The 57,671-nt window shown below is 43.2% G+C and carries 59 protein-coding genes, 3 pseudogenes and 2 riboswitches (1 of these 64 cut by a window edge); of the genes and pseudogenes, 5 read left to right on the top strand and 57 right to left on the bottom strand.

Annotation, left to right across the window (positions count from 1 at the left end):
• The 3 genes in view from BN1067_RS12995 to BN1067_RS12985 are tightly spaced (at most 12 nt apart) and all read right to left on the bottom strand, a layout consistent with a single transcriptional unit that may run on beyond the window.
• Positions 1-603, bottom strand: the 5' end (the start) of a protein-coding gene (locus tag BN1067_RS12995; RefSeq protein ID WP_053219286.1) for an acyl-CoA carboxylase subunit beta. 945 nt of this gene lie to the left of the window's left edge; only the first 603 of its 1,548 coding nucleotides appear in the window; it begins with the start codon at positions 601-603; its stop codon lies beyond the left edge, outside the window.
• Positions 604-1,419: a methylmalonyl-CoA epimerase gene (gene mce / locus BN1067_RS12990; protein ID WP_053219285.1), complete on the bottom strand. Its 816-nt coding sequence runs from the start codon at positions 1,417-1,419 to the stop codon at positions 604-606.
• A gap of 12 nt (positions 1,420-1,431) precedes the next feature.
• Positions 1,432-3,090 carry an acyl-CoA mutase large subunit family protein gene (locus BN1067_RS12985; protein ID WP_053219284.1) on the bottom strand — a complete coding sequence of 553 codons (1,659 nt, stop codon included), beginning with the start codon at positions 3,088-3,090 and terminating at the stop codon, positions 1,432-1,434.
• 171 nt (positions 3,091-3,261) lie between these two features.
• Between BN1067_RS12985 and prli42 the strand changes: the two genes are divergently transcribed.
• Positions 3,262-3,399, top strand: coding sequence for a stressosome-associated protein Prli42 (prli42, locus tag BN1067_RS19895; protein ID WP_199868526.1), 138 nt, complete (start codon positions 3,262-3,264; stop codon positions 3,397-3,399).
• 138 nt (positions 3,400-3,537) lie between these two features.
• Here prli42 and BN1067_RS12980 read toward each other — a convergent pair whose 3' ends face one another.
• The 12 genes from BN1067_RS12980 to BN1067_RS12925 form a co-directional block, all read right to left on the bottom strand.
• Positions 3,538-4,488 carry an aromatic acid exporter family protein gene (locus BN1067_RS12980; protein WP_053219283.1) on the bottom strand — a complete coding sequence of 317 codons (951 nt, stop codon included), beginning with the start codon at positions 4,486-4,488 and terminating at the stop codon, positions 3,538-3,540.
• A gap of 93 nt (positions 4,489-4,581) precedes the next feature.
• Positions 4,582-5,013, bottom strand: coding sequence for a BrxA/BrxB family bacilliredoxin (locus tag BN1067_RS12975; protein WP_053219282.1), 432 nt, complete (start codon positions 5,011-5,013; stop codon positions 4,582-4,584).
• Positions 5,014-5,343: 330 nt separating this feature from the next.
• Positions 5,344-5,586: a hypothetical protein gene (locus tag BN1067_RS12970; protein WP_053219281.1), complete on the bottom strand. Its 243-nt coding sequence runs from the start codon at positions 5,584-5,586 to the stop codon at positions 5,344-5,346.
• 28 nt (positions 5,587-5,614) lie between these two features.
• Positions 5,615-6,046, bottom strand: coding sequence for a hypothetical protein (locus BN1067_RS12965; protein WP_053219280.1), 432 nt, complete (start codon positions 6,044-6,046; stop codon positions 5,615-5,617).
• A 177-nt stretch (positions 6,047-6,223) separates the two neighbouring features.
• A complete protein-coding gene (locus BN1067_RS12960; RefSeq protein ID WP_407701381.1) occupies positions 6,224-7,477 on the bottom strand; it encodes a dihydrolipoamide acetyltransferase family protein in 1,254 nt (417 codons plus the stop codon).
• Positions 7,478-7,515: 38 nt separating this feature from the next.
• Positions 7,516-8,499 (bottom strand): alpha-ketoacid dehydrogenase subunit beta, encoded by a 984-nt coding sequence (locus BN1067_RS12955; protein WP_053219278.1) that lies wholly within the window; start codon positions 8,497-8,499, stop codon positions 7,516-7,518.
• 11 nt (positions 8,500-8,510) lie between these two features.
• A complete protein-coding gene (locus tag BN1067_RS12950) occupies positions 8,511-9,503 on the bottom strand; it encodes a thiamine pyrophosphate-dependent dehydrogenase E1 component subunit alpha (RefSeq protein ID WP_053219277.1) in 993 nt (330 codons plus the stop codon).
• Positions 9,504-9,521: 18 nt separating this feature from the next.
• Complete coding sequence (lpdA, locus tag BN1067_RS12945; protein WP_053219276.1) at positions 9,522-10,946, bottom strand: dihydrolipoyl dehydrogenase; 1,425 nt, start codon at positions 10,944-10,946, stop codon at positions 9,522-9,524.
• Positions 10,947-10,950: 4 nt separating this feature from the next.
• Positions 10,951-12,048 (bottom strand): butyrate kinase, encoded by a 1,098-nt coding sequence (gene buk, locus BN1067_RS12940; RefSeq protein ID WP_110943603.1) that lies wholly within the window; start codon positions 12,046-12,048, stop codon positions 10,951-10,953.
• A 36-nt stretch (positions 12,049-12,084) separates the two neighbouring features.
• Positions 12,085-13,179: a branched-chain amino acid dehydrogenase gene (gene bcd / locus BN1067_RS12935; protein ID WP_053219274.1), complete on the bottom strand. Its 1,095-nt coding sequence runs from the start codon at positions 13,177-13,179 to the stop codon at positions 12,085-12,087.
• 12 nt (positions 13,180-13,191) lie between these two features.
• The gene (yqiS, locus tag BN1067_RS12930; RefSeq protein ID WP_053219273.1) at positions 13,192-14,094 is read right to left on the bottom strand and encodes a phosphate butyryltransferase; all 903 of its coding nucleotides are present in this window, start codon (positions 14,092-14,094) and stop codon (positions 13,192-13,194) included.
• 26 nt (positions 14,095-14,120) lie between these two features.
• Positions 14,121-16,196 carry a sigma-54 interaction domain-containing protein gene (locus BN1067_RS12925; RefSeq protein WP_053219272.1) on the bottom strand — a complete coding sequence of 692 codons (2,076 nt, stop codon included), beginning with the start codon at positions 16,194-16,196 and terminating at the stop codon, positions 14,121-14,123.
• A gap of 155 nt (positions 16,197-16,351) precedes the next feature.
• On the opposite strand from BN1067_RS12925, the gene BN1067_RS12920 reads away from it, so the two are divergent.
• Genes BN1067_RS12920 through BN1067_RS12910 form a run of 3 tightly spaced genes read left to right on the top strand, consistent with a single transcriptional unit; the run spans position 16,352 to position 19,274 of the window.
• Positions 16,352-16,588 (top strand): DUF2627 domain-containing protein, encoded by a 237-nt coding sequence (locus BN1067_RS12920; protein ID WP_053219271.1) that lies wholly within the window; start codon positions 16,352-16,354, stop codon positions 16,586-16,588.
• Between the two features lie 30 nt (positions 16,589-16,618).
• The gene (locus BN1067_RS12915) at positions 16,619-18,529 is read left to right on the top strand and encodes a DUF294 nucleotidyltransferase-like domain-containing protein (protein ID WP_053219270.1); all 1,911 of its coding nucleotides are present in this window, start codon (positions 16,619-16,621) and stop codon (positions 18,527-18,529) included.
• Position 18,530: 1 nt separating this feature from the next.
• The gene (locus BN1067_RS12910; RefSeq protein WP_053219269.1) at positions 18,531-19,274 is read left to right on the top strand and encodes a 3'-5' exonuclease; all 744 of its coding nucleotides are present in this window, start codon (positions 18,531-18,533) and stop codon (positions 19,272-19,274) included.
• Between the two features lie 41 nt (positions 19,275-19,315).
• On the opposite strand, the gene BN1067_RS12905 is transcribed toward BN1067_RS12910, so the two are convergent.
• The 33 genes and pseudogenes from BN1067_RS12905 to BN1067_RS12745 form a co-directional block, all read right to left on the bottom strand.
• Positions 19,316-20,671, bottom strand: coding sequence for an aspartate kinase (locus BN1067_RS12905; RefSeq protein WP_053219268.1), 1,356 nt, complete (start codon positions 20,669-20,671; stop codon positions 19,316-19,318).
• Positions 20,672-20,874: 203 nt separating this feature from the next.
• Positions 20,875-22,092, bottom strand: a complete 1,218-nt coding sequence (locus BN1067_RS12900) for a M20 family metallopeptidase (RefSeq protein ID WP_053219267.1) — start codon at positions 22,090-22,092, stop codon at positions 20,875-20,877.
• An 85-nt stretch (positions 22,093-22,177) separates the two neighbouring features.
• The gene (locus tag BN1067_RS12895; protein ID WP_053219266.1) at positions 22,178-23,005 is read right to left on the bottom strand and encodes a MetQ/NlpA family ABC transporter substrate-binding protein; all 828 of its coding nucleotides are present in this window, start codon (positions 23,003-23,005) and stop codon (positions 22,178-22,180) included.
• Positions 23,006-23,020: 15 nt separating this feature from the next.
• Entirely contained in the window at positions 23,021-23,671 is a 651-nt protein-coding gene (locus BN1067_RS12890) for a methionine ABC transporter permease (protein ID WP_053219265.1), read from the bottom strand.
• Complete coding sequence (locus BN1067_RS12885; RefSeq protein ID WP_053219428.1) at positions 23,661-24,692, bottom strand: methionine ABC transporter ATP-binding protein; 1,032 nt, start codon at positions 24,690-24,692, stop codon at positions 23,661-23,663. The genes BN1067_RS12890 and BN1067_RS12885 overlap by 11 nt, the downstream gene beginning before the upstream one ends.
• A gap of 89 nt (positions 24,693-24,781) precedes the next feature.
• Positions 24,782-24,885, bottom strand: a riboswitch (SAM riboswitch).
• 126 nt (positions 24,886-25,011) lie between these two features.
• Positions 25,012-25,114: riboswitch (SAM riboswitch) on the bottom strand.
• Between the two features lie 283 nt (positions 25,115-25,397).
• Positions 25,398-26,186, bottom strand: coding sequence for a sporulation transcription factor Spo0A (gene spo0A, locus BN1067_RS12880; protein ID WP_053219264.1), 789 nt, complete (start codon positions 26,184-26,186; stop codon positions 25,398-25,400).
• Positions 26,187-26,531: 345 nt separating this feature from the next.
• Entirely contained in the window at positions 26,532-27,809 is a 1,278-nt protein-coding gene (gene spoIVB / locus BN1067_RS12875) for a SpoIVB peptidase (RefSeq protein ID WP_053219263.1), read from the bottom strand.
• Positions 27,810-28,156: 347 nt separating this feature from the next.
• Positions 28,157-29,890 (bottom strand): DNA repair protein RecN, encoded by a 1,734-nt coding sequence (gene recN, locus BN1067_RS12870; protein WP_053219262.1) that lies wholly within the window; start codon positions 29,888-29,890, stop codon positions 28,157-28,159.
• A gap of 35 nt (positions 29,891-29,925) precedes the next feature.
• Positions 29,926-30,375: a transcriptional regulator AhrC/ArgR gene (gene ahrC / locus BN1067_RS12865; protein ID WP_053219261.1), complete on the bottom strand. Its 450-nt coding sequence runs from the start codon at positions 30,373-30,375 to the stop codon at positions 29,926-29,928.
• A gap of 83 nt (positions 30,376-30,458) precedes the next feature.
• On the bottom strand, positions 30,459-31,283 hold the full coding sequence (locus BN1067_RS12860) for a TlyA family RNA methyltransferase (protein ID WP_053219260.1): 825 nt from the start codon (positions 31,281-31,283) through the stop codon (positions 30,459-30,461).
• Between the two features lie 6 nt (positions 31,284-31,289).
• Positions 31,290-33,140: a 1-deoxy-D-xylulose-5-phosphate synthase gene (dxs, locus tag BN1067_RS12855; protein ID WP_053219259.1), complete on the bottom strand. Its 1,851-nt coding sequence runs from the start codon at positions 33,138-33,140 to the stop codon at positions 31,290-31,292.
• A 19-nt stretch (positions 33,141-33,159) separates the two neighbouring features.
• Positions 33,160-34,494, bottom strand: a pseudogene (gene dxs / locus BN1067_RS12850) (1-deoxy-D-xylulose-5-phosphate synthase); the annotation flags it as partial.
• Positions 34,495-34,666: 172 nt separating this feature from the next.
• Positions 34,667-35,242 (bottom strand): hypothetical protein, encoded by a 576-nt coding sequence (locus BN1067_RS12845; RefSeq protein ID WP_053219258.1) that lies wholly within the window; start codon positions 35,240-35,242, stop codon positions 34,667-34,669.
• Positions 35,243-35,937: 695 nt separating this feature from the next.
• The gene (locus tag BN1067_RS12840; protein WP_110943485.1) at positions 35,938-36,822 is read right to left on the bottom strand and encodes a polyprenyl synthetase family protein; all 885 of its coding nucleotides are present in this window, start codon (positions 36,820-36,822) and stop codon (positions 35,938-35,940) included.
• 1 nt (position 36,823) lies between these two features.
• Positions 36,824-37,054 (bottom strand): exodeoxyribonuclease VII small subunit, encoded by a 231-nt coding sequence (locus tag BN1067_RS12835; RefSeq protein ID WP_053219257.1) that lies wholly within the window; start codon positions 37,052-37,054, stop codon positions 36,824-36,826.
• Complete coding sequence (gene xseA / locus BN1067_RS12830; protein ID WP_053219256.1) at positions 37,051-38,397, bottom strand: exodeoxyribonuclease VII large subunit; 1,347 nt, start codon at positions 38,395-38,397, stop codon at positions 37,051-37,053. Before xseA ends, BN1067_RS12835 begins: the two co-directional genes overlap by 4 nt.
• A 42-nt stretch (positions 38,398-38,439) precedes the next feature.
• A complete protein-coding gene (folD, locus tag BN1067_RS12825; protein WP_053219255.1) occupies positions 38,440-39,291 on the bottom strand; it encodes a bifunctional methylenetetrahydrofolate dehydrogenase/methenyltetrahydrofolate cyclohydrolase FolD in 852 nt (283 codons plus the stop codon).
• A gap of 12 nt (positions 39,292-39,303) precedes the next feature.
• Positions 39,304-39,684, bottom strand: a complete 381-nt coding sequence (gene nusB / locus BN1067_RS12820; protein ID WP_053219254.1) for a transcription antitermination factor NusB — start codon at positions 39,682-39,684, stop codon at positions 39,304-39,306.
• Positions 39,685-39,922: 238 nt separating this feature from the next.
• On the bottom strand, positions 39,923-40,318 hold the full coding sequence (locus tag BN1067_RS12815; protein ID WP_053219253.1) for an Asp23/Gls24 family envelope stress response protein: 396 nt from the start codon (positions 40,316-40,318) through the stop codon (positions 39,923-39,925).
• A gap of 20 nt (positions 40,319-40,338) precedes the next feature.
• The gene (accC, locus tag BN1067_RS12810; RefSeq protein WP_053219252.1) at positions 40,339-41,694 is read right to left on the bottom strand and encodes an acetyl-CoA carboxylase biotin carboxylase subunit; all 1,356 of its coding nucleotides are present in this window, start codon (positions 41,692-41,694) and stop codon (positions 40,339-40,341) included.
• 15 nt (positions 41,695-41,709) lie between these two features.
• On the bottom strand, positions 41,710-42,204 hold the full coding sequence (accB, locus tag BN1067_RS12805; RefSeq protein ID WP_053219251.1) for an acetyl-CoA carboxylase biotin carboxyl carrier protein: 495 nt from the start codon (positions 42,202-42,204) through the stop codon (positions 41,710-41,712).
• 331 nt (positions 42,205-42,535) lie between these two features.
• Positions 42,536-43,105: a SpoIIIAH-like family protein gene (locus tag BN1067_RS12800; protein WP_053219250.1), complete on the bottom strand. Its 570-nt coding sequence runs from the start codon at positions 43,103-43,105 to the stop codon at positions 42,536-42,538.
• Positions 43,106-43,120: 15 nt separating this feature from the next.
• On the bottom strand, positions 43,121-43,774 hold the full coding sequence (spoIIIAG, locus tag BN1067_RS12795) for a stage III sporulation protein AG (protein ID WP_053219249.1): 654 nt from the start codon (positions 43,772-43,774) through the stop codon (positions 43,121-43,123).
• A gap of 1 nt (position 43,775) precedes the next feature.
• Complete coding sequence (gene spoIIIAF, locus BN1067_RS12790; protein ID WP_053219248.1) at positions 43,776-44,387, bottom strand: stage III sporulation protein AF; 612 nt, start codon at positions 44,385-44,387, stop codon at positions 43,776-43,778.
• Positions 44,388-44,403: 16 nt separating this feature from the next.
• Positions 44,404-45,603 carry a stage III sporulation protein AE gene (gene spoIIIAE, locus BN1067_RS12785; RefSeq protein ID WP_407701370.1) on the bottom strand — a complete coding sequence of 400 codons (1,200 nt, stop codon included), beginning with the start codon at positions 45,601-45,603 and terminating at the stop codon, positions 44,404-44,406.
• 15 nt (positions 45,604-45,618) lie between these two features.
• Entirely contained in the window at positions 45,619-46,008 is a 390-nt protein-coding gene (gene spoIIIAD / locus BN1067_RS12780) for a stage III sporulation protein AD (protein ID WP_053219246.1), read from the bottom strand.
• A 2-nt stretch (positions 46,009-46,010) separates the two neighbouring features.
• Positions 46,011-46,217, bottom strand: coding sequence for a stage III sporulation protein AC (gene spoIIIAC / locus BN1067_RS12775; RefSeq protein ID WP_026569980.1), 207 nt, complete (start codon positions 46,215-46,217; stop codon positions 46,011-46,013).
• A 22-nt stretch (positions 46,218-46,239) separates the two neighbouring features.
• Entirely contained in the window at positions 46,240-46,752 is a 513-nt protein-coding gene (gene spoIIIAB, locus BN1067_RS12770) for a stage III sporulation protein SpoIIIAB (RefSeq protein ID WP_053219245.1), read from the bottom strand.
• A complete protein-coding gene (gene spoIIIAA, locus BN1067_RS12765) occupies positions 46,697-47,674 on the bottom strand; it encodes a stage III sporulation protein AA (RefSeq protein WP_053219244.1) in 978 nt (325 codons plus the stop codon). The genes spoIIIAB and spoIIIAA overlap by 56 nt, the downstream gene beginning before the upstream one ends.
• Before the next feature lie 551 nt (positions 47,675-48,225).
• Entirely contained in the window at positions 48,226-48,783 is a 558-nt protein-coding gene (gene efp / locus BN1067_RS12760; RefSeq protein ID WP_053219243.1) for an elongation factor P, read from the bottom strand.
• 25 nt (positions 48,784-48,808) lie between these two features.
• Positions 48,809-49,870 carry a M24 family metallopeptidase gene (locus BN1067_RS12755; RefSeq protein WP_053219242.1) on the bottom strand — a complete coding sequence of 354 codons (1,062 nt, stop codon included), beginning with the start codon at positions 49,868-49,870 and terminating at the stop codon, positions 48,809-48,811.
• A 5-nt stretch (positions 49,871-49,875) separates the two neighbouring features.
• Positions 49,876-50,316 (bottom strand): type II 3-dehydroquinate dehydratase, encoded by a 441-nt coding sequence (gene aroQ, locus BN1067_RS12750; RefSeq protein WP_053219241.1) that lies wholly within the window; start codon positions 50,314-50,316, stop codon positions 49,876-49,878.
• A gap of 59 nt (positions 50,317-50,375) precedes the next feature.
• Positions 50,376-50,894: a YqhR family membrane protein gene (locus BN1067_RS12745; protein WP_053219240.1), complete on the bottom strand. Its 519-nt coding sequence runs from the start codon at positions 50,892-50,894 to the stop codon at positions 50,376-50,378.
• 410 nt (positions 50,895-51,304) lie between these two features.
• Here BN1067_RS12745 and BN1067_RS12740 point away from each other — a divergent pair, with 410 nt between their 5' ends.
• A complete protein-coding gene (locus BN1067_RS12740; RefSeq protein WP_234400697.1) occupies positions 51,305-51,778 on the top strand; it encodes an SA1362 family protein in 474 nt (157 codons plus the stop codon).
• 110 nt (positions 51,779-51,888) lie between these two features.
• Here BN1067_RS12740 and fosB read toward each other — a convergent pair whose 3' ends face one another.
• The 9 genes and pseudogenes from fosB to BN1067_RS12690 all read right to left on the bottom strand — a co-directional run.
• A complete protein-coding gene (fosB, locus tag BN1067_RS12735; RefSeq protein ID WP_053219238.1) occupies positions 51,889-52,317 on the bottom strand; it encodes a metallothiol transferase FosB in 429 nt (142 codons plus the stop codon).
• 85 nt (positions 52,318-52,402) lie between these two features.
• The gene (gene mntR, locus BN1067_RS12730; protein WP_053219237.1) at positions 52,403-52,825 is read right to left on the bottom strand and encodes a transcriptional regulator MntR; all 423 of its coding nucleotides are present in this window, start codon (positions 52,823-52,825) and stop codon (positions 52,403-52,405) included.
• Between the two features lie 412 nt (positions 52,826-53,237).
• Positions 53,238-54,017 carry an ABC transporter permease gene (locus tag BN1067_RS12725; protein WP_053219236.1) on the bottom strand — a complete coding sequence of 260 codons (780 nt, stop codon included), beginning with the start codon at positions 54,015-54,017 and terminating at the stop codon, positions 53,238-53,240.
• A complete protein-coding gene (locus BN1067_RS12720; RefSeq protein ID WP_053219235.1) occupies positions 54,014-54,919 on the bottom strand; it encodes an ABC transporter ATP-binding protein in 906 nt (301 codons plus the stop codon). The genes BN1067_RS12725 and BN1067_RS12720 overlap by 4 nt, the downstream gene beginning before the upstream one ends.
• Entirely contained in the window at positions 54,919-55,122 is a 204-nt protein-coding gene (locus BN1067_RS12715; RefSeq protein ID WP_053219234.1) for a PLDc N-terminal domain-containing protein, read from the bottom strand. Before BN1067_RS12715 ends, BN1067_RS12720 begins: the two co-directional genes overlap by 1 nt.
• Before the next feature lie 307 nt (positions 55,123-55,429).
• Positions 55,430-55,774 carry a YxlC family protein gene (locus BN1067_RS12705; RefSeq protein WP_053219232.1) on the bottom strand — a complete coding sequence of 115 codons (345 nt, stop codon included), beginning with the start codon at positions 55,772-55,774 and terminating at the stop codon, positions 55,430-55,432.
• On the bottom strand, positions 55,761-56,291 hold the full coding sequence (gene sigY / locus BN1067_RS12700; protein WP_053219231.1) for an RNA polymerase sigma factor SigY: 531 nt from the start codon (positions 56,289-56,291) through the stop codon (positions 55,761-55,763). The genes BN1067_RS12705 and sigY overlap by 14 nt, the downstream gene beginning before the upstream one ends.
• A gap of 483 nt (positions 56,292-56,774) precedes the next feature.
• Positions 56,775-57,047 (bottom strand): annotated as a pseudogene (locus BN1067_RS20730) (transposase); the annotation flags it as partial.
• A 346-nt stretch (positions 57,048-57,393) separates the two neighbouring features.
• Positions 57,394-57,671: pseudogene (locus BN1067_RS12690) on the bottom strand (vitamin B12-dependent ribonucleotide reductase); the annotation flags it as partial.

The following is a 57,671-nucleotide window of genomic DNA, read 5'->3' as shown; positions in this document are numbered from 1 at the left end:
CTCGATTACTTTCGGCCCTGTGATAAACATTTGCGACGTATTCTCCACCATGATCACGAAATCGGTTATCGCTGGTGAATAAACAGCCCCGCCTGCACATGGACCCAAAATCACTGAAATTTGAGGAATAACCCCTGAATAGATTGCATTTCGGTAAAAGACCTGCCCATACCCATCCAATGAGGAAACGCCTTCTTGGATACGTGCGCCGCCGGAATCATTCAATCCAATAAAAGGGGTTCCGTTTTTCACAGCAAGGTCCATCACAGACGCAATTTTTTTGGCATGCATTTCGCCAAGCGCGCCGCCATACACCGTGAAATCCTGGGCGAACAAATATATTGCCCTGCCGTCGATTTCTCCATATCCGGTCACGACCCCTTCGCCCGGGGCATCCTTTTCCGCCATCCCAAAATCGTTTACCCGATGTTCGATAAATGGGTTTAATTCCACAAAAGAGCCTTCATCCAACAGATAAGCAATACGTTCACGTGCTGTCATTTTTCCTCTTTCATGCTGCTTATCGATCCGTTCATCCCCGCCGCCCATTTCTACTTTTCTTCTCTTATCGTACAATTCATTGATTCTATCAAAAATATCCATTCATTCTACCTCCGATTCCTGATGCTGACATAATTCAATCAACACACGACTTGCAGCCTTGGGATGAACAAAAGCAATTTGGCTGTTTTCTGCACCTGTGACAGGAGTTTCATTAAGCAACGGTACTCCTTTGCTTCGGTATTCGGACAAACGCTCCTCCAAATCATCTACTTCAAAGGCAAGGTGATGAACTCCTTCTCCTTTCTTTTCGATAAAACGGTGAATGGCTGATTGTTCATTCATTGGTTCCAGTAATTCAATCCTTGTTTCCCCTATTCTCAAAAAGGCGACTCTTACTTGTTCCGATTCTACTTCTTCTATTTTTTCAACATCCAGACCCAGGATATCCTGATAAAAAGGGAGCGATTCCTTTATTTGCCTGACAGCTATCCCGATGTGGGCTATTTTTTTAGGAGGAGCGGTACTCGCCCCGACTAGACGCTTGATGTAAGAAGCCAAATCATCGGTAGAGGCACCGCTAGTGAATATTTTTTTAATCCCTTTTTCTTCCAGGAAAGGGATATCTTCAGCGGGTATGACACCGCCGCCTATAACAGGGATATCTTTCGCATTACGCGCCTGCAACGCTTCAACCACCTTTGGAAAAAGCGATCGGTGCGCGCCGGATAAGGAAGAGAGACCGACTACATCGACATCTTCCTGAACAGCAGCCTGGGCAATTTGATCCGGGGATTGTCTCAATCCGGTATAAATGACTTCCATTCCGTGATCACGCAGTGCCTGGGCGATGACAAGCGCACCACGGTCATGGCCGTCCAATCCAGCTTTTCCTATTAATACACGAATTTGTTTCATCCTCTTTCCCTCCTATATGCCGTTGTACTCGCCGAACTCTTTTCTTAGTGTGTTGCAAATTTCTCCTACGGTGCAATAGGCTTTGACAGCTTGCAAAATATATGGCATTAAGTTGGTGGTTGTATCAGCTGCAGCTTTTGCAAGCTCATAGAGACAACGATCCGCCTCCTCTTGGTTGCGTCCCAACCGGACTTGCTGCACAGTGTGTTTTTGACCTGCTTCAAGCTCTTCATCAACTTTCATCAAATCAGGCTGTACATCTTCTTCTTCAATAAATTGGTTAAGACCGACCACGATTTCCTCGCCAGATTCAATTTTCTTTTGGGTTTCGTAAGCAGCTTGATGAATCTCTCGCTGCATATAACCTGCTTCGACTGCTTGAACAGCACCGCCTAACTTATCAATTTTCTCAATGTATTCCCATGCCCGTTTTTCGATTTCATCCGTCAAGCTTTCTACATAATAGGATCCCCCAAGAGGATCTACCGTATCGGCTGCACCGCTTTCATTGGCGATGATTTGCTGGGTCCTTAGCGCAATCCTGGCCGATTCCTCTGTCGGAAGTGAAAGGGCTTCGTCTCTTGAGTTCGTGTGCAGGCTTTGTGTCCCTCCTAACACGGCAGAAAGCGCTTGCAAAGCTACCCGAACAATATTGTTATCCGACTGCTGCGCAGTAAGAGTTGAACCACCCGTCTGGGTATGGAACCGCAGCTTCCAGCTTTTCGGCTCCTTGGCATCGTATCTTTCTTTCATGATTTTTGCCCAAATCCGTCGAGCCGCCCTGAATTTTGCCACCTCTTCAAAAAACTGATTATGGGCATTAAAGAAAAAGGCAAGGCGTGGGGCAAACTGGTCTATATCAAGCCCGGAAGCTAAGGCTGCATCTACATAGGCAACACCGTTAGCAAGGGTGAAAGCAACTTCTTGAACGGCAGTCGATCCAGCCTCTCTGATATGGTAACCCGATATGCTAATCGTGTTAAAGCGGGGCATCTCCCTTTGACAGTATTCGAAAATATCGGTAATTAGACGCATCGATGGCTTCGGCGGAAATATATAAGTTCCCCTGGCGATGTATTCTTTCAAAATGTCATTCTGAATGGTTCCGGTCAGTCGCTCCGGATCGACTCCCTGTTTTTCTCCAACTGCAATATACATACACAGTAGTACAGAAGCGGGTGCATTAATCGTCATGGAAGTACTTACTTGATCTAACGGTATTGAATCGAACAAAACTTCCATGTCTTTCAGGGAATCGATGGCAACACCTACTTTGCCAACTTCTCCTTCTGCCATGCTATCATCAGAGTCATAACCGATTTGGGTCGGAAGATCAAAAGCGACAGACAGGCCGGTTTGCCCTTGTTGCAGTAAATAGCGGAAACGCTGGTTCGTTTCCCGAGCTGAACCGAAACCTGCGTACTGCCGCATTGTCCAATACCTGCTCCGATACATAGTCGGCTGAATACCACGCGTGAATGGATATTGACCAGGAAACCCAAGTTTTGCCTGATAATCTTCCTGAGGCTGCTCAGGCGCATATAATCGATCAATTGGTATCCCGGAACTTGTTTCGAAACTTTCCTGTCTTTCCGGATACCGTTGAGTCGTTTTTTGGACTGTTCTTTCCCAAATCTTTTTTTGGTTGATAAAATCTGGTTCTTTCCCCATACGGTTCCTCCTTTATCTGTTTATACCTTTTCTAGAAAGCCATCCTAAAATCCTTTTTGCTTATTTTTATTATATATGAAATTGTTTGAATTTTTAATGGTAAGGGGGCTTGTTCAATCTTCTTAATCGCGGTAAAATACAAGTAGCTATCGGGGCGAAGGAGGTAAGGATATGGCAAAAAAACATACAGAACAGACTGTACAACGTAAACCATCCAAACGTGAGAGACGAATCAAGTTAGTTATTTATATCATGATTGTCGCTATGGTATTGTCTACCTTGACAATGGGATTATCTATGTTCATATAAAAACAGGCTGTCATTGCATTATCACTTCACGGATAAAACAATGACAGCCTTTTTGATAGGTTGGAAACCCGGCAAGATTAGCTATTTCTATATAAAACTCCGCTTTACCACTATATAATCCGCGAACTTCCAAGCATGTTATACATCACTCGGCTTATACGTTTTTTTCAACACTAGGTACTGCTCGATCTCATAAAGCAATCGAAACAAGTTCGCTCTTGTTTCAAATTCGACCCGGGTTTTTGGCAAGTCGTCCTTATCAAACGTTTTGCGCATTTCCCGTATCGTTTCCAAATGAAGTTTTGCTGTGTTTCCCGGATGTACTGCATCGGCCAATTCATCGAAGAAACCAGCCATCCGATAGTTTTGTTCATATAACCTGTCCATTTGACTAACTAGCGGAAGCATGCGACGAAGCATTTCAAATTGTTTTTTTCGCATAACAAAATAGTCAAAAAACGTATGTTTATCTCTTAGCACATGGTTTTCAATATCCCTTGCGACCAAACGTTCTGCCTCATTCAGTAATTCTTCTGTTTCCTTCAATTCTTTTCCCGTCCATGTTTCCCGGCCTTCCTTTAGATAGATAGCTATTTCCTTCAAGATGGTGCGAAAATTTTCCTCCACTTTTTCCTGTAAGTCTAAAAGGTTATTTTCCAGACTTGGCATGTACATATTTAAAAGCAATGCTGTACCAATCCCGATAATTATGAGGATAAATTCGTTGATCAATAACGAAACAGTTATCTGGCCGGAACTGTATAAATGAAGAATGATTACCGAGCTTGTCACTATTCCCGGTGTCAATTTCAGTAAAACAGTGGTTGGAATGAACAAAATCAGCAGGATGCCGATCGCAAACGGATGGAATCCAATCGTTTCAAAAACGGCAAAAGAAAACACCATGGCCAAAAGGCATGCGCCAAAACGATGCCATGAAGTAAGCATCGATCGTTTTCGCGTCGGCTGAATACATAGCAGAGCAATTATTCCTGCCGATACAAAATTTTGCAATTGCAGCAATTGAGCCAGCCAAATAGCTATCGGTGTCCCGATCGCTGTCTTTAAAGTTCGGTATCCTATTTTCACGCTTTGAACTCCTTACTTCCATATTCTTCACGGAATGATGAGAGAAAAAAACCTTGTCACAGTTTGTGGCAAGGTAAATCTTCTGTGGTATTTTTATATTTCTTCACAATGTTCGTCAAAAATATGCTGTAATTTTTCTACAACATCTACCGGTCCAAATCCTTCTATGTCGTGACGCTCTACCATTTTTACAATTTTCCCGTCCTTTAAAAAGGCGAAAGATGGGGAAGATGGCGGATATCCTTCAAAGTAGCTTCTTGCTTTTTCGGTTGCTTCCTTGTCCTGACCAGCAAAAACAGTTACTAAGTGGTCTGGCCGCTTATCATAATGAATGGCATTAGCAGCCGCCGGACGGGCAACTCCTCCCGCACATCCACAAGTAGAATTGACCATTACCAACGTTGTTCCTTTGCGGTTTAAAGCATGATCTACCTCTTCAGGTGTTTTTAATTCTTCATAGCCTGCTTCTGTTATATCTTTACGCGCCGAGTTGACGACATCTTCCATGAATAAATTGAAATCCACTTAAACCCTCTCCTTACAAGTTGATTTTGCTATTCTCATAGTACCAAGAATATCCTGCCGTTTCAATCAGACTGTTTAGCGATAAACCAATACGCTAGCCTGACTTAATTCACGTACTTTTCTGGAAACCTTGAAAGTCTTTCAACACTTAAATAATCTTGTAACTTTCCTATATAAAAATGCGACTGCTCTTCCGGTATGACAGCGTCTAGTGCAATTGCTCCAAGCAAATGGGCATTCGCTCCAGTGGAGGAAGCTTCATGAGAATTTTAGTCTGCAATAATAACATGCAGGATTCTTAAACCCCTAACCTTCCCATAACAAGTGATATCATCCTTCACTTATGTCATCTTCTTCCTTATCCTTGGTGTCGAGTTCTCCGCCAGCCACAGCCGATTTCCTTTTATACATGTCGATGACCAGATCGCCGACCCCCATGGCGATGAATCCATTCAGCATGCCGAATATCATCATGATATTTCCCCCACCTGTAAAAAATGACATGACCAATACTGCGGTACTATAAACCGCAAATACCAATCCTAAAATGTATAATATACGTCCTACAATCATTTTCTCTCTCCTTTGGTTCGCTTATTTTCTACCATGTTGCCAATTTTTTTAAATAGTCAGTATCTTGCTTTGTGATTTTTCGGAAATGCCAGGACGAGGATCTTTTATGACCAATGATCGCACTATTATCTGAAAACCAGAGACGTACGTCAAGTAGCCGAACAGATCTCGAATCATTATTCAACGACAGTACTATATCTGGACTTGATTGGTCTATATTTTCCGGGAAAGTAGGCTCGCTTTGCGAATAAATCATCAAAAAACGGTCGATTACCTCTGATGATTTTTTATCCGTATATCGAACGCTATATTCCACCTTCTCCGTGTTATTTTCCGGCTTACCGATTAGCAACGATCGACCATCGGAAGTTTCTTGTCCACCAGCATATCCAGACAGGTATCCGATTACAAAAACCAGCATCAGAACTACAACTGCAGCCAACCATCTGGTAATGGTCATCCCTCCTGAATCCATCATAAGTAATATACCAAGTTTACCATAGAAAGGAAGCTATTTCCTTTGTTGTGATACCGTCTCACACGCAGAGCAAATTTAAAGAAAAGAGCATGAAAAAACAGGGTGCAATCCGTTTTCATTACCCACCCTGTTTTTATTTCGTGACAATCTTCCTTAAAATCAGTATATTGGAGTGTTCTCACTGTTTGTATTCTCAAGGATTTCTTTTAAACGGGCAAGGAACTGACCGCAAATCAATCCATCCAGCACTCGGTGATCGAGTGACAGACAAAGATTCACCATATCTCTCGCAGCGAACATATCCTCAATGATAACAGGACGCTTGACAATCGATTCAACTTGCAGGATGGCAGCTTGAGGATAATTGATGACTCCCATCGACTGCACAGAACCGAATGAGCCCGTATTATTCACCGTGAAAGTACCACCTTCCATATCCTGAGCTGTGAGTTTTCCGTTTCTCGCTTTCGAAGCAAGTCCATGGATGTCCTTCGCAATTCCCTTAATGCTTTTTTCATCCGCTGCTTTTATAACAGGTACAAAAAGTTCTTGTTCCTTGGCAACGGCGATCGAGATATTGACATCTTTGTGCTGGATGATTTTATCTCCTGCCCACGAACTGTTCAATTGAGGGAACTCTTTCAACGCTTTAGCAACAGCTTTTACGAAAAAAGCAAAAAACGTCAGGCCGAACCCTTCCTCCTGTTTAAATTGTTTCTTAACCGAATTCCGGTATTTCACAAGATTGGTCACGTCTACTTCCACCATCATCCATGCATGGGGAATCTCTGTTTTAGCCTTTACCATATTATTAGCAATTGCTTTACGAACACCGGTTACCGGAATTTCTTTTGCTCCCCTACATGTTTGTACTTCTTGCCTGGTTTCTGTGCTAGGTTGCTGCGGTTTCGCTTTTTCTGTTCGGGATGGCTGTGGCATTGCTTGATCATCCCTTTGATCGGTAGTTCCGCCTGCAGCGATTACTTTTTCTATATCCTTCCGGGTGATTCTCCCACCCTTGCCGCTTCCTTCAACTTGGTCAAGCTGGATATCGTTTTCCTGTGCAAGCCTCATGACTGCTGGGGAGTATCTTTTTTTCATCGCCGTTTCTTCCGACTTGCCACCAGACGGAGCTTCCTGCCGGTCTACATCCTTCCCGGTTTCATCAGACGCAGGTGCAACGCTGTCGCCACCTGCTACTTCGATGTAACACATCAAATCCCCAACAGCTACAGTTTCTCCTTCTTCCGCAGCTATTTCTGTCAACGTACCCGTAAAGGATGATGGCACTTCTGCATTCACCTTATCCGTCATCACTTCTGCAATCGGATCGTATTTGTTGACATGGTCTCCAGGTTTTACTAGCCATTGGCTAATGGTACCTTCTGTCACACTTTCCCCAAGCTGGGGCATGTTGATTTTTTCTATGGACACAGCGTTCCCTCCACTTCTTAAAATTCTGCCAGTTCACGCATCGCTTTTTCAACTTTGTCTGGATTTACCATAAAATGCTTCTCCATTGTAGGTGCGTAAGGCATGGCTGGAACATCCGGCCCTGCCAGCCTCTGGATTGGTGCATCCAAGTCAAATAAGCATTCTTCTGCAATGATAGCAGCAACTTCACCGATAATACTTCCTTCTTTATTGTCTTCTGTGAGCAATAACACTTTGCCGGTTTTGGAGGCTGCTTCTACAATTGCTTCGCGATCTAGCGGATAAACTGTCCGGAGATCAAGAATATGAGCATCAATGCCTTCTTGCTCCAATTTTTCAGCGGCCTGCAAAGCAAAATGGACGCATAAACCATAAGTTATCACTGTAATGTCGGAACCTTCTCTTTTGACGTCGGCTTTTCCCAGCGGAAGCGTATAATCCTCTTCCGGCACCTCTCCTTTAATGAGACGGTAAGCTCGTTTGTGTTCAAAAAACAAGACAGGATCATCGTCACGGATTGCTGCTTTTAGTAGGCCTTTCACATCATACGGAGTGGAAGGCATGACAATTTTCAATCCGGGCTGATTGGCAAAAACCGCTTCAACGGATTGAGAATGATATAGCGCTCCGTGGACCCCGCCGCCATAAGGTGCCCGAATCGTAATCGGGCAGTTCCAATCGTTATTCGATCTGTACCTGATTTTAGCTGCCTCTGAAATAATCTGATTTACAGCTGGCATAATAAAATCGGCAAATTGCATTTCGGCTACCGGTCGCATGCCATACATTGCTGCACCGATTCCGACACCGGCGATGGCAGATTCTGCTAAAGGAGTATCAAGCACTCTGGCTTCCCCGTATTTCTCGTAGAGACCATCGGTAGCACGGAATACACCGCCTCTTTTACCGACATCCTCACCGAGAACAAAAACTTTCTCATCGTGTTCCATTTCCTCTGACAAGGCTTGTGTCACCGCTTGAATATAAGACTTTACTGGCATAAAAACCCTCCTCACTCTGCATAAACATGCTTGAAAATTGTATCCGGATCTGCGTAGGCAGCATTCTCCGCATAATCAGTCGCTTCATTGACAAGCTCCATGATTTCATCTTGCATTTCCTGCTCTTTTTGTTCCGTTAAAATCCCTAATTCACGAAGATAGGCCGAAAATGTGTGGATGGAATCTTCCTGCCGCGCGGCTTCTACTTCTTCCTTCAACCGATATGTACGGTCATCGTCATCGCTTGAATGAGCAGTCAGCCGGTATGATACTGCTTCGATCAGACTTGGTCCTTCTCCGCGCCTCCCTCTTTCGGCTGCCTGTTTGACAGCTGCATAAACCGCCAGCGGGTCATTGCCGTCTACTGTGAAGCCAGGCATGCCATAGCCTTGAGCACGGTCCGAAACATTTTCACAAGCAAGCTGCTTGCTTACTGGTACGGAAATCGCATATTTATTGTTTTCTACCATGAAGATAACCGGTAATTTGTGCACGCCGGCAAAGTTAGCCCCTTCATGAAAATCTCCCTGGTTGGAGGAACCTTCCCCGAAAGTGACAAAACTGACAAAGTCTTTTTTCTCCATTTTGCCAGCCAGGGCTATGCCTACTGCATGTGGCACTTGGGTAGTTACCGGGGATGAGCCTGTAACAATACGATTTTTCTTTTGTCCAAAGTGACCTGGCATTTGTCTCCCCCCGGAGTTCGGGTCTTCTGCCTTTGCAAAACCAGATAACATCAAATCTTTAGCAGTCATTCCAAAAGCAAGTACGACCCCCAAATCCCGGTAATAAGGAAGGACATAGTCTTTTTTACGATCAAGCGCGAAGGCCGCCCCAACCTGTGCTGCTTCCTGTCCCTGACAGGAGATGACAAACGGAATCTTTCCGGCACGGTTCAGTAACCACATTCGCTCGTCAATACGTCTTGCCAACAGCATCGTACGAAACATCTCCAGAACTTGTTCATCAGTCAATCCGAGTTTATCATGTCTATTTTCCGTCATTTTTTTCCCTCCTTGCTATTATCCATGTATTTGATTACCGTCCACGGCTAACGCAGCCTCACCAATTGCTTCTGATAAGGTCGGGTGTGGATGGATGGTCTCCCCGATTTCCCATGGTGTGGCATCCAGGACCTTCGCCAAACCTGCCTCTGAAATCATATCGGTGACATGTGGCCCGATCATATGGATTCCGAGAATATCATCGGTTGCTTGATCTGCAATCACTTTGACAAAACCAGCTGACTCACCGTGAACCAGTGCTTTTCCGATAGCGGTAAATGGAATCTTGCCGGTTTTAACTTGAAAACCTTTTTCCTTCGCCTCATCTTCTGTCCAGCCGACACTGGCAGCCTCCGGGTTGGAATAAATACAGGAAGGGACCTGCTCATACCGAATCGGATCAGGTGCATGATCTGCTATATGTTCGACAGCTTTGATCCCTTCATGGGAAGCGACATGGGCAAGCTGCATTCCCCCGATAACATCGCCAATGGCGTAAATATGGGATTCTTTTGTTTGATAAGCATCATTAACCTTGATTACTCCACGTTCATCCACGACTATATCCGTATTTTCAAGGCCAATGTTTGTTACATTTGCTTCCCTGCCAACTGAAACAAGCATTTTATCTGCCGAAAAAGTCTCCTGCTTTCCGTTTATTTCTGCTGAAATTTCGATACCTGACCCTTTCTGAAGGGAGTCCGGTAAAACTTTTGCACCGGTATGGATATTGATCTTTTTTTGTTTTAGCTGCCTAGCCATTTCTCTTGCCACATCTTTATCCTCTGTAGGTAAAATTCTGTCCAAGTACTCGATTACGTCTACCCTGACGCCAAAATCAGCCAGCATCGATGCCCACTCGATGCCAATCACTCCCCCGCCGACAATGACAATCGATTCTGGTAATTCTTCCATTTGCAAGGCGTGGTCAGAAGACATCACCAGTTCTCCGTCCAATGCCAATCCCGGTAATGACTTTGGTTTGGAACCAGTTGCAATGATGACATTTTTCGGCACCAACATTTCGTTTTCTCCGCCATCCTCCAGTTCAACCGATATTGTTCCAGCTGTTGGAGAAAAAATGGACGGTCCAAGAATTCTCCCAGTTCCGTGATAGACATCTATTTTTCCTTTTTTCATCAGTCCCTGTACACCTTTATGTAACGTATCAATGATGTTTCGTTTTCGTTCCTGTACTTTTAAAAAATCAATTGCTGGTTCCGATACGCTAATGCCATACTTTTCCGCTTCTCTTGTCTGACGGAAAACTTCAGCACTTCGAAGCAAAGCTTTGGAAGGGATACAACCTTGGTGAAGACATGTTCCTCCCAGTTTCCCTTTCTCTATAACTGCTGTTTTCAAACCGAGCTGCGAAGCCCGGATTGCAGCCACGTATCCGCCTGTTCCACCACCTACAATCACTAAATCATAATCTTTTGCCATCGACTCACTCCTTCACTGATTCTGCAGGGTTAGGGTATTCCTTCGGTTCCTCTTCACCGGAAAGCACACGGATTGTCCCTTCCGCAAGTGCCTGCAATTCATTTTCGCCCGGGTAAACCAGTACATCAGCGATCCAGTTGACCCGTTCTGCAATCAATTCAACAAACGCCGCACCATATGCTAGTCCTCCGGTAAGAACGATGCCATCAACTTTTCCGTTTAACACGGCAGCCATTGATCCGATTTCTTTTGCCACCTGGTAAGCCATTGCTTGATAAACGATCTTTGCCTGCTCATCGCCAGCTTCCATTCTTCTTTCTACTTCCTGAGCATCATTGGTTTGTAAATAACCCACCAATCCACCTTTTCCTACTATTTTTCCCATCATTTCGTCACGAAAATACTGACCGGAAAAACACATGGATATCAAATCGCCGGCAGGTACTGTACCAGCTCTCTCTGGCGAAAACGGTCCATCTCCGTGCAAGCCATTATTGACATCTACTACCCGACCCTGATCATGGGCCCCGACAGTAATGCCTCCGCCCATGTGGGCTACAATCAATCGCAAATGCTGATACGGCTTTTCTAATTCAACTGCTGCACGCCTAGCCACAGCCTTTTGGTTTAAGGCATGGAATATACTTTTTCTTGGAATGTCCGGAACTCCTGAGTATCTGGCGATTTCGGCCAATTCGTCAACCACAACAGGGTCGACAATAAACGCAGGGATGTTTAACCCCGAAGCTATTTCATATGCCAAAATTCCACCAAGATTGGAAGCGTGCTCCCCATTATATCCCATGCGTAAGTCCTGCAACATCATCTCATTGACCAGATAAGTTCCGCCTTCTATGGGGCGGAGCAGTCCACCCCGACCGCAAACGGCGTCAAGCTTGGAAATATTGATCCCTTGTTGATGAAGCTGCTCCAGAATCACCGACTTACGGAAAGCATATTGATCGATTACCCGGTGATACTGGTTAAGTTCTTCAGCGGAATGCCTGATCGTTTTTTCAAACACGTATTGGTCATTATCGAAAATACCGATTTTTGTTGAAGTCGAACCTGGATTGATTACTAATACTCTATGAACTTGCAACACCGTTACGTACCCCCGTCATTCATCTTATGCCGATTATCTTCTGCTTAAAATATGGTGCCCATTAGCCAAAAACTGGCTTCTGGATTGTTTAAGTGACTCGATTCTTTCTTCTGCCATACGGTCAGCTGCAACGTAGGTAGGAATGCCGTCGCGTCTTGAAATTTCAAATACGCGGTCCAGGTTACCATAAATGGTTTCCACACGCTTCATGGCTCTTTCTTTGTTATAGCCAATCAATTCATCCGCAACGTTGATTACTCCACCTGCATTAATCACATAATCCGGTGCATAAACGATCCCTCTCTCATGAAGAATATCGCCGTGTTTTGTATCCTTCAACTGATTATTGGCTGCTCCGGCTACAACTTTTGCTTTTAGCTGTGGAATGGTATCATCATTTATGGTAGCACCTAATGCACATGGTGCATAAATGTCACAATCCACCTGATAAATATCTTCGGGATCGACCGCTTTTGCCCCAAATGCTTCCACTGCCCGGTTCACTGATTCTTTGTTAATGTCCGTTACAATTAATTGAGCCCCTTCTTCGTGTAAATGGCCGCACAGATTGAAGGCAACGTTTCCGACTCCTTGAACCGCAATCGTTTTTCCTTCAAGGGAATCAGAACCGAACGCTTGCTTGGCAGCTGCCTTTATCCCTTTATATACACCATAAGCCGTAACCGGAGACGGATTGCCGGAGGAACCGAATTCAGGAGAAATACCGGTTACAAAATCCGTTTCTTCATGAATCAAGTCCATATCTGTTACGGTTGTGCCTACATCCTCAGCTGTGATATACCTGCCGTTCAACCCTTGAATGAAACGCCCAAAGGCACGGAACATCGCTTCGTTTTTATCCTTTTTTGGATCACCGATAATGACCGTTTTTCCACCGCCCAGGTTTAATCCAGCTGCAGCATTTTTGTAAGTCATCCCTTTCGCTAATCGCAATGCATCCGTGATGGCCGCTTCCTCCGAATCATACGTCCACATCCGGGTTCCGCCTAGTGCAGGTCCCAAGGTCGTATCATGGATGGCAACAATAGCTTTTAACCCCGATTGTTCATCCTGACAAAATAATAATTGCTCGTAATCGTAACTTTCCATGTACTTGAATATTTCCATTGTTCTTCCTCCTTATAATAACGTCCGTAAAGCCAATGCCAATGAATACAATTTATTTTCAGCCGTATCGGAACGCGACGTCAGTACTATCGGCGCTCTTGCTCCAGCAATGACTGAAGCCACCTTGGCCCCGGCAAAATAAACAAACGATTTATATAAAGCGTTACCAGTTTCGATGTTGGGTACTAGCAAAACATCTGCATTTCCCGCAGTTTCTGTTTTGATGTTTTTTTGGGCTGCAGCTTCAGGCGAAACAGCCACATCGAAAGCCAGCGGTCCGTCCACTATACAGTCTGTGATTTTTCCTTGCTTCTGCATGTCGGAAAGTCTTGCTGCATCGATGGTTGCCTGCATGGCGGGATTCACCTTTTCTACTGCTGCCAAAGCAGCCACCTTTGGAACAAGGATGCCGATGCTTTTAGCAACTTGAACGGCATTATGCACGATACTGGCCTTGGTTTCCAAATCCGGGGCAATGTTCATCGCAGCATCGGTCAGGATGATTGTTTTATCTCTCCCAGGAACCTCGAACAAAGCCACATGAGATAAAACGTTCTCTGTCCGGAGCCCTTCCTGTTTTTCGAGCACAGCTTTTAACAGTGTGCTGGTTGCAATGTTGCCTTTCATCACAACATCTGCATTACCGCTGCTAACGTCCCTTACCGCAAGCTTTGCTGCTGATGCAGGTGTTTCTGCATCAATAATTACCAAACCCTCTTGTTCGAAGTTTTCTCCAGCCTCTTCCAAATACTTACGGATCAATCCGCTGTTACCATACAGAATAAATTGGCCAAGCTGTCGTTCCTTCGCTTCGATTACTGCTGTGAGTACCTCTTTGTCAGCCGCCTGTACGACAGCGATTTTTTTCTTATTGTGTTGATGGTTAACTTGTAAGAGTTCGTTTAATTGATTCATCCCGCATCCTCCAACTTAGCACCGTCCTATGAAAAATCTTGCATGCTATCTTTTTCAATGTTGTATTTCTCCATCTTGTAATACAAATTTCGGACAGAAATACCTAATGCTTCCGCTGTCTTCGTTTTATTGAACCGCTGCTCTTTAAACGCAGCAGCGATAACTTGCTTCTCAAACGTTTCTACCGCTTCCTGGAGCGACTGCCCTTGATAATTCATCAAGTCGGTGTCCGCTTTATCACCTGCTTGTTCCGGTGGAAGCTGAGGCAAATGATCCAGTGTGATGATTTCTTCCCCTATATGCATTTTGATCATCGCCCGACCAAGTACATTTTCTAATTCACGAATGTTTCCAGGCCAGTTATACCTTTTCAAATACGTTACAGCTTCCTTGCTGATTCCCTTTACATTCCTGCCATAATCCTGGTTGATTTTTTGGATCAGATGGCTGCTGAGTTCATCGATATCCTGGATTCGTTCACGAAGAGCCGGAATAAATATCGGAAGTCTGTTCAATCGATAGTACAAGTCTTCCCGAAAATCACCACTCATGATTGCCTTCTCTAAATTGACATTGGTTGCCGTAATGATGCGTACATCCACACGGACAGGTTTACTTCCTCCTACACGAAAAATCTCCTGTTCCTGCAGGACGCGGAGTAGTTTCGCCTGGAGATGAAGGCTCAGTTCTCCAATTTCATCCAAAAAGATACTACCATTATTCGCTTCTTCAAAATAACCTTTTTTTGCCCCTTGTTTTGATTGAGGCGAAGCGCTTTCTTCGTAACCGAACAGCTCGCCCTCCAAGGTTTTTTCCTCCATTGCCGCGCAGTTTACCCTGATAAATTTATTATTTCTTCGATCGCTTTCATTGTGGATAGCATGCGCAAACAACTCTTTGCCTGTTCCTGACTCGCCTCGAAGCAATACGGTTGCAGGTGTTTTGGCGCCTACACGCGCCTGTTCGAGTGAAAGTTTCATCTCATTGGAAGAGCCGATAATATCGTCAAATGAATATTTCGCTTCCAAATTCCTGATGATCTGTCTCGCTCTGCGAAGTTCACTAGATAATGACGTGATTTCCGAGACATCATGCAGAACCCCGACACTACCCTTCAGCTTGCCATCGACAATGATCGGAGCGACATTGACCAATACTTCCTTTTTAGCCGGGCCAACCTTCATCCTTACCCCTCTTACCGGCCTCCTTGTCTGGAGAACCTTCATATGCATGCTTTCTCCCTCGGTAATATCTGTCGAAGCGGGTTTTCCGATAATATCCTTTTCTTCAAGTCCGGTTATCCTTGTGTAGGCCGGATTTACCATGATGCCTAATCCATCCTCGTCGACGACACTGATTGCCTCATCAGAAGAATGAAAAATCGCTTCAAGCATTTTTTTGACTTCTTTTAAACCGGTCACCTGTTCAGCGAGCTCCACCACTTCCGTGATATCCCGAAAAACCGCAAAAGCCCCTTTTAATCGATCCTGCGAATCGATAATCGGGATTCTGGTGGTGATCACTTTTTTTCCGTTTTCAAGCGACAGTTTTTTGTTCACTTCTTTTTTTCTCGAGCGCAGTACTTGTGGAAGCCTTGTCTGGTCGATCACTTGACGGATTGGTTTCCGGAGAAAATCTTTCCGGGGAACACCAACGATTTGCTCTGCCCGTTTATTCACAAATGTTACAGATCCTGAATCGTCGATGACGATCATGCCCTCATGGATATTGTTCATGATCAATTCCTGGGTATGAGCTTCGCTCTTCAGTCTGGACAGTAATGTTTCTTTCTCTTCCAACAATTCGGCTGTTATGTATGCTACGGAACCGGGAATAACGACCGTGTTACCGGAACGCGCTTTGATTACCTCTCCCAGCACTTCTTCCGATCCAGTGGCTTCTATGACAATGTCAATATCATCACCCATCCAATCCTGCCAGTGGCTACCCGTCGCTATTCGATTGCTTTCGGCAGCCTTGAGGCCTGGGGCGTTTGGATCAATATCCACCACTGCAACAATCTTCATACTATCGGTTGCCAGCAGCAACTTGAGCAAAGCTGTCCCGCCTTTTCCTCCACCAATGATTAGTACTCGCTTCATCCAGACACCACACCTTGCATTTATTTGCACACTTCCATCATAATAAATCCTGCATAATTTAGCAAGAAAGACATTATTTATAATGTCTGCTATACTACATGTGTGTAAGCATCAGCAAGTGGTGCGATAGTTTTAGGGAGTAAAGGAGTAAACAAATGAGGCTAATTGCGTTAATTATATTAGTTATTCCCGGGATAGCGGCCACACTCGGAATCAAATGGATGCGAGATGCTTTTTTCGGTGAATATCACCCATGGTTCTTTCATGTCGTCATTCAATTTGCAGCGGGACTGATCTTCTTTTTGGCGGGTATTGCATTTATTGGAGGCTTTATCTTATTTCGGGACAGGAAGCGCAACTTGACAAAAGGAAAATTTAAAAACACGAAATAAAAATGAAGCGATACATAGGGAGGTTCTGCAATGGAAGCGTATCTGGATATGTTTCAATCCCAATACCCGTTCAGTCTGTTATCGGAACAAGAATTCGATTCTTTGACGGAACATGCGACAATAAAGAATTTTAAAGCGAACCAATTTATTATTCACGAAGATCAACAAGAAAACGATATTGATATCCACTTCATGATATCCGGACTGGCAAACAGCATCATGCACCGATCTAACGGGAAACAGTTATCCATCCGCTATTACTACCCTGGAGACCTTGTCGGCATGATGGTGGTCATGTCCAGCGGGGAAATGCGTTTTTCCGTACAGGCCTTGGAAGCAACTCAAACGCTTTGCTTTTCCAAGTCAGCATTTATGGCGCTCATGTCATCCAACCGACAATTTTCCAATGTAGTGTTGGAAGGTATCAGCAATACAATGAAAAGCTTATACCAGGAAGTTAAATACAAAACCTCTGATACGGATGAGGATTCAGATACCGAATTGTACACAAAAAGAGTGGATGGATACATGGAGACGCCTGTCTTTATCGATGCTTCAGCAACGATAGCAGAAGCGGCAAAAGTACTGCAGGAAAAGGAATTGGAAGGTGTCATCGTCAGCGATGACCAGAAGCACATGCTTGGCATGATCGGCTATTCAGAAATTTTGACAGCATTTTTTCAAAACGACCAGGACAGTCAGGTCACTAAATATATGAAGGAAGATGTTTACGCAGTCATGTCTAAAAACTTCATTTATGAAGCGTTGTCTTATTTAAAACATCATCCGACATCAATCATTCCGGTATTCTATAAAGAAAAAGTTATAGGCTTCCTCCGACAGTCTTCCTTTTTCAATATTCAGGATTCGATTTATTTTGATTTGACTTACCGTATTTCCAACGCCGAGAACGTGGAACAGTTGCGGAAACTGTCCCCTTTTTATAATGAACATTTTCAAACCTTCATCCGCCAGTTAATCGCCCATGGGACGATGGGATATGAAATCTGCGAGCTCATTTCGAGCATCAATGACCGTATCCACAAACAGGTGATTCACCTGACTGAGGAAGAAATGATAAAGGAAGGATATGGAACTCCCGATATCAACTACTGTTTCATTGTGATGGGGTCTGAAGGAAGAAAGGAACAAGGCTTTAGCACGGACCAGGACAACGGATTGATTCTTGCTGATTATCAGGACATGGATAATCCTCAGGAGATCGAGCAGTATTTTCAACTATTCAGTCAGAAAATCAATTTCAAATTGGAACAATGCGGTTTTCCTCTATGTACTGGAGGCATTATGGCGAAAGAGACAAAGTGGAGACGTACAATCGGTGAATGGACAAGCGAACTGGAGGAATGGATCAAGAGAATGGACGCTCAGGAAATCCGTGACTTTACCATTTTCATGGACTTCCGTCCCATATTCGGAGACTATTCCCTGGCCTATCGACTCCGTGAACAAGTTACGGAGAAAGTACAAAAGAAACTTCATGTGCATCAATTGTTAACGAAAGATACGCTAAGGTTCCGCGTCCCGTTTCAGCCCTTTGGCAGAATTATCGGATCAGGCAGGCAGCGTCTTTTGGATTTAAAAAAGTCTGCGATCATGCAAATCGTCAATGCAGTCAGAATATATTCCATTCGGTACGGCATCGACAGTATTGGAACCATCGACCGGTTGAACAAGCTGACAGAAGCAGAACGTTTCCATCCCCGGGATGCGGAAAATGCAAAAATGGCTCTCCATCGTTTACTTACATTCCGGCTTGAGCAAAACCTGAGCCAGCTGGCCGAAAACAAACAGCTGACAAACGAAATCAGCCTGTACCAGCTTGGCAAAGAAGATAAACGGAAGCTGCGTGAAGCTTTAGCAATCGCAAAGAGACTGCAGCAAGTATTGGAATTAAGCTACAATCGGAATCGGGTGGTTTAACATGTTACCCATTGATTTACAAATTTTAAAATATTATCTATTTGAAAAACCGATGTTTCAATCCAAAATAAAGCCTTACTTTCAGTGGCATTCCTACCAAAGCTTATCGGAAAACTTGCAGCAAACAGAGCGAGATACAAGCCTCGAAACCACCAATTTATCGGAAGCCACCTTTACCGTATTTGATCTCGAAACCACGGGCTTAATTCCGGAAATAGGCCATGAAGTCATCTCCATCGGCGCGATTCAAATCACCGGAAATAAATATTGCCGCAGGGAAAAATTCCATCAAATCATCAAACCAATTAGGCCGGTTTCGAAAAGAATCAAGAAACTGACTGGAATAGACAAGCATGATTTGGTCAATGCCAGTCCGTTCATCGATGGCTTCAGCAACTTCTTGAATTACTGCAGTGGTACCATACTTGTTGCACACCCAGCCAAATTTGATATCCGTTTTTTGCAGACGATGATCAAGAGGTGGAAACTTCCTGAATACAGACCGTATGTCATTGATTCACAGCTAATGGCCAAATGGCTGCTTCCAAAGGTAAATCCCCAGCTCGATCCCCTAATCCGCTACCTTGGAATAGAAAAGTTGGAGAGACACCATGCACTTAACGATGCCATCATGACAGCGGAATTATTTGAATTTCTGTTAGATGAAGCACAAAAGAAAGGCGTCACAACTTGGCAAGAGCTTGACCATCTATTAGCTTCTATGGAAAATAAAAAAAGAGAGTGAATCTGGTTTCAAAATCAGATTCCCTCTCTTTTTTATGTAAATTATTGCAAATCCTCAAAAAAAGCTTTATAAAGGGCACGAACGGATGCTTCCAATCCATCTTCTTTAATTCCAAACATCATTGCAACCTCAGAAGAGCCCTGGTTGATCATTTCCAAGTTCACATTCGCTTCTGCAAATGCTTCCGTGGCTTTTCGGGCAAGACCGATCGTGCTGTTCATTCCTTCCCCTACAATCATCACCAATGCCAGACCGCGGTCGATCGAAACCATATCTGCATCCAGTTCCTCTTTGATCCGGCGGAGAACCCGCTCTTCCTTTTCCTTAGGGAATTGGGACTCCCTTATGATGACAGACATATCATCAATACCTGAAGGAGTATGTTCAAATGATATGTGTTCATCTTCTAATATATTTAACAGCCTGCGACCAAAACCTAGTTCTCTGTTCATTAAGTACTTACTGACATAAAGACTGAGAAAACCTCTGTCGCTGGCAATGCCAACAACCGGATTGGGGGTCATATGTTTTTCTGACACAATCATTGTTCCCAGACCATTCGGGTTATTTGTATTTTTTATACAGACCGGTATGCTTGCTTTGAAAGCCGGAATCAACGCTTCGTCGTGAAAAACGGAAAAGCCTGCATAGGAAAGTTCCCGCATTTCTTTATAGGTCAACGAAGTAATTTCCCGAGGGTTATCTACAATGGTAGGGTTAACGCAATATACCGAGTCGACATCCGTAAAGTTCTCATACAAATCTGCTTTGACTCCCGCAGCGACAATCGAGCCTGTGATGTCAGAACCGCCTCTGGAAAAAGTGATTAGCTTGCCTTCCTTGGTATATCCAAAAAATCCTGGAATGACCACAATATCCTTCCGGTCGTGAAGCTTGTATAAGTGGTCGAAGCTTTCATCCAAAATTTGGGCACTGCCCGGTTCATCACTGACAATGATGCCGGCTTCTTTAGGATTTAAATAGGATGCATCCATTCCAAGCGACTTCAAATAAACACTTAACAATTTTGCCAGGGAATCTTCCCCTATCGCTTTAAAAGCATCTGCTTTCAGTTCATTTTCATAATCCGAGTGGATAACATCTTGGATATCCTGACGAATTTCCTGTAAAATATCTTCGGAAAGGTTCAGTTCCTCTGTTATATCTTTAAACCTTTCGATTACAAGATCGATTTCTCTTTCATAACTGTCCCCATTCAAATATGCCTGGCACAAATCAATCAACAAATCCGTAACTTTTGTATCGTCACTATACCGTTTTCCAGGTGCTGAAACGACGATTACCCGCCGCTCAGGATCCTCCTGGATTATTCCGGCTACCTTTTTAAGCATTTGTGCGCTCGCAACAGAGCTTCCGCCAAACTTCGCTACTTTCATGTCAATTACTCTCTCCATTTTTTAAATTTTGTCTCTAGTATAAAATATTAACACACTTCCGACGAAAATTACTACTTGTAAACGGAAAGGACGTCGATTGCGAGTATGAGAAAGCAATCCCACTCCATTTCCGTTTAACAGTTCTCGTGCTTTTCATAAGAAAAAAGACAGAACCACAAAAGGATTCTGCCTTACGTAGTCTTCTATTTACCTTCCTGCTCCCGCTTTCTCTCCTCAAACTCTTCTTTAATGGAGGACAAAAGCCGATGGTCTGTCAACAATTCAAGGCCAGTAAGTGCAAGTGCTTTGGCACCTTTCAATAAGGCTTCATCTCCTTGAGAGGATGCTGCAGCTTCCCTGAACGGGACCGTGTGAGCAACCAGATTATCCGGTCCGATTTTGATGTATGGATGGATGGTCGGCACCACTTGACTGATATTGCCTGCGTCTGTTGAGCCAAGTCCATCCCTGTCGTTTAAGTCGACAGTCTCGCCGAATTGTTCAACGGCTACTTTAAAGACACGATCGAAGGTTTTATTTAACAGTAGATTATCGACTTGGTTTTGAAAAGCAATGACGTTCAATTCAGTTCCTGTTGCTAAAGCAGCACCTTCAGCCACCGCTTTCACCTTCTTCGTAACCTCATTAAGATGGGCTCTGGTATCTGCCCTGATAAAAAATCGGGCTTTTGCATACTCAGGGATGATGTTCGGAGCTTCTCCTCCATGTGTAATGATTCCATGGATTTTTACATCTTCTTTCAACTGCTGTCTCAAAGCATTGATTCCGTTAAACAGCTGGATGACAGCATCCAAAGCATTAACCCCTTCGTGTGGAGAAGCAGCTGCGTGTGCAGGAACACCGCGATATTCAAAATCAAGTGGATCAACGGCAAGGGAAGTGGAGGTCACTCTGGTTGCATTAGCCGGATGGACCATCATAGCAGCGTCGATTCCCTGAAGTAAATCGTGCTTGACGAAGCTTCCTTTTGCACTGCCGTTAGGGCCGCCTTCTTCTGCCGGTGTCCCGAGCACAACAACTTCTCCACCAGTAGAATCCAGAACTTTGCTTAAAGCAATCGCAGCTCCAACACTGGTCGTACCGATAATATTATGGCCGCAGGCATGGCCGATCCCTGGAAGGGCATCATACTCTGCGAGAAATGCAATGACAGGACCCGGTATATCTGATTTCTTTCTTGCAAGGAAAGATGTTTCATGACCAGCAACGGCCCTCTCTACATCAAAGCCTTGTTCCTCTAATATGTTGGATAGCAGCTTAGAAGCAAAATACTCTTCGTTTCCTACCTCCGGTTTTTGATGGATGCTGTGACTTGTTGCAATATATTTTTCACGTTGGCTTTCAATGTTCTCGGTAATAACCGTTTTTAATGGAGCATTGGTTTCTACTACAGATGTCATCATAATTCCTCCCGTTTTCTATAAGTTTGCAAAGTCAGTGCTATACCACGATCCTCTTTTTTTCATGAGAGATGGAAAAGTTAGATTACTCTCCTATTTCACTTAATGGTACGAAAGTAGGAATCTGGCTCCCTTTATATTCTTTTTCGATGAATTCTTTTACGTCGTCCTCTTGGTAAAGATCAGCTAACTTCTGCAATGTTTCGTCATCCTTGTCTTCGGTACGGGCAGCGATAATATTGATGTAAGGCGTAGCTGTTTCACTTTCATGCAAGATGGAGTCCTCTGTTGGATTGAAACCAGCATCGACGGCAATTCCGTTGTTGATAATCGATGCAGCTACATCAGGCAATGCTCTCGGAGTTTGCCCCGCTACCACTGGAACGATTTCCAGATTTTTTGGATTATCAACGATTTTATCAACTGCGCCGTTTCCGTCAAAATCTTCCGGAAGCGTAATCAACCCAGCTTCCTGAAGCAGGAGCAAGGCCCTTCCCATGTTTGTAGCTTCGTTAGGTACTGCAATCTTACCACCTTCAGGAACCTCCTCAACACTTTCATACTTATCGGAATAGATTCCCATTGGAGCAATAAGTGTTGTCGCAATTGGCGCTAAATCCAGATCATGTTCTTTCTTAAAGGCATTGAAATAGGAGATAGTCTGGAATGCGTTGGCATCAAGCTCGCCTTCTGCAAGCGCGATATTCGGCTGAACATAGTCAGAGAAACGTACGATTTCCACTTCGATTCCTTCTTTTTCCGCTTTCTCAGCTACAAAGTCCCAGACGCGGTTATCCGATCCGCTTACCCCAATTTTCACTTTTTCCGTTTCTTCTCCGTTTGATGACCCGGAGCAAGCCGTTCCTAACACCGCTAGTGCCAAAAGTAATACCGCTAAAAGTAGTTTTTTCATGGATGATTCCTCCTGTTATCTTCTTCTGATTTTTTTCGATGTGATATTTCCGAGCGTTTGTAGACCTTGGACCATAATGACTAGTATGCCGACAGTAAGCAACATCACAGTGGTATCAAAGCGTTGATATCCGTATGTAATGGCAAGGTCTCCCAGCCCGCCGCCTCCGACTGCTCCCGCCATTGCCGACGCACCAACAAGGCCGACCGTTGCAATGGTGAATGCAAGAACCAAAGAGCTAAGTGCTTCTGGTATCAAAAACTTGAAAATGATCTGCCAAGGAGTTGCCCCCATCGACTCGGCTGCTTCAATGACTCCGGGTTCTACTTCCAGCAACGAATTCTCTACCAGTCTTGCAATATACGGGCCCGCATAGAAAACCAATGGTACGACTGCTGCTGCCGTTCCGATGGAAGTGCCGACAATCAGCCTGGTCACTGGAATAATGGCCACCATAAGAATAATAAATGGGATGGATCTGAACACATTAATGATTCCGTTTAAGATATTGAATACTGGTAAGTTTTCCAATAAATGTCCTTTGCGGGTCACCACCAGCAGGACACCAAGCGGAAGACCGAGAAGAACGGAGAATACCAGTGAAAAACCAACCATTTGCAGCGTTTCGATTAGTGCTTCGATAATTTGATCCTGATTAACCAGCATTTGCTTCGACCTCCTTAATGGCAACTTTCTCTTGGTTGATATACAGTAATGCACGGTTGATATCTCTCTCACTGCCTATGAATTCGACAACCAGGTTACCGAATGGAACACCTTGAAGTTCTGTTATGTTGCCGAACAATACATTTGACTCCACATCAAATTTCTTGGTGATTTTCGATAACAGCGGCTGTCCGGCTGATTCGCCCACAAAGCTGATTCTGAAGACTTTCTGAAATCCTGCATTGTTCCGAACTATTTTTTTGATGGATTCCGGTAAGGTATCGTTCATCACAGTACTGACAAAGTTCCTCGCAGTATTTGTTGTAGGTTCCGAAAACACTTGAAAGACGGAACCTTCTTCGATGATCTTCCCGCCTTCAATTACAGCCACTCTGTCACAGATTTCCCTGATAACAGTCATCTCATGGGTGATAATCAATACCGTGATGTTGTATTCCTTGTTTACTTTTCTCAAAAGTTGAAGGATCGAGTTGGTAGTCTCAGGATCCAAAGCAGAAGTTGCTTCATCACATAGTAAAATCGAAGGTTTCGTGGCAAGTGCCCTTGCAATCCCAATCCTCTGCTTTTGCCCGCCTGAGAGTTGATCCGGATAATAATCCGCCTTGTCAGCCAACCCTACAAACTCTAGCAGCTCGGTTACGCGTTCCCGGATTTCTGATTTTGGTACTTTCGCCAGCTTCAGCGGCATAGCAACATTGGCAAACACGGTCTTCGAATTCAACAGGTTAAAGTGCTGAAATATCATGCCGATGTTGCGCTTGACGTCCCTGATTTGTTTGGGAGCCAATTGGGTAAGATCCTTGCCGTTCACGATCACACTTCCGTTAGTCGGCTTTTCCAGCCAGTTGACACAACGGATCAACGAGCTTTTTCCCGCTCCGCTAAAACCGATGACCCCGAATATTTCTCCTTCATTTATTTTCAAATCAATCCCATCCAACGCACGGACTGGCTGATCTCCGCTCTCATACACTTTCGTAAGTCCTTTGAATTCAATCACTTTGCGATTCCCTCTCTTCTGTTGTTTTTCAAATAAAAAAACTCTTCCGGAGGATGGAAGAGTTAAATTGCCCACAGACAACTAGACTCTTCTTATCTCCCAAGCTTAAGCTTGCTGGATTTGGCACAGTACAAATTAATTGTCCGCTGCCGAGGCTTCACAGGGCCAGTCCCTCCGCCTCTCTTGATAAGAATATTTATAAATGATATTTGTTTAATCGAGTTTAGCGTTCCATGGTTCCTCCTTTTGCTATTTTTCATTAACCAACAAAAAACCCTCTTCCGAATGGGAAGAGGGCATGAATATGTAATCCGTCCTCTTCTCATCTCTCAAGCATTGCTTGCTGGATTTGGCACAGTACTATTTAATAGTCCGCTGCCGAGGCTTCACAGGGCCAGTCCCTCTGCCTCTCTTGATAAGAAGTAATGAAAATTCATTCAATTTTTTTAACTTGATTAACACTTTACAACGGCACTTCAAAAGTGTCAATACATTTTTGTAACATTCCTGTAAGAAAATTTTTAATGGATGATTCAAATGTCTTTCGTTATGGGCAAAATGAAGCTTAAAAAAAGCAGAAAAAAGACACCACCCCATCCTGATTTTGACAAACCAATTAAAAGGTGATGTCTTTCGCTAAACAAGCCAGTCCTTAATACATCCTTAATATATAATTTGCTGATTGAATCCAGTCAAATCCATCCTTCAGCTTGCTCGATGTTCCAACCTGAGGCGGTCGGCTACCATCGCAATGAATTCACTGTTTGTCGGCTTGGCTTTGGAAATACTGACCGTATAACCGAATAAAGAAGAGATAGACTCCATGTTCCCACGGCTCCAGGCAACCTCTATCGCATGACGGATCGCACGTTCGACACGTGAAGCAGTCGTATTATACTTTTTGGCGATATCCGGGTACAGCACCTTTGTAATAGAGCCTAGCAATTCGATATCCTTATAAACCATCGTAATCGCTTCCCTTAAATACATATATCCTTTGATGTGAGCAGGAACACCTATTTCGTGAATGATATGGGTAATGCTTGTTTCCAAATCTTTCTTCCTGTCATCACGTTTACCCCTTTGCTTGCCAGAACTTATATTATCGAAAGAAGGAGTAATTCCATGTACTTGTCTGATTTGATCCGCCAAGCTATCGAGATCAAACGGCTTTAAAATAAAATAGGAGGCCCCTAAATCAACGGCTTTCTTGGTTACTTCCTCCTGACCGAATGCAGTCAGCATAATAACATTCGGATACTTTTCCTTTTCGATATCTTTAATTTTGCCCAATACCGCTAAACCATCGATATGCGGCATAATAATATCCAATACCAAGACGTCTGGGTCCAGTTCTTCAAGCATCTGCAGGCAGTCTTTTCCATTATATGCTGTACCAATAACCTCGATGTCTTCTTTGTCGTCGAAGTATTCCTGCATTAAACCAATCAGTTCCCTGTTGTCATCCACTAAGCAAACTTTAATCTTCTCCACTCCAAATATCCTCCTTTTAGTAATTCCTCCCTGAGTTCCTCGTAATGATTTCGACATAAAGACGATATTTCCTTCTTTTCAGGAAAAAACATTGGATTTTTTTCGATTTTCTTTTAATAGCTTTTAATTACTTCAATTTTCGATACTATACGACAAGGTGTTTATGAATTCATGCAGATTTGTCGAAATTTCTTTATTCTATCTTTTATATTATAGCATATTTTTCCAATGAAAACGTTTTTTATTGAGCTATTTATCAGAAAATTTTATTGTTTTCTCCAGAACAAGAAGTAATATAACAAAAACTAACTCTTATCGTATGTTTGATAAGAGTTAGTTTTTTAATCAGCCCGCTTTTTGATTGCTGCCATATATATCGATTCCTGCCTCATTCAGCATCCACTCGATATGGACCCCATAACCAGAGGTCGGATCATTAACGAACACGTGGGTGACTGCTCCGATTACTTTGTCGTTCTGAATGATCGGACTTCCACTCATTCCCTGAACGATGCCTCCAGTCTCCTTTAACAATTCTTTATCCGTTATCTTGATGATCATCCCTTTAGTGGCAGGAAATTTTTGCGGTACACTGCTTACAATTTCCACATCGAATTCCTCTACTTTTTCCCCATGAACGACAGTCAGTATTTTTGCTGGTCCTTCTTTGACTTCATGGGACAAAGCGATCGGCATTGCTTTATCCAATTTTCCATTCTTTATGTCTTCATCCAGTTTTCCAAAAACACCGAATGGCGTATTCTTCGTAATGTTCCCAAGTTTCTTTTCGTCTGCTGAAAATTCGGCGCGTTTTTCTCCTGGTGTTCCGTTGTTGCCTTTTTCGATTGCTTTTATGTTGGAACGAACAATGGTTCCTTTGTGAATTTCAATCGGTTTTCGTGTGTCCATGTCAGAAATGACATGTCCTAGGGCACCATATTTTTTAGAAACAGGATCGTAAAACGTCATGGTTCCGATTCCTGCGGCAGAATCCCGAATGTACAAGCCAATACGGTAATCATCCTCTTTAGCATCCAGGTAAGGCGTTAAATTGGTTTCAAATGTTTTCTCCCCACGCTTTACGGTAACCTTTAGCGATTCATCGGCTTCCCCTGCTGCTTCTACAAAAGGGGCAACTTCCGCAATCTTTTTAATTTCTTTGCCATTTATTTTCAACAGGATGTCGCCAACTTTAATATCAGCTTCTTCTCCAGGTGAAACCTTACCATCACTGGTAGTGATTTGATGGTGGCCAACGACCAATACCCCTAAAGTATGAAGATTCACACCGATGGATTGCCCTCCGGGGATTACTCGGAAGTCGTCCAACACATCGACATTTACTTTTTTGATTGGCAGGCCAGCTAGTTCATAGACGATATCAGCCGTACCCATCCCTTTTGCTGCAAAGGATGCATCACTTGATGCCTCCAGTATCTCGTCATTGCTGCTGGCAACTGTTACATTTGAACTGACGGCCGGCATATTGATTTCTCCCTGGTTCATAAAAGTAGTCAATTGACCAGGTATCATTAGGAAGTCTTTAACAGGTAAAAAAGGAATACACAGGAAAGCAACAAGGAGCGTTATTCCTATGCCATTGCGAAATCCATTAAAATTCATGCTTCACTCTCCTCGTTCCTAACCCATAGCAATTTTTTATTTCTGTAGTTCTAATTTGGCCTTGCAGCACCTTTTTTAAACCCTGTAAAGATGAGAAATAACGGCGATAATTTCCTTATATGCTTGGAATTAAACCAAAAAATAAGCGGATAATACAACAAAGAAAAGCGCAAGCACCTTGGAAACCCCCAATCAGCTTGAAACACTCTTCGAAGCGACAGGTTTTGCCATGTATAGGATCAAGATCTCATGAGGAGAAGCTGGACAAGAAAAGCGGAGTCGTTGTTCCGCTTATGATTCCCTGAAATGAATTTTCCTACTAAAAAACCCTTGCCGTAGGGCAAGGGTCAACCTTGATCTTTTTTGAACTTTTTCGCAAGGTTGATCAACTCTCTTGCGTGTTCCTTCGTTGTTTCTGTTAATTCTGCTCCGGTAATCATCCGACTGATCTCTTCTACTGAAGCTTCTGTGTCCAATTCAACAACAGAAGTACTTGTCCTTTCATCTGATACATGCTTTTCAATCAAAAGATGGGTATCTGCCATGGAAGCAACCTGTGGAAGATGGGAAATACACAATACTTGAGAACCACTGGCAATCCCATGAATTTTTTCAGCGATTGCCTGCGCAACCCGTCCGCTTACACCGGTGTCGACTTCGTCAAAAATGACACTCGTCACTCCTTGGTGCTTGGAAAAAATTTTCTTCAGCGCTAACATAATACGCGAAAGTTCTCCTCCTGAAGCCACTTTGTTGATTTCCTTCAATGGTTCTCCAGGATTGGTAGTAATCAGGAATTTGACTAAGTCAAATCCATTGTCATGCATGCTGACAGGTGTTCCCTCTAATTGAGGATCCCCTTCTTTACCGCGCCTTAACTGGATATCGACTCCGAATGAAGCTTTTTCTAAGTATAGATCCTTCAACTCTTTATGAATAGATTCGACCAATGTTTCAGCTGCCTTTTTTCGGATATCATGCATATGTCTAGCCTCCAAAAGGGCATCCTCGCCTAGTTCTGCAATTTGGCTTTGCAGCTTGGTCAAATGGGATTCACGATTGGTGATTTGGTCGATCTCCTCTTCGACTTTCGCGCCATATTCTAATATTTCCGTCACCGATTGGCCGTATTTCTTTTTCAACCGGTTGATTTCATTAAGTCTGCTTTCGATTATGTTCAATCTTTCTGGATCGAATTCCATGGAGTCGAGGAAATTACGCAAGTCAAAGGTGAATTCCTCCAATACATAATAGTGATTAGAGAATTCTTCTTTTTTGGAAGCAACATTTTCATCATATTCACTGGCACTTTCCAATCCATTCAATGCAAGAGAAAGCCAGTCCAATCCTTTTTGTTCACCGTACAACGCATTGTATGCATCATGGATACCTTGATAGATTTTTTCGTAATTATTGAGCCTGTCTCGTTCCTCGCTTAACTTTTCATCTTCCGACGGTGACAGTTCTGCCGCTTGGATTTCTTTTAACTGAAATTCAAGCAAATCAAGTCGCTGTACCATTTCCTGTTCATTTTCGTTAAGTTCCCTGTAACGTTTCCTCAATGCCTGAAATTTTTCAAACAATCGAAGATATTCTGTTTTTACTTGTTCTAGCTCATCCTTAATATATAAGTCCAATAATTCTATATGGCGATCCACTTCCATTAACGATTGCGTTTCATGCTGACTGTGTATGTCAATAAGCGTCTTACCGAATTCCTTTAGTATTGCCAAGGTAACGAGCTTTCCATTCACCCTGCAAATACTTTTTCCATTCGCAGTAATCGTCCGTTGCAGGACAATCATGCCATCCTCATTTACATCTACTCCGAAATGGCGCCCTTTTTCAAAGATCGGATGCTTCGGATCATCGATAATAAACAACCCTTCGATGTCCGCTTTCTTCGCCCCATACCTGACAAATTCGACCGACCCTCTGCCACCGGTCAATAATTGGACAGCATCAATGATGATCGATTTACCAGCGCCGGTTTCTCCTGTTAACACAGTCAACCCTTCATTGAATGTTATCGATATTTCATCGATAATCGCGAAATCCTTGATAGACAATTCAGTTAACAAGTAAAAGCCACCTCATTTTTTTTAAAGTAAACCTGTTATAACATTTCCAGCAGTCTGTTTTTGATTATCTGGGTATCCTTTTCCGTACGACAGATGATCAGACACGTATCATCACCGCAAATCGTGCCCATGATTTCCGTCCAATCAAGGTTATCAATCAGAGCCCCCAATGCCTGAGCATTTCCGGGAAGTGTTTTTAGTACAATGAAATATCCAGCAGTATCAATCCGTACGAACGCATCCATAATCAGCCGTCTTAGCTTTTCCAACGGATTGAAGCGCTGGTCGGCTGGAAGGCTGTATTTATATTTACCGTCAACGGTCGGAACTTTGACAAGGTGCAATTCTTTAATATCCCTTGATACAGTGGCCTGCGTGACATTGTATCCTAAATTACGCAGTTGTTCGACCAGCTCATCCTGTGTTTCAATATCATAATCGGCTATCAGTTCTCTTATTTTTATATGTCGTTGCCCTTTTGTCACGTTATCCCTCCTTTTGGCATGATCTGAAGCTTTGATGTGCAAAGAATGACAAAGGAAAAGGGCTACAGAAAATGTAGCCCTGCTTATGCGTGCTTCTGATGTGTCTCGTGTGCTTCCTCGACTACATGGTCCATTTCGACATCAGACAAGCTATTTCCTGCTTTTTCTCCATCACAAAGAAAATAGGCTAAAAATTCAATATTGCCATCCCCGCCGGTAATCGGTGAAAACGTCAGCCCTTTAACGGAAAAACCTTCCGACGACGCAAAGGAGAGAATGTTCTTTAAAACTTGGCGGTGAACATCCGCATCCCTTACAATGCCTTTCCGGCCAACCTGCTCCCGGCCCGCTTCAAATTGTGGTTTGATCAGCGCAACGACTTCTCCATCCTGTTTCAATAGCTTTGCCAGAACTGGCAAAATCAATCGAAGGGAAATAAATGATACGTCGATGGAGGCAAAATCGGGTACCCCTCTTTTTAGCATCTCAGGTGTTACATACCGGAAATTGGTTCTTTCCATTACTTCTACTCTTGGATCATTTCTCAGTTTCCAGTCAAGCTGGTTATAGCCGACATCGACCGCATAACTGAGCTCCGCACCGTTTTGCAAAGCACAATCGGTAAACCCACCAGTAGAGGAACCAATATCAATCACTTTTTTTCCTTGTAAATCGATGGCGAATTGCTTAATTGCCTTCTCTAATTTAAGACCGCCCCTTCCAACGTATGGAAACAACTTCCCTTTAACGGTCAAGGAAATATCTTCTTCCACTTTCATTCCCGGCTTGTCCAAACGCGTCTGTTCTGAGTAGACTAAGCCGGCCATAATTGAACGTTTGGCCTTCTCACGTGTCTCGATTAATCCCCTGTCCACCAACAGAGTGTCGAGCCTTGTTTTTTTGCTCAATTTCCATCATGCCCTTTGCTGTTTACTTGGCAGCATGCGCTGTATGTGTTGTACTGTTTGTTCCTTTGTTAAACCGATTTCTTCCAATAGCTGCTCGACCTTACCATGTTCAATATAACGATCTGGTATACCCATCCGATGGATTGTACGGTTTTGGTATCCGTTCTCTTCGGCAAATTCCAAAATCGAGCTGCCAAACCCGCCTTTCAGAACAGCTTCTTCAATCGTTAAAATCGGTATGTTTTCGGACATAAGTTCATGCAGCATCCGCTCATCGAGCGGCTTGATAAACCGCGCGTTGATAACTTTTACCGAAACACCCTTTGCCTGCAATTCTTTGCTTGCCTGCAAAGCCATTGGGATCGTCGTTCCGAAGGTAAGAATAGCAGCATCATTTCCTTCTTTCAAGACTTCCCAGCTGCCGATCTCTATCGATTGCAAATTCTTGTCCATATCAACGCCGAGTCCATTTCCGCGTGGGTAACGTACAGCGATTGGTCCGTCGTCATATTCGACAGCCGTCTGGACCATATGCTGGCACTCATTTTCGTCTTTCGGCATCATCACGACCATATTCGGTATGCTCCGTAAAAACGAGATGTCAAATACGCCCTGGTGTGTTTCACCATCCGCTCCGACTAATCCCGCCCGATCAATTCCGAAAATAACATTCAGGTTTTGCCTGCAGACATCATGGACTAATTGGTCATAGGCACGCTGCAAGAATGTCGAATAAATTGCCAAAAACGGCTTCATCCCTTGTGTAGCGAGTCCTGCTGCCATAGTGGCTGCATGCTGTTCCGCAATTCCGACATCAAAAAGTCGTTCAGGAAATTCCTTTTGAAACTTTTCCAGTTTGGAACCGAGAATCATGGCGGGGGTGATGACAGTCAACCTTTCATCTTCCCTTGCCTTTTTCTGCAAGGTCCCGCTGACAACCTCACTCCAGGCAGGCGGAGCGTCTACTGGTTTTATTTTCTCGCCGGAGTCGATTTTGTATGGACCTACACCGTGCCACCTGTCTTTCTTGTCTGTCTCAGCAGGCTGGTAACCTTTCCCTTTTTGTGTGATGACGTGCACCAGCACAGGACCTCCGGTTTTCTTGGCGTATTGGAGGTTTTCCTGCAAAGCAGTAAAATCATGCCCATCGACTGGACCATAATAAGTGAAACCGAACTCTTCAAACAGCATCCCAGGCACCATGAAGTATTTCATGCTGTCTTTCACTCTTTCGGCAGTAGACGCAAGTCGTCCGCCAACAGCCGGAATTTTCTTCATGAGCCATTCCAGTTCATCTTTCACTCTTTTATACTTGCCTGCACTTCTCATACGTCCTAATGCATTGTGAAGAGCACCAACATTGTTGGCAATCGACATTTCATTATCATTCAGAATGACGATGATATCTTTTTTCTCATGGCCAATATGGTTGAGCGCCTCCAAGGCCATTCCGCCTGTCAGTGCTCCATCTCCGATAATCGGGACGATATGGCTGTCCTCTTTTTTTAAATCCCTGGCGATGGTCATCCCCATAGCAGCTGATAACGAAGTGGAACTATGGCCGGTTTCCCAGACATCATGTTCACTTTCACGGGTTTTCGGAAAACCGCACAAACCTTTGTATTGTCGCAAGGTATCGAATTGACCGGCACGACCGGTCAATATTTTATGAATATAAGATTGATGGCCGACATCAAAAATAAATTTGTCTTTCGGGCTTTGAAAATGTTTATGGAGTGCCAGAGTCAATTCTACAACGCCAAGGTTCGCCCCCAGATGTCCACCGGTCACCGATAGTTTTTCGATCAGAAACTGCCGGATTTCCGTTGCAAATCGCTCTAATTCTTCGTTTGACATATTTTTTAAAAACGAANATCACGACCATATTCGGTATGCTCCGTAAAAACGAGATGTCAAATACGCCCTGGTGTGTTTCACCATCCGCTCCGACTAATCCCGCCCGATCAATTCCGAAAATAACATTCAGGTTTTGCCTGCAGACATCATGGACTAATTGGTCATAGGCACGCTGCAAGAATGTCGAATAAATTGCCAAAAACGGCTTCATCCCTTGTGTAGCGAGTCCTGCTGCCATAGTGGCTGCATGCTGTTCCGCAATTCCGACATCAAAAAGTCGTTCAGGAAATTCCTTTTGAAACTTTTCCAGTTTGGAACCGAGAATCATGGCGGGGGTGATGACAGTCAACCTTTCATCTTCCCTTGCCTTTTTCTGCAAGGTCCCGCTGACAACCTCACTCCAGGCAGGCGGAGCGTCTACTGGTTTTATTTTCTCGCCGGAGTCGATTTTGTATGGACCTACACCGTGCCACCTGTCTTTCTTGTCTGTCTCAGCAGGCTGGTAACCTTTCCCTTTTTGTGTGATGACGTGCACCAGCACAGGACCTCCGGTTTTCTTGGCGTATTGGAGGTTTTCCTGCAAAGCAGTAAAATCATGCCCATCGACTGGACCATAATAAGTGAAACCGAACTCTTCAAACAGCATCCCAGGCACCATGAAGTATTTCATGCTGTCTTTCACTCTTTCGGCAGTAGACGCAAGTCGTCCGCCAACAGCCGGAATTTTCTTCATGAGCCATTCCAGTTCATCTTTCACTCTTTTATACTTGCCTGCACTTCTCATACGTCCTAATGCATTGTGAAGAGCACCAACATTGTTGGCAATCGACATTTCATTATCATTCAGAATGACGATGATATCTTTTTTCTCATGGCCAATATGGTTGAGCGCCTCCAAGGCCATTCCGCCTGTCAGTGCTCCATCTCCGATAATCGGGACGATATGGCTGTCCTCTTTTTTTAAATCCCTGGCGATGGTCATCCCCATAGCAGCTGATAACGAAGTGGAACTATGGCCGGTTTCCCAGACATCATGTTCACTTTCACGGGTTTTCGGAAAACCGCACAAACCTTTGTATTGTCGCAAGGTATCGAATTGACCGGCACGACCGGTCAATATTTTATGAATATAAGATTGATGGCCGACATCAAAAATAAATTTGTCTTTCGGGCTTTGAAAATGTTTATGGAGTGCCAGAGTCAATTCTACAACGCCAAGGTTCGCCCCCAGATGTCCACCGGTCACCGATAGTTTTTCGATCAGAAACTGCCGGATTTCCGTTGCAAATCGCTCTAATTCTTCGTTTGACATATTTTTTAAAAACGAAGGATCTTTTATTTCTGTAAGATCCATGATGGGATTCCTCCCCTTCACCTTAATATTCCGGCTGGTTATTTGTCGAACAACTGCCGGTTCCATTCCTTCAATTCCTTATTTCGTACTCACGCTTACATCTTAGTATAACAAATATATGCCGCGAGCGTAGGAATAACGTTTTTGCGAAATTTCGATTTCTGAATTAAAGTTACCCTTTTTTAATTAGTTGTACGTTGAATTTTGATTCAATGAAAGCAACAACTTTCCCGACGAAAAATATAATATGCGTGGATGAATTAATGGCAAGATACTTTCCGATTGCTTTACCGCCAACTGTCAGCGCAGCCACCAAACTGGTTAAGACGACATTGATGACAAGCTGGACAGTCGAACCTTCCGAGTAACCAAATCCATTGGCAACTTGCAAAACGACTATAGCAGAAGCCGTACCACTAACTATACCCGAAATGTCTCCTATTACATCGTTGGAAAAACTGGCGAAGCGGTCTGCGTTTCGGACGATTAGCAGCGCCTGTTTGGAACCGTTTACCTTTTCCGAGGCCATTGCGTTGAATGGTGTTTCGTCTGCAGCTGTAGCAGCGATCCCTAACATATCAAAGAATATCCCGATCAGAACGATAACCAGAACAATCAGTAGACCGATAATCCATGGTACCCCGTTCAGCACGGAGGAAGATATGACTGAAAAAATAGCCGCTAACACGAATGTGATAACGGCAATACTTAAACTAAATCGTAACGATTTTTGTAGTTGTGATTTCATTGTTACCCTCATTAATTAAATTCGTAAGTTTATGTAGAAGGAATGGTCATTTAAAAGGTAAAAACTGCGGCTTAGGTCCAGTAGGTTTTCCCAGATGGATACCGAATGTTGCCATTCTGGCGGTTCCCCTTTAAATCCACCTTAGCTTCGTCGCCAAAAGCTAGACTGGATTGCCACTTAGTCCGCACTATAATCCCTTTTAAATGTCCGATGGAACAGTCTAGGAGATTTCCTCAACAGTCTTTGGCCGTTCCCTAGCCTCTTTTGCAGTACTGATTTCAAATGGCAAAATAACACAATAAAAGTGGCCGCTTTTATTGCGCTGTGAGCCATTATCCCCTCAGGACCACTCAAGGCAGGCTACGCTGCGAATAGAGATTCCCTTTCCCTATTGCGCAGGTTCATACCCCATTCCATAACAGCAACTAGGCTTAGCAACCGCTACAGAGATGGGCCTCCGCGGAAGCAGGGTCCTCGCCCACATGCCTTTGTGGATCGCCCTGCTACCTTAACTCCCAGCACTGACCCAAGGCTGGGCGCCTCAAGCCAGCACAAGGAACTTCATCGATGTGCCCTTTGGCGGATTTTTAGGCCCGCCTTCAGGAACGGAGGACCGACTAGAATACTGCACCATTCCTCTTTGATATCATTTTACCATATATCAAAAAAAATCTCAATTCATACAAGCACGTTGACTAATGATCCCGATTGCCGAAATAATCGGTTATTTCCACTAATACCGAACTCTCTACACCTGCTTCATGCAAAGCTAATTTGGCTTTTTGCAGGTACATTTCTTTCTGTTTCCTGGCCCCATCCAAACCGAGAAGTTTCGGGTATGTACTTTTCAAGTTTGTCTCATCACTTCCTACCGGTTTCCCGATCAACTCCGGATCTCCCTGGACATCAAGGATGTCATCCTGTACTTGGAAAATCAACCCTAAATAATAGGCATATTCCTCCAAAGCGGTGATTTGGCGCGAATCTGCTCCCCCGATCATCGCCCCTGCTACAACCGCATACCTGAGCAGCTGGCCGGTTTTTAGTGTATGGATTTGTTCCAGTTCCTCGAGCTTTGCTTCTTTATTTTCAGCCTGCATATCAAGAACTTGTCCCGCGACCATTCCTTTCGGTCCGGCAGCTTCTGCTAATCTCCGCATCAAATCCACCTTCTGACCGTCTGAAACCGATAAATGGGAAGCAACGATCTCGAAGCTGTATGTCAATAGACCATCCCCTGCCAAAATGGCGGTAGCTTCATCAAACTGAATATGGTTGGTGGGCTTGCCGCGGCGGATGTCATCATTGTCCATGGCCGGTAAATCATCATGAATAAGAGAATACGTGTGGATCATTTCAAGAGCTGCCGCAGCAGGGATGATATTTTCCATATCACCCCCATAAGACTCGCAGCTTGCAGCCATCAACGTAGGACGAAGTCTTTTGCCTCCCGCTTCTGCTGAATATTTCATTGCGGCTTTTAGTCGCTCCGGAGCTTCCAACTCTTCAATATAACCGAGGATTGCCTCATCCATTTGAAGCTGTTTCTCCTTTATGTAATTAACTAAGCTTCCTGTCACCCTATTCGTCCTCCTGAATAGAGAAAGGTACTGTATCGCCTTGTTCGTTGACGATTTTCTCCATTTGTTCTTCTACGCTTGTCAGCTTATCGCTGCAAAGTTTGGATAGTTTCATGCCTTCCTGATAATAATTGATCGCCTTTTCCAGAGGCACTTCCCCTTCTTCCAGCTTTTCCACAATTTCTTCAAGCTGTTTCATTGCTTCTTCAAAGCTTAACTCTTGCTCACTCATGTTTTCTCCTCCTCGATCCCCCATACCTGGCAGTCCAATGAGCCATCATAAAGCTTGACAGTTACTTGGTCCCCCGGCTGGACTTTCCTGGTAGAGGATAATACTTCGCCATTTTGCTGATAAGTGATGGAATAACCACGCTTCATTGTATTTAGTGGATTTAACAATGCAAGTTTGTCCAGGTTCTTTTGAAAACGATTTTGCCTCGCATGTACTTCATTGACAAAAGCACGATCCAATCTTTGACGTAGCTGAGTCAGCTCACGGCCGAGCAGTTGGGTCTGTGTTTGTGGATGTTTTTGAATCAACCGTTTTTGCAAATTCTGGAGACGATCCCGCTTGTTCGTGTATCTGGCGGTTACCCCTCTGCCTAAACGCTCAACATATTTATCGAGCTCCTGCTCTTTTTGTCGCAAAAGCTGGGCGGGATAACGAAATGCGTAAGCACGTTGTAATTGGTTGAGTCGCTCCTTCGCTTGGACAATCCGGTTTTTCAGTGCGCGGTCCAACGATCGATTGAGGGCGATAACACGCTCCTTTATTTCGACCTGAGACGGAACTGCGAGCTCGGCAGCGGCTGTAGGTGTAGCAGCCCGCATATCAGCTGCCATGTCACTGATTGTAAAGTCCGTTTCATGACCTACTGCGGAAATCACCGGTATAGCAGAAGCACGGATTGCCCTGGCTACTGTTTCTTCGTTGAAACTCCACAATTCCTCTATGGAACCGCCGCCTCGGCCCACAATCAATAGATCAAAACCTTCCAGTCGATTCGCCGTTTCGATAGCTTTGACGATGGATTCCGCGGACTGACTGCCTTGGACAAGTACCGGAAACAAAGTGGATTTTGCAATCGGAAAGCGTCTGGATAATGTGGTCATAATATCCCGCACTGCTGCCCCAGTAGGAGAGGTGATCACCCCGATCCTTTTCGGGTATGCGGGAATCGGTTGCTTGACGGATGGATCAAACAGCCCCTCAGCGCTCAACTTTTCCTTTAATTGCTCGAATGCCAGATAAAGGGCGCCGATTCCATCAGGCTCCATCTGAGTAATGTAAAGCTGGTATTGGCCCTGCGGCTCATAAACACTTAACTCTCCCTTTACCAGGACATTCATGCCATTTTCCGGTTTGAATTTCAGGGAACGGTTATTCCCGGCAAACATTACTGCCTGGATTCTGGATCGATCATCTTTTAATGTCAGGTACATATGTCCCCTGCTGTGATGCTTAAAGTTGGAAATTTCAGCTTTCAGCCACACATCTTTTAAATGCTTGTCCATTTCAAATTTGCGTTTAATGTATTTGGTCAGCGCTGTAACAGTTAAATATTTATCATTCATCGCAAAACACCTGCATTTTTAGGATATGCTTCCTCATGATAATCATTGATGATGCCGCTTTGCCGATTTAATCGTATTATGTAAAAGCATCGTGATTGTCATAGGACCTACCCCTCTAGGTACCGGAGTGATGTAAGAAGCCTTTTCGGCTGCGGCATCGAAGTCGACGTCTCCTGTCAGCTTGCCGTTTTCCATTCTGTTCACACCAACATCGATGACTACTGCTCCAGGTTTGATATCCTCCGCTTTGATGAAATGTTCTTTCCCTACGGCTACGATCAGGATATCAGCAGTTTGTGTAAACTGTCGCATATCTTTCGTTCTGGAATGACAATATGTCACCGTGGCATGTTCGTTCAAAAGCATTTGACCGACGGGTTTTCCTACAATATTGCTACGTCCTACTACGACAGCATGTTTGCCAGCTATTTCAATATTCTTTGACTTCAGCATCGTTAGGATGCCCAAAGGGGTGCAAGGATAGAATGTATCCTCACCGGTTAGCATACGACCGATATTAACCGGATGAAATCCATCCACATCTTTCTCGGGGCTGATTGCCTCAATTACAGCCTGTTCTTCAATATGTGCTGGTAGCGGCAATTGGACCAGGATACCATGGATATTTTCGTCATGGTTTAAATCCTCTATTAGATGAAGCAGCTCCTGTTGTGTCGTTGTTTCCGGTAATTTTATGAGGTTGGAATCGACTCCAACCTCGTCGGATGCTTTTTGCTTTCCTTTAACGTAAGACTGGGAAGCAGGATCATCTCCGATCAAAACCACTGTCAGTCCAGGTACGATTCCTTTTTTTGCAAGCTCTTTTACCTGGTCTTTCATTTCCAGCCGTAAGTCGGCAGCTAATTCCTTCCCGTAAATGATTTCAGCTCCCATTTTCATTTCCCCCTATTTTAGCAACTTCGATAATACTCCGTTAATGAATTTACCTGATTTCTCATCGCCATAACTATTGGCAAGCTCTACCGCTTCATTTATAGCCACGCTACTTGGTACATCCTCATTATAGAATAACTCATAAGCAGCAATTCTCAATAACGTTCGTTCCACGGAAGCAAGCCTGTTAAAAGTCCAATTTTCCAAGTTTTCATCTATTTTTTTGTCGATCTCCTGTTTATGTTCGATGACCCCATATACAAGATCGGTTAAGAAGGCATCTTCGACCGGTCCATCCATAACATGCTCAATTGCCTCTTTCGTTGGGATGTCGTTTACATCCATTTGAAAAAGGATTTGGAAAGATTTTTCACGTGCTGTTCGTCTTTTCATCGATTCATTCTCCTTTTATTACCAGTTCAAAAAGAAGAGTCGTCCTTTTCCTTTTTGAACATCTGTTCAAGCAATACCTGCTTCAAATGATAACATGTTACAGGATACAAAGCCATTTCCAGATAAATTTTACAGAAATCATGGAAAAATACAAGCAAGTTTTCTTGTAAAATTCCTACAATTAAAAACAAGGCCAGGAAGCAACTGCCCTTCCTAAGCCTTGTTTCTATACAACCAGTTAGATTGTGTCTTCTTCCGTTTCCTCTCGTTCGATTTGGACACCGACGATATGGATGTTTATTTCATCAATTTCAAGAGCTGTCATATTTCTCAATGCCTGGCGGATATTCGTCTGGATTTTTTGTGCCACTTCAGGGATTCTGGAACCATAGTCCAGCACAACAAAGACGTCAATCAAGACACCTTTGTCGGTAAGTTCGACTTTAATCCCTTTTCCGTGGGACTTTTTTCCAAATCGTTCGGCAACTCCGGATGCAAAATTGCCCCGCATAGCATAAACACCTTTGATTTCGGTAGTGGCGATTCCCGCGATTACCTCGATTACTTCCGGAGCAATTTCCACTTTCCCCAAATCAGACCCTTCGCTAACATTCAATAAAGAGTTTTCGTCCATTCCGTTCACTCCTTTTTATGCTATTCGTCTTCCATTATAGTATATTTCTCCAGGAACTTCGTATTAAAATCTCCATCAATAAATTGTGGATGTTCCATCATTCTTACATGGAAGGGAATAGTTGTATGGACGCCCTCGATCACAAATTCATCCAACGCCCGTCTCATTCTGTTAATTGCTTCCTGCCTGTCAGCTCCATAAACGATTAATTTGGCGATCATAGAGTCGTAGTATGGCGGAATGCTGTAGCCAGGATAAGCACCGGAATCAACTCTTACCCCCAGACCACCCGGGGCAAGATACATATCGATTTTTCCTGGGGAAGGCATAAAATCCTTGAACGGATTCTCAGCATTGATTCTGCATTCAATCGCCCAACCTTCAAACTCGATATCTTCCTGTGCAACCGATAAAGGCTGATCGTTGGCAATATTGATTTGTTCCTTTATCAAGTCGATTCCGCTTACCATTTCGGTTACCGGGTGCTCTACCTGAATACGCGTATTCATTTCCATGAAATAAAACGTTTCTTCCTTCTTATCAAAGATAAACTCGATTGTTCCCGCTCCCGAGTAGTCGACTGCTTTAGCCGCCTTGACTGCAGCGTCGCCCATTTTTTCCCTGATTTCAGGCGTGACCGCTGGAGAAGGGGATTCTTCAATCAGTTTTTGCAGGCGCCGTTGTATGGTACAGTCCCGCTCTCCGACATGAATAGCATTTCCATGATTATCGGCCAATACTTGGATTTCCACATGGCGGAAATCCTCGATGAATTTTTCTAAGTAAACACCGGGATTACCAAAAGCTTTTTCAGCCTCTTTTTGGGTGACTCGAATCCCTTTAACAAGCTCTTCTTCCGTTCTTGCTACACGGATTCCTTTTCCCCCACCGCCGGCGGTTGCTTTAATGATTACCGGATAGCCGATTTCTTTGGCTACTCGCTTTCCTTCTTCTTCATCGGCAATGATTCCATCCGATCCAGGGACAATTGGTACTCCGGCTGCTTTCATAGTTTCCCGAGCCACGTCTTTTGTACCCATCTTTTGAATGGCGTATGCACTTGGACCGATAAACGTTATATTGCAAGCTTTGCATATCTCAGCGAAATCTGCGTTCTCGGATAAAAATCCATATCCTGGATGAATAGCATCCACTTCGGTCGAAGTCGCTACACTCATAATGTTGGTGAAATTCAAATAGCTGTCTTTGCTGAGAATCGGACCAATACAATATGCTTCATCTGCAAGTTGCACATGCAGCGATTCTTTATCTCCTTCCGAATAAACTGCAACTGTTTCAATCCCGAGCTCTTTACATGCACGAATGACACGAACAGCAATTTCACCTCTGTTCGCAATCAATATTTTCTTAATCACATTGTCATCCCCTTACTAAGCCTTAACTCTGAATAATGGTTGTCCATATTCCACGAGTTGTCCGTTTTCCACGAGAACCTCGACGATTTCGCCGGATACATCCGCTTCGATTTCATTAAATAATTTCATCGCTTCTACGATGCAGACAACCGTATCTTTGTTAACCTTATCGCCTTTTTTCACGTATACGTCGCTTTCTGGGTCTGGTGAATTATAGAATGTACCAACCATCGGCGAAACGATTTCGTGATTGTAATCTGCAGCAGGTTGTTCTTGTGTTTGGGCTGCAGGCTCTTCTTTCACCGGTTCCTGAGGCTGAGCCTGGACAGCTGCAGGAGCTGCAACTTCCTGTGGAACAGACGGTTCGCTTATCACTGTTCTTTCCTGTATGACTTCTCCCGTCTGTTTTTTCATGGATACTTTGGTTCCATTCGATTCATAATCGAACTCGTCAATGGAAGATTGATCAATCAATTTAATTAATTCTCTAATTTCCTGTACTTTTAACATATAGTGGGGCACCCCTTTTATCACAATTTAACAACAGGTACTAATAACTCCTCTTAACATTTTACGAAAAGGAAAAGAAAACTTCAACTCTTCGCTAAGAAGTTAAGTTGTTTAGCCATTATACCCCGTTGTCTAATCCTTGTCTTCTATTGTACCATAATAGCGCTTTCATCCATGAAAATTAGATCGAGGGGAAGCTGCTCGGCATGTGATATAACCACCTTTAAAGACCTTTCTCCTCTGTCACCCTTTTCTATCAGAAAAAGCCGACTCACCCGGTTGATACCCGGGAAAATCGGCTTTTTTCAGAAGAGTCTGGACTTGTCCGTTTCTAGCTGGCAGGCTGGAATTTCACTTCGGTTGTCACTTCGCCAAACTCGTCTTTCACCAACTGGATAATATTGTTTGCTTCCGTTTTCGATAGCTCTTCTGCCTTGACGGTTACAACAACCTCGTTATCTTCAGATCGAACTAGGACGTCATCATACTGGTTTTCCGCCATGATTGTCTCTTCGATAATCGATTCTTTTTTAGCTGCTTCCTCAATTTGCTGCATTTCTTCATACGCAGCATTGATTTCTTCCGTTGAAGCAGTGCTTGATGCAACGGTCTCTTCTAATTCTTCCTTTTTAGCGCTTCGGTCATCCTGAATTTTCATTCTTATGGATGTAAACAGTTCGTCTACAGAAGATTCCGAGATTACAGAATCGCCTTCCTCCAGTAACTCTTCATTTTCCCCGTCAACCGTTTGTGTTCCTTCCCCCGAAGTTTCTTGGTCCTCTGTGCCATCATTATTTAAAAAGGCCAGTTCCTCACTATTCGGCGAACTCATATAATACACACTCAGCACAATCATTAAACTTAACATGGTCAATAACCAAACGGTTTGCTTTTTCAGCATTTCTATTCCTCCTTATTAATTTTTGGGCATAACGGAAATTCGGTGTGTCGGGACATCCAATACTCTGGATACTGCTTCGACGACCCATTGTTTAACCTGCATATGGTCTACTCCCTTGGCTACTACAAGGACCCCCCTTACATCTGGCTTTTTTGTATGGACAAGAAGTGGAACTTCTTTATCACCTTGCCTAACTAGTACTACTTCCTGCTCCCTTGTAGAGTCTTCAAGGGTTCGCTCTCCACCGTTTTGATCAGTTTCATCGGTTGTCTGTGTTCCGATGACTAAGTTTTTCTCGTAAACCTTTTGCTTGGTAGAATCCAGGTTTACCATGGTTTCCACCTCGGACACGCCTTGTATTTTTTCCAGGAGTGATGTCAGCTGGCTTTCATAGTTGCTTTCCAAGTCAGATATTTCCTCGTCCTTTTCAGCGGTTTGATCTTCTTTTTTTGCCAGAAATGTCTCCTGCTCCTTCGCCGTATTGCTGTCAGGAGTGGCAGATAGCATATTATCCTTGCCATCATCAGAGGAGGAGAATATCCCGCTGACGATAATCAGCAGTAGACCGACAAGTCCGACAATCAGCACATAAGCAAGCTTAGTAGGCTTGTTGTCATCTCCCTGTTTTAGCTTGATATGGGATAACAGATTTTTTAATGGATTGTTCACTCTATCCCTCCCTCCAGTCAATTGTTATCGTTTGATTTTCCAGCTCCCAAGCTTCAAATAAAAAGGTCTTGATCGGTCCGGTATCAGGCATCTCCTCCTGCACCTGTTCTTCGCCGATATCAATCACTACTTCTTTAATATCGCCTTCTGAGCCAGCTGCCATTTTCTGTTTACTTAAGAGGACATGAACCCCCTCTAAAGTCTCGAAGGACAGCTCTGATCCTTCCTTAAATTGAAAGGAAATGTCAGCAATTCCCACCTCATATTTTTCCTCCAACCTCTCTTCCACTTCATTTTTCATTTGGACAGCCATTTCTTCTAAAATATATGCACGTTGGGAGGCTTGTATTTCTTTTTTCTTTAAATCGATGGAATTTTCCATCTCCGCTTCCCGGCTTTCTGTATTAAAACCAAGGGAAGCTTTGGCCATCATCGTATCGATATCCATTTGAAAAAGCCGGAACAGCGGTTGTAAAAAGATCAGTATCAATATCAAACCGACTACTACCTTTATGTATTTCTTCATAGAAGAATTCGGCATGATTAAATCGACGACCATGGCTAACAGGAGAAACAAAATAATTTGGGTAACCCACTCTGTCAAAAAGTTCATCTACCATTCCTCCTGTTCACCGCAGCATCACCGTCAAATTGCTGGACGCCACCAGTATGACAATAGCCAGGAAAAACATGAAAGTGACGATCAACAGGGCAGCAAAAATGTATATGATATGTTTGCTGATGCTGTCCATACATTCGATGACGGGGCCATCACCAATTGGCTGCAGGAGAGCAGAGGCTAGCTTAAAAATCATGGCGATCACAAAAATTTTCACTGCCGGGAAAAGAGCAATCCCCAGTACGAGGATGACGCCGACTAATCCAATGGTATTTTTCAAAAGTAAGGAAGCGCTTAACACTGTATCGGCAGCATCGGTAAACATCCTCCCTACTACCGGGATGAAATTTCCGGTAACAAATTTTGCCGTTTTCAAGGCAATTCCATCCTGCACTGCAGTCGCTGCTCCCTGAACAGATATCACACCCAGGAAAGCGGTAAGAAATACCCCTAACAAACCGATCCCAATATTTTTCAAAAGATCTGCAAGCTGTGTCGCTTTATATTGTTCACTCAACGTACTGACTACCGATAATAAAGCGGATAAAAAAAATAGTGGCAAAACAATAACGGAAATCAGCAGGACGCTTATATGAATCAGAAAAACAACAGCAGGGTGAAAAAAAGATACTGCTGCCAGGCTGCCTAATGATGCCATCAACCCCAATAAAAGCGGGAGCAGGGCCACCATAAAATCGCTCATCAACTCTATCGAGTCCTTGGCATAAGAAGCAGCGGAATGAAAACTGTTCAATGCAAGGACAATCAGTACCAGGTAAACAATGGCATAAGCAATTTTGCTAATGTTGTTGTTTTCGAAGGAGGATTGCAATGTTTGTAAAATCACACAAAATAATGTCAGTAAAATCAGCATTCCCAGTAGTTTCCCGTTGATGATCACTTCATGGAACAAATATTGGAGGATTCCTTTCGCCCAATCCTTGAGCGATAGCGATTCCTGATTTTTGATGAAATCCATGAAAGTCGATTTTTCCAAACCGGGTAGATATCCGCCATATTCATCGACTACATGGTTCCAGTAGCTTTTTATTTCATCGAAAGAAATCGAATCGACGGTTTGTTCATTCAATTGTTCGAACTGACTTGGTTCCTCGACAGCAGCCTTGCCTTGGCTTGGAAGGATCATCACGGTTGTTATTGCTGCGGCTAATACAACGAGGATTTTAGTGAGTCGACGCATCAGTCTCATTCCCTCCCCTAATCCTTAAACAGGCAAGAATCCTAAAATGGTTTCAATCACAGCAGTCAAGATTGGTACTGCCAGGACTAGAATAAAAATCTTTCCGGCCAATTCAATTTTTGCTGCGATCGAGCCCAATCCTGCATCACGTGTAATATGAGCGCCAAAGTCTGCAACATAAGCAATGCCGATTATTTTTAGAATGGTTTCGATATAAATTCCATTGATATTTGCTTTTTGTCCGAGATTATTGATCAGTAAAAAAATTTCAGCAATATACTGGATGACGGCAAGAAAAATGATGATGCCAGTTATAAGAATTAACAGAAAGGCCATTGACGATTGTTGGTCTTTTAAGAGGATGTACAACAAGCTTGCCACGATACCCAAGCTAACGATTTGAAAGACTTCCATGGCTATCCCTGGAATAAAAACACAGATTTTATTTGATTAAACAAGTCGGCAATCTCATCGATCACGATGATCATGACGATGATAAATCCAACGACCGTGGCAAAATGAGCAATGTCTTCTTTTCCCATTTGTTTTAGAATCGTGTGAATCATGGCAACAATAATCCCTATACCTGCTATTTGAAATAGAACGGCAGCCTCACCTAGCATGTTCTGTTTGCTCCTTTCTTGTCTATATCAAGAGTAGGACGACTAACAAACCTGTTAAAAACCCCAGACTTTTCACCATTTTGCTATACTTCAGCTGCTGGTTCTTCGCTTCTTCCAATTCCCTGTCCAAGTGGGCCAGCGCCAACTGTATATGCTTTTGCTGTTGGGAAAAATCATGCTGCCCCAATGTCCTGCCAAATTGTTTCAAGATTTCTTTCTCATTGGCTTTTAAGGCGGCAAGCGGCCAAAATAAATCCAAGTTATGTTTCCAAATTTGAAAAAGATCGCTTGTATCGCCATTTAAATCTTTATGAACAGATTGAAAAAACAACGAAACTGGCTTTGGAAGCTGCTTCGCCAGCGTTTCACAAGCTTCACTCAACGGGGCTTGACTATATAATATTTCTGCTTCCAATATTTGCAATGCGCTTTTCCACTGGCGGATCTGCAGTGGTCGATCAGTCAATTTTTTTGAGAATTCAAAGCCTGCCCACGTGGTGGCGCAAAGCAGTAGAACCGCTCCTATCCACTTCATCTTGATTGCACCTCAGCTTCCTTACGACACGCTCTCCGCTTTCATTTAACATACATTTCAAAGCTCCTGGTGCAGATTTCCGCTCCAGAACGAGATACCGTTGAAAAGCTCTGCTTTCGAATAGCGGCAGGAGGGAAGGACGTTTTTTTAACTCATGGAGATGTTCGCCATGAATGGAACAAATAACTTTCACACCCGCATGCATTGCTTCCATCAATGCTTGTACATCTTGTGTGCTGCCAATTTCATCGACAAGTAAGATTTCCGGCGACATAGAACGGATCATCATCATCATACCTTCTGCCTTTGGACAAGCGTCCATGATATCGGTCCGGGGACCAAGGTTATGCTGGGGAATCCCATTTACACTACCGCCAATCTCAGAACGCTCATCGATCACTGCCGTTTTTCTGCCTGTGACTTGTCCCCATCCTGAAGACACCAGCCTTACAATATCTCTTAACATCGTGGTCTTCCCTGTTTGGGGCGGGCCAATGATCAAGGTGTTCAAGTAGTCTCCTTCAAAAAGAAAAGGGATGATTGCCTCTGCGGTTCCCTGCTTTTCTTTCGCAATCCGTATATTAAAGGAGGATATATCCTTTATGGCTTTTACAGAACCGTTAACTGTGTTCACTTTGCCAGAAAGACCGATCCGGTGACCGCCTTCAATCGTGATGAACCCCTCGCGCAATTCGTCTTCAAGACGATAGAGGGAAAATTGACTGATCTGGTTAAGGATATACATACCATCTTCTTTGAGTGGCGACAGTCCTTTGGTCCATTCATTGCCGCTGTCAAATATAAGTTCGATCGGCCTGGAAATCCTCACCCTTATCTCCTGGAGGCTTGTCCACCGGTGGCCGATAATCCCGGCAAGCCTTGTCCGGAAAGGTTCGGAGAACAACCTTAAAATTTCTTCCACACAACCACCTCGCTTCATAAGAGCAATAACAGAGCATATTGAAAGCAATCAGATTAACATTCACCCACTCGCTGTGCTTCTATAACCCCTATCAACAATGTATGCCAACCAACCCTAAATATGACAACCCAACCCAAGCTAAACGAAAGGGGACAGTCCCCAAAACACCCAACGACACCCTAGGCTGTTTTTTCGGGGACTGTCCCCGTGAACCTTGCTATAGTAATAAATCCGTATAGATAACAAGTAATGGGGTCAGACCTTCATCGGGTGAAATTACATCAGAGTATCCGGCTAAATCCGCTACAGACCAAGGATTTCATGCATATTACCCTTTCCAGCCAATCGATTCTGGGAAGGTTTGATTTAAAATCTCGCGTTTTGGGGTCAGTCCCCGGATTGGTTTGTCATCTCTTTTGGAGGATAACTGCCGGCTAGGAGGGACTGACCCCCTCCTCGACCCCCTCCTCCTTCTTTAAAAACAAAAAAGCCAGTCAGCATTTGTTTGATGCTGACTGGCTTTTGATCCTTTTATTATTCGCTTCACAGGATTAAGCGCGCGAGACGTATTTACCGTCGGCGGTGTTGATGATTAGTACATCTCCCTCATTGATAAAGAAAGGCACTTGGACGCTTATTCCTGTCTCCAGGATCGCCGGCTTTGTACCACCGCTTGCCGTATCTCCTTTAATACCTGGTTCTGTTTCTACTACTTTCAATTCTACGTTATTAGGAAGCTCGACCCCTAAAGTCTCCCCTCCATATGTCATGATATTGACTTCCATGTTTTCCCGAAGGAATTTCAATTCGTATTCGATTTGGCTAGCCTGAAGCTCCAATTGCTCATAGGTATTCGTATCCATGAACGTATGCGCATCACCAGAAGCGTAAAGATACTGCATTTTTTTGTTCTCGATATGGGCTCTGCTAACTTTCTCACCAGCCCGGAACGTTTTCTCCTGGATATTTCCGTTACGTAGATTACGAAGCTTAGAGCGGACAAAAGCTGCCCCTTTTCCTGGCTTTACATGCTGGAAGTCCAATACTTGCCAGATACCATTATCCACTTCAATTGTTAATCCTGTACGAAAGTCGTTTACTGAAATCATCTTATTTCCTCCTTCATTCTCTTAACTATAAGGTTATCAGTTCTTTCGGTGCGAAGCTAAGAGATTCATTTCCATCCTTGGTTACCACTGTATCATCTTCAATACGGCAGCCGCCCACATTCGGAACGTAAATTCCTGGTTCGACTGTTACGACCATTCCCTCTTCCAGGACCTGATCGGCACGATAGGACAACATCGGTCCTTCATGGACATCTAGTCCGATTCCATGTCCGGTCGAATGCCCGAAATACTTGCCGTATCCTTTTTCTTCAATATGATCTCTTGTTAACGCGTCTGCTTCCTTACCGGTAATACCGGCTTTTATTCCTTCCATTCCTTTTAACTGAGCCTCTAAAACGGTGTTGTAAATAGTTTTTAATTCTTCGCTGATATTTCCTACAGCTACGGTGCGGGTAATATCGGAAACATATCCTTGGTAGAGGGCTCCAAAATCAAGGGTAACAAGCTCTCCTGACTGGATTTCCTTCTCAGAAGCTACTCCGTGTGGCAGTGCAGACCGCACCCCAGATGCAACGATAATGTCAAAGCTTGAAGAGGTAGCTCCCTGCTTCCTCATAAAAAACTCAAGTTCATTCGACACATCGATTTCCTTCACGCCAGGTTTGATAAAAGTCAAAATATGTTCGAACGCAGCATCTGCTATTTGGGCCGCGGCTTTGATAGTAGACAATTCTTCCTCCGACTTTATCAATCGGAGCTTTTCCACCAAGCCGCTGGTAGGAACGAGTTCTGCTTCCGTCACATTGCGATACTGCTCGTACAGGCCATATGTCATATCACCTTTTTCAAAACCCAGTGTCCTGCAGCCCATTTTTTTCACTCGTTCGGCAACTTCCTGATGAATCGGCTGCTTATGCTCGATGATATCAAACCCTTTCACCTGTTCGCTTGCCTGTTCCGTATAACGGAAGTCGGTGATAAACAAAGCTTTCTCGGCACTTACTAGGACTACACCCGCCGTTCCGGTAAAACCGGATATGTATCTACGGTTTTTTTCACTCGTAATCAACAATGCATCCAAATTTTGATCCTTTAACTCCTGTCTAATTTTGTCCAGTTTCCCCATCCTCATCACCCTTCCTTATTTTCTTCCAGGAATGCTAACGCTGCTAGACGATAGCCAGCCGTGCCCAAACCGACGACTTGCCCTCTGCAAACCGGCGCAAGCATGGAAGTATGCCGGAACGTTTCCCTTTGGTGGATATTGGAAATATGCACTTCGATAACCGGTACCTTCATACCACTTATGGCATCCCGGATAGCGATACTGGTATGCGTATATGCACCTGGATTAAAAACGATCCCCTGGTATGTATCTTCAGCTTCCTGTAAACAATCAATCAGTTCCCCTTCGTGATTTGATTGAAAAGTATCCATCTCCCAACCATAGGCGGCTGTAATTTCTTTTAATTCCGCATGGATATCCTCTAGCGTAGCCGCACCATAAATGGAAGGTTCCCGTTTACCGAGCCGGTTTAGATTCGGACCGTTCATCACTAGTAATCGTTTCATTGCAGCTTCCCCATCCCTTTACCTTAAATACTGATACAACACCTTTCAGTTTACCATAATTAACTATCCTTTGAATAATTTTTTCCTTCGACTCTTTGGGCATCTTGATAATTATAGGATATCGAATACCCGATAAAAGTACCATACAGCAAAAATAGACAGATGGTCGTCACAACTGTATCACTGTCCAGCCTTGTCATTTTAGGGATATTTGGGAAAATCGGCTGCAGTAAGTAAAATACCAAAAACCATAAAGCCACCCCAAAAATAGCACTTGGCCAGATTCCTTCTACTGATTTCATGAAAAAGTAAAAAATTGCTGCTGTCCCGATCGACAACAGACCAATAATGAATATGGAAATCAACTCACCAAGCCAGCTATCGACCCACGCCACTGGCAGCCAAGACCGAAGAATAAACGTTGCCGGTGAATAGGAAGTAAAATTGAAAAAGGAAGCAATAAAACCAATGAAACTCCAAAACACGCCTCCGAAAAAACCAGTAAACAAAGCTTTTCTAAAAAACGTTACGGATTTTTCCTGTTTATTTTGTTCCAGCTTTTCATTATCCTTACTCATAAAGCACACCACCTTCTTTATAAGAATGACCAATTACTGCGAATTTCATCCACAGATTTCTTTTGTGTCCCTTTTGAAATAAGCGCTAGTTATCTAAATCTTTTTTTAGTAAAATAAAGATAGCGCTTTTTCGCCTATCATGCTAAAAGGCAGTCAAAAATCCTTTCCATTTAACGAAAATCCTGATGAATAATTTAAGAGAACCGGGGGAAGAATTCAATTAAGTACTTCCCGTAATGTTGAAACTTGTATGCCGGAAAGCAAACCCAATTGGATCTAAATCTCACTTTTAGGGAAACGTTATTAATGATGTTTGCTATCGTTCTAATTCGATGATCTGCTCCCTGTTTATTCCACAGCTAATTTTATTGACGCGAATCTATTTTTTTAGATGGGAAATTCCGACTAAGATGATAAAAAACGTTAGAACAGTGGTATACAAGGTAGTAAGAGAACTCGAAATGGTTATTTTGCCGGTGAAAGGAGGATTTGATTACATGACTCGCAGTAAGACGTCTATTCTTATTTATTTTCTGATCGGCCTCGCTATACTCGGGTTTGCTACCCAACTGTTTACCAATACCAGTGGATTGTTAATGAACTTGGTCATGATGGTAGCCGTCGGTGCCGCATTATACGGGGTTGTTTATTATTTTTTCATTCGGAAGCGTACATCTAATGAATTGAAAAAGTACAAAAAAGCGGTAAAACAATCGAAAATGAAGTACAAAGGGGACGATGCAGCCAGCAAAAAAACATTCTCACAGGCAGCAAAAAAGCACGCCCCACTTTTAAAACAAAAAAAGAATACGCGTGCCCGCGCCACCCATTTGCGGGTGATTGACGGAAATAAGCACAAACGTAAAAATCGAGCTTCTCTGTAAGCTCGATTTTTTGTGTAGACGTTATCATCATACTCTCACAAGTAGACAATCGGACATGCTAATCCCTACCAAAACATAAAGGAATTTTAGAGGAATCGTGCGTTTATCAGCTAATTGTCGATATAAAAGTCCATGTGTGGCATGGCTTCTTTATAATAAGCCAATCGGTCTTCAAGCGTTCCCGTATGAAATTCAAACTTATGACCATCCGGATCTGTAAAATAAATCGAGGATTTATCCCGTGGATCCCTGCGCCGTCCTTTCAGGACCGACACTTGGAGTTTTTCTAACTTTTGACACGCCTGTTCAAAATCCGTCTCCTCTATCGAGAAGGCGATATGTGTGTAGGACCGATGAATCTCCTTCCGCGGAATATCCTTTTCAACATTGAGCGCTAGCCACAACCCATCCAAATCCAAGTAAGCCGTATTCCGGCCTTTTACAAGGAGTTTTGCCTCAAATACCTGCTGATAAAAATCAATCGATCTCTCGAGATCCGAAACAGAGAATAGCAAATGATTGATTCCTTGCAAATTCATGTTTTTTATTCTCTCCTTTTAAGGTGAAATGACATAAAAAAGAAGCATTAAACCAATGGATCTAATACTTCCTGTTTTAACTAGTTTATTGATCTTCTGCCTTTTGATGAATAGCTTCCAGTTCCTTCACTCTATCGGCATCCTCTTCAAAAAATTGAACGAGATCCCCGATGCGATCAATCGAATTCCAGCTTAAGTGATGCTCAATTCCTTCCACATCCTGATAAATATTTTCCTTATTCACACCGATAAGCTCAAGAAACCGCTCCAGTAATTCATGCCGGTATACTAACCGTTTGCCGACTTTTTTTCCTTTTGCTGTCAAAATAAGCCCACGATATTTTTCATAATTCAAGTACTCATCTTTATCCAGTTTCTGAACCATTTTAGTGACGGAGGATGGATGAACATGAAGTGCTTCCGCTATATCGGAAACCCTTGCATATCCTTTCGATTCAATCAGAAGATAAATTTGCTCGATATAGTCTTCCATACTTGGTGTTGGCATAATAATCCTCCATTCGCTTCTTCAATCCAACTATTCCTTCTACGTAAAAGCATACAACAGTTTGTACGCGCAGACAAGCTGACATCCATGGCATTGCTTCTCCAAACCGATAAAATCGACTATAGGAAAGGGCGGCCATTTTGTAGCTTTAAAATAAAGTTTGGCTTAAAATACCTCACAAACAAACGCCTTAAAATCAAAGAACCCATTTTGAAAAAGGATTGATCAAAACGGATTCCATATTTGTAGATTAGGGCACAACTTTTATAAAAAAGGTTTGGGTAATTCCTGAGTTCCATGCTTTCAAGTAAAGTGACCGATTGCTGAATTAAGTTATTGAGGTAAAGCTCTCATAGTTTACGTGAAGTAATTCACAAACTTTATAGGAAGGATAAACACGGCAGGATACCTTTTATTCCAATAGCTCTTTTTGCTTAAAGATTTGTATGGTCGAGACGAGTATGACGATGATGATAGCAATCGTTGTAATAAAAGCCAGTAAGAAACTAGTATCTAGTTCTCCTGACAATAAGACCTGCCCTGTGTGCTCCGTTATCATAGCCGGACTCCATTTCATATGCTTTCCTAGAATGGATGTAACCGTCGAAATGCTAAAGACCACAAAAATTGTAACAAAAGCGACACTGCCATTTCCTTTCAATATCGTACTAAAAAAGAGCGTCAATGTAACAACAAAAACTAACCAAATGCTGTAAATCACCCCACTTTGAAAAATGCGCTCAAAAGCGACTGCTTCAATGAGTAAACTCGTATAATACCAAGAAGCTACATATCCGATAAACAATGAAATGACTGTGATTGTAAGTAACCCTGCCCATTTCGATAATATATACGCGGAATAAAGAACTGGTTTAATCATGACCATGCCTGCTACGCCACTCTGTCTTTCTGCGGAAACGACACCCATTGCGCTCAAAACAAGAATAAGTACACCAAGCATCCCATAATTGGATAGAACATTCATCAATACTTCTTCCCCTGTGGGAGTAGGCATTTCAAAGATTGTACCTTCTGGAAGACCGCCAAAAGTGTCCAAAATTTCCGGCATATAATACGAACTAACCGGCTGCATGACTCCTAGTAAAATAAAGACAATTGGAATCCATAAAATTTTATAATTTCGCACCATTTCCATCATTTCTTTTCGATAAAGAACAGTCCATTGTGTCATACCTTCACCACCTTCAAAAATAAATCTTCTAATGTTGTTTGAGAAATCTCGAATTTACGAATCGGAAGTTTTCTTTCCACGATATCTTTTAATAATGTTTGCTTCCCATTTACGATATCTTTTAATACGATGCTGGTTTTATTACCTTGAATGTTCACTTCCGATACAAAGCTATAACTCGCTACACGGTTTAGCCAATCGGCAGCCTGTGATTCTAATTCAATTTGTAAAATCGGTTGTCGATATGCTTCCCTTACACTAGCCAGGCTACCTGATATCGCAATTTCCCCGGCATGCATGATAAGGATGTCGTCACTTATTTCTTCTGCATCGTGAAGGACATGGGTGGAGAATAGAATGGTTGTTTCCTCCTTAATCTCTCTCATCATGTCCAACACTTCCCGTCTCCCAAGTGGATCTAGTGCTGAAACAGGCTCATCTAAAATAAGTAATTTCGGACGATGAATTAGTGCCTGCGCCAATCCGAGGCGCTGCTTCATTCCACCAGAATACCCTCCTATTCTTCTTTTCTTCGCATTTGTCAGACCCACTCGTTCAAGTAATTCTTCACCTCTTTTTTCTGCTTCTTTACGATTCAGCTTTGCCAATTGTCCTGCAAAAACAAGAAACTCCTTTCCGCTCATCCAATTAAAGAAAGCAGGATATTGAGGTAAATACCCAATAAACGGCCTTAAATCCTTTGCTTTTTCCCCTTTAAAATCAATACTGCCTGAAGTCGGCTCCAACAATCCGGACAGCATTTTTAACGTCGTTGTTTTTCCTGCTCCATTTGGTCCAAGTAATGAAACGCACCTGCCTTCTTCAATATGAAAATTAATTCCTTTAACAGCATTCGTATTTCCAAATCTTTTTACTAAATCGCTTGCCTTTAATAACTCCATTAATCATTTCTCCTTCCAACAATGAAATAAAGCACCGGTCCTATTAAGTTGATAAAGAGAATAATAAGGATCCACAACCATTTTGGTCCGTTCGTTTTTTCTTCTCTAATACAAGAAACTAACGCGGTAATCATAAGAAGTAATTGTAAGACAAGAATTGGCGCAATCGCTCCCCAAGGGATTTCATTTAACAGTTCATTCATTTTTTCTCCTCCAAATTGTTTATTTATCCGTAATACGATTATGTTCACCTAATTGTTCACTCACGAAAAAATAAATCAGAAAGGTCTCAGGAGTTTGATCCCGAGACCTTTCTTTTAAATATTTTTCTTGCAAAAATGAGATAGATAATAAGATACGTCGGAAATTGAATAAGGCCTAAAAAGCCCCATAGCCAAGCATTGTGTCCCCTCTTGCGTGCATCCCAAAACATCCATGAGCTCTGGCAAATCAGAATGAATGCAATCACGACCCATAACCAAAGCGGTGTGCTACTTAGTTCGTTTGAATTCATTCATTACGGACCTTCTTTCTCGTATTGTGAAGAGCTAAAGGGACTAAGAGAATCCCCACAAGCTGAAAATAAAGAAAAAGAATTGGCTGATGATAAACGACAGCAATCACAACTGAAAGCACAAATACTGCAACAGAGATAAACGTGAGGAGGTCTTTCCATTGTTTTTTTCGTATTCTTTTTTTCTCCAATTCAACATTCTGTTGAAACCATTGTAAGTTTGGAGTAGATACCGGATTCCATTGATCCAGTTTTTCTAAACCATCTATTAATTGCTCAACCGTTAATTCATCTTCATCATCCTGCATAGAATTACTATTTTTAGAGTCATACTCCTTCATGTTCAGCCAACTCCTTTCGTACACTTTTCAGACCATTTGAAACTCGGGATTTTACAGTTCCTTCTGCGATACCCATCATTTTTCCAATTTCCTCATACGAATATCCGTAATAATGCTTTAACACGATTGGCATACGTATTTCTTCCTTCATTTGAGCAAGCACATCGAGTACATCTGTCCATTCTTCGTTCCTATTGGCTGCATTCCATTTCATTTTTCGGAGCGCTTGTTCCTGCTCCAGCCAATTTTTCTCCCGCTTCTTTCTACGCTGTTGATCGATGAAAAGGTTCGTTGCGATTGTGATAAGCCATGAGGAAAACTTGGATTCACCATTATACAGTTGGATTTTTTCAATACACTTCATCATCGTCTCTTGTGTTAAATCTTCTGCAATTTGTGGATGAAGGGTAACTTTCATTAAATACTTTACAAGGAACGAGTAATTCTGTTGTAGCAGTTTCGAAAGCGCCAATGTATCTCCTTTTTTCGCTTTTCGAATTAAAGCCTTTTCATCCATGTGATCTACTCCATAACATAATAATCTATATGTAATACGTCTAATGGGGAAAAATCGTTCATTTTCAAAATAAAAAATACAACAAAAACGTATAGCCGCCTATTAGTATTTATTACGTTTCCATGAACGGTATATAATTGTAGTTCATTCTGCGAGTTCAGAATACTTGTTTATTCCTTTCATACGAGTTGGACGACCTGACGTCTTGAATAATCAACTATCGTTTATTATTTGAACCTTGCCCGGAGCCACCTGCCTTCTTTAATCGGTTCTCTGTCAAATGTGGTGGTACGATTTTTCTTCCACCCTCTCTTTATCGAAAGGCTCATTCTAAAAACAGCTATTTTTACACAGACCGCAGAGGAAATAAACTCGCTTTCCGCGGACTTACGCCCGAACCTCCTCGCAAAGTCCGCTGTGGGGTCTCGGCCGCCCGTTTTTCCGCAGGAGTCTCGCTTATTTCCTCTGCTAAACTATTTCGCTCTACAGAGCCTTTTTAACCGCTTGCTGCCATAAAATTTTATGCTTTAATCGTTCAACGTGAATCTCGTTTTAAAACCTTTATCGTATTGTTTATTCCCTCGATATACCCATTATGAAATGGATACATGAACGACTGTAAAATCTCTTGTTTCCAACGCATGAACGTTTTTCTTACACGGCGAAATGCCTCTATGTTTGAAGCACGCATCCGTTTAAACATTCTTCCAGCCCTTTTCCGGCTGTCTTCTCATCACTTGTCTTAAACCATTGTTTTCTCTTTACAGAACGGGCACTTTTGTTGCCTTTGTCTTGTGTAAAGCTCTACTCTTAAGGCGCTCCTTCTTCCTCTATATTCCATACATCTACTTGTTTATCTTTAATCCCCAGTCAAAGAGAGAGAATGAGTGTATTTTTTTGCACACTGCAGGAACACCCATCACAACAGGGGACACCACCACATTCTGTATAGAGCGCTTTAATCTACTTATCAATTTTAGGTCTTTTTGACATAAAAAACACCCCCTTTAGATAATTTTATCCAAAGGGGTATAACAGTGCATCTTTTTTTATAAACGGTATGGCTTTACTTCAAAACCACAATATGCCTTTCTTCGTTTCCTTATAGTCCACATTTCAGCTGTGCATTGCAATTCGTACAAGTGTTACATCCGCCAATGTCCTCAACTGTCCCCTTACGGCAGACAGGGCAGGTATCACCGACTTCCGAACCAATCGTCACGTCGGTCTTTTCCAATTCATGGATGGTATCCATCAAGACGACATGAGGCTTGTTGTCTGCTGGTTCTTCCTGCTGGTTGTCTCCCTCGTCAAAGTCGTTTTCTTCCGCTTTCAAGGAAAGCACCTGGGTGTCACGGCTTCCGTCTACATAGACAGTTC

It is taken from the genome of Virgibacillus senegalensis (genome assembly GCF_000821245.2).
GTDB classification, from domain to species: Bacteria; Bacillota; Bacilli; order Bacillales; family Amphibacillaceae; genus Sediminibacillus; species Sediminibacillus senegalensis.
Note: the sequence above shows the minus strand (reverse complement) of the source record. Positions and strands in the feature narration are given on the sequence as shown.

Coding starts and splice junctions, on each gene's coding strand:
- mce (WP_053219285.1), bottom strand. CDS start 1,419: ATGAAACAAATTCGTGTATTAATAGGAAAAGCTGGATTGGACGGCCAT.
- BN1067_RS12985 (WP_053219284.1), bottom strand. CDS start 3,090: ATGGGGAAAGAACCAGATTTTATCAACCAAAAAAAGATTTGGGAAAGA.
- prli42 (WP_199868526.1), top strand. CDS start 3,262: ATGGCAAAAAAACATACAGAACAGACTGTACAACGTAAACCATCCAAA.
- BN1067_RS12970 (WP_053219281.1), bottom strand. CDS start 5,586: ATGATTGTAGGACGTATATTATACATTTTAGGATTGGTATTTGCGGTT.
- BN1067_RS12965 (WP_053219280.1), bottom strand. CDS start 6,046: ATGACCATTACCAGATGGTTGGCTGCAGTTGTAGTTCTGATGCTGGTT.
- BN1067_RS12960 (WP_407701381.1), bottom strand. CDS start 7,477: ATGCCCCAGCTTGGGGAAAGTGTGACAGAAGGTACCATTAGCCAATGG.
- BN1067_RS12955 (WP_053219278.1), bottom strand. CDS start 8,499: ATGCCAGTAAAGTCTTATATTCAAGCGGTGACACAAGCCTTGTCAGAG.
- BN1067_RS12950 (WP_053219277.1), bottom strand. CDS start 9,503: ATGACGGAAAATAGACATGATAAACTCGGATTGACTGATGAACAAGTT.
- lpdA (WP_053219276.1), bottom strand. CDS start 10,946: ATGGCAAAAGATTATGATTTAGTGATTGTAGGTGGTGGAACAGGCGGA.
- bcd (WP_053219274.1), bottom strand. CDS start 13,179: ATGGAAATATTCAAGTACATGGAAAGTTACGATTACGAGCAATTATTA.
- yqiS (WP_053219273.1), bottom strand. CDS start 14,094: ATGAATCAATTAAACGAACTCTTACAAGTTAACCATCAACACAATAAG.
- BN1067_RS12925 (WP_053219272.1), bottom strand. CDS start 16,196: ATGAAGCGAGTACTAATCATTGGTGGAGGAAAAGGCGGGACAGCTTTG.
- BN1067_RS12920 (WP_053219271.1), top strand. CDS start 16,352: ATGAGGCTAATTGCGTTAATTATATTAGTTATTCCCGGGATAGCGGCC.
- BN1067_RS12915 (WP_053219270.1), top strand. CDS start 16,619: ATGGAAGCGTATCTGGATATGTTTCAATCCCAATACCCGTTCAGTCTG.
- BN1067_RS12910 (WP_053219269.1), top strand. CDS start 18,531: ATGTTACCCATTGATTTACAAATTTTAAAATATTATCTATTTGAAAAA.
- BN1067_RS12905 (WP_053219268.1), bottom strand. CDS start 20,671: ATGAAAGTAGCGAAGTTTGGCGGAAGCTCTGTTGCGAGCGCACAAATG.
- BN1067_RS12900 (WP_053219267.1), bottom strand. CDS start 22,092: ATGACATCTGTAGTAGAAACCAATGCTCCATTAAAAACGGTTATTACC.
- BN1067_RS12895 (WP_053219266.1), bottom strand. CDS start 23,005: ATGAAAAAACTACTTTTAGCGGTATTACTTTTGGCACTAGCGGTGTTA.
- BN1067_RS12890 (WP_053219265.1), bottom strand. CDS start 23,671: ATGCTGGTTAATCAGGATCAAATTATCGAAGCACTAATCGAAACGCTG.
- spoIVB (WP_053219263.1), bottom strand. CDS start 27,809: ATGAATTTTAATGGATTTCGCAATGGCATAGGAATAACGCTCCTTGTT.
- dxs (WP_053219259.1), bottom strand. CDS start 33,140: ATGTCAAACGAAGAATTAGAGCGATTTGCAACGGAAATCCGGCAGTTT.
- BN1067_RS12845 (WP_053219258.1), bottom strand. CDS start 35,242: ATGAAATCACAACTACAAAAATCGTTACGATTTAGTTTAAGTATTGCC.
- BN1067_RS12835 (WP_053219257.1), bottom strand. CDS start 37,054: ATGAGTGAGCAAGAGTTAAGCTTTGAAGAAGCAATGAAACAGCTTGAA.
- xseA (WP_053219256.1), bottom strand. CDS start 38,397: ATGAATGATAAATATTTAACTGTTACAGCGCTGACCAAATACATTAAA.
- folD (WP_053219255.1), bottom strand. CDS start 39,291: ATGGGAGCTGAAATCATTTACGGGAAGGAATTAGCTGCCGACTTACGG.
- nusB (WP_053219254.1), bottom strand. CDS start 39,684: ATGAAAAGACGAACAGCACGTGAAAAATCTTTCCAAATCCTTTTTCAA.
- BN1067_RS12815 (WP_053219253.1), bottom strand. CDS start 40,318: ATGGACGAAAACTCTTTATTGAATGTTAGCGAAGGGTCTGATTTGGGG.
- accB (WP_053219251.1), bottom strand. CDS start 42,204: ATGTTAAAAGTACAGGAAATTAGAGAATTAATTAAATTGATTGATCAA.
- BN1067_RS12800 (WP_053219250.1), bottom strand. CDS start 43,105: ATGCTGAAAAAGCAAACCGTTTGGTTATTGACCATGTTAAGTTTAATG.
- spoIIIAF (WP_053219248.1), bottom strand. CDS start 44,387: ATGAACTTTTTGACAGAGTGGGTTACCCAAATTATTTTGTTTCTCCTG.
- spoIIIAE (WP_407701370.1), bottom strand. CDS start 45,603: ATGAGACTGATGCGTCGACTCACTAAAATCCTCGTTGTATTAGCCGCA.
- spoIIIAD (WP_053219246.1), bottom strand. CDS start 46,008: ATGGAAGTCTTTCAAATCGTTAGCTTGGGTATCGTGGCAAGCTTGTTG.
- spoIIIAC (WP_026569980.1), bottom strand. CDS start 46,217: ATGCTAGGTGAGGCTGCCGTTCTATTTCAAATAGCAGGTATAGGGATT.
- spoIIIAB (WP_053219245.1), bottom strand. CDS start 46,752: ATGAAGTGGATAGGAGCGGTTCTACTGCTTTGCGCCACCACGTGGGCA.
- efp (WP_053219243.1), bottom strand. CDS start 48,783: ATGATTTCAGTAAACGACTTTCGTACAGGATTAACAATTGAAGTGGAT.
- BN1067_RS12755 (WP_053219242.1), bottom strand. CDS start 49,870: ATGGGGAAACTGGACAAAATTAGACAGGAGTTAAAGGATCAAAATTTG.
- aroQ (WP_053219241.1), bottom strand. CDS start 50,316: ATGAAACGATTACTAGTGATGAACGGTCCGAATCTAAACCGGCTCGGT.
- BN1067_RS12745 (WP_053219240.1), bottom strand. CDS start 50,894: ATGAGTAAGGATAATGAAAAGCTGGAACAAAATAAACAGGAAAAATCC.
- BN1067_RS12740 (WP_234400697.1), top strand. CDS start 51,305: ATGATAAAAAACGTTAGAACAGTGGTATACAAGGTAGTAAGAGAACTC.
- fosB (WP_053219238.1), bottom strand. CDS start 52,317: ATGAATTTGCAAGGAATCAATCATTTGCTATTCTCTGTTTCGGATCTC.
- mntR (WP_053219237.1), bottom strand. CDS start 52,825: ATGCCAACACCAAGTATGGAAGACTATATCGAGCAAATTTATCTTCTG.
- BN1067_RS12725 (WP_053219236.1), bottom strand. CDS start 54,017: ATGACACAATGGACTGTTCTTTATCGAAAAGAAATGATGGAAATGGTG.
- BN1067_RS12720 (WP_053219235.1), bottom strand. CDS start 54,919: ATGGAGTTATTAAAGGCAAGCGATTTAGTAAAAAGATTTGGAAATACG.
- BN1067_RS12715 (WP_053219234.1), bottom strand. CDS start 55,122: ATGAATGAACTGTTAAATGAAATCCCTTGGGGAGCGATTGCGCCAATT.
- BN1067_RS12705 (WP_053219232.1), bottom strand. CDS start 55,774: ATGAAGGAGTATGACTCTAAAAATAGTAATTCTATGCAGGATGATGAA.
- sigY (WP_053219231.1), bottom strand. CDS start 56,291: ATGGATGAAAAGGCTTTAATTCGAAAAGCGAAAAAAGGAGATACATTG.